This window comes from Martinezella lusitana (genome assembly GCF_016901135.1).
GTDB lineage: Bacteria > Pseudomonadota > Alphaproteobacteria > Rhizobiales > Rhizobiaceae > Rhizobium > Rhizobium lusitanum_D.
The window spans coordinates 392,605-447,128 of the sequence record NZ_JAFEVL010000010.1 but is presented as its reverse complement, the minus strand read 5'-3'; the positions used below and the strand labels follow the sequence as shown (position 1 = coordinate 447,128).

Sequence of the window (54,524 nt, the reverse complement as noted above, 5' to 3'; positions counted from 1 at the left end):
TGATCAATCCATCCAGCGCATGGGCCAAGGTTTCGGCGGCGATATCGTCCATGCCCTCCTCTGTCAGATCAGGCGCGATCTTGAGGAAGACGGGGATACGCTTGCCGGCCTTCGCTGCCTCCTCGTCGCGTGCGGCAAGCACGGCTGACAGCAGCGCCGACAGGCTTTCGCGCCCCTGCAGATCGCGCAGGCCCGGCGTATTGGGCGAGGAGATGTTGGCGGTGAAATAGCGCGCCACGGAATAGAAGCGGCGGATGCCAGCGACGTAGTCGGCGATGCGGTCGACGCTGTCCTTGTTCGCACCGATATTGACGCCGATGATGCCCTTGCCGCGAACAGCCTGCAGCCGGCGGAGAGCCGCCGCATGGCCCTCATTGTTGAAGCCGAGGCGGTTGATGATGCCCTCGTCCTCGACCAGGCGGAAGATGCGCGGGCGCGGATTGCCGGGCTGCGGCTTCGGCGTCACCGTGCCGATTTCGGTAAAGCCGAAGCCGAGCTTCAGAAGCGCTTCCGGCACCTCGGCGTTCTTGTCGAAGCCTGCCGCCATGCCGATGGGATTGGCGAAATCGAGCCCGGCCACGGTCTGGCGGAGGCGCGGATCGGCGCTGACGCGGCAGGCCGGCACGAGGCCGGACTTCAGGGCGGCAATCGACATGCCATGCGCCGTTTCCGGATCGAGGAGGAAGAGGCCGCGTCGGCCAAGGTCACGAAAGGCTCCGATCATTCGGCCATCTCCGGAAACACATGCGCACCATCGGCACCGATCGGCAACGGCTTTTCCCAGAGCACCGCCGAAAGCGGCAGCGGCGCATAAAGATGCGGGAAGAGATCGCCGCCGCGCGAAGGCTCGAACACCAGCTCGTCGCCGAGCGCATCGCCATCGACCGCCACCAGCAGCAGCCCTGTCTGGCCGGCGAAATAAAGCTCCGCGGTTTTCACCGCCTGCCTGGCCGTGGACAGATGAATGAACCCATCAGTCAGATCGATCGCCGCGCCATTAAAAACGCCGGTTTGTCTGGCCTGCTGCCAGAGCGCGTCCGGCACGATCTTGTAAACCACTGGCATCGCGGTCATCATCCCTATGTGAACATTTGCTCTAATAGGGCTTTGCACGAAAACCGCCGTCGATGTCCACGGGGAAACGTGCGCGAAGATGCACAGTTAAGCAGAAAATCCGGAGGATGACATGACGAAGGAAATGAGAATCGACATCGCGGCCCTGCTTCTGCCCGCCGCTGTTCTTCTGACTGCACCCGCATTCGCGGCCGAGCCGGATGCCACGCGCTTCCAGCTGGAGCGCAGCGGCGATCATTTCGTCCGCCTCGACCGGCAGACCGGTGCGATGTCCATCTGCCAGGATCAGACCGGCACCCTCGTCTGCCGCATGGCCGCCGACGAGCGCGCCGCCTATGACGACGAGCTCGACCGTCTCTCCGACCGCGTGACCAAGCTGGAAAAGACCGTTGCCTCTAACAACGGATCAAGCCTTCCGAGCGACGCCGATGTCGATCGCACGCTCGGCATCATGCAGAAATTCATGCGCGGCTTCATGGGCATGGCGAAGGAGTTCCAGAACGAAGTGCCGGACCCCAAGCCGCAGCCGCAGAAGACCTGAGGCCCAGGATACCCGGGCGATGAAAGCACAGGGATAAAGGACCGTATTCCTATCTCGCCCTTTACTCGCCAAAATGCCTCGGTTAACCTTTTTGAAATGAGTTGAACGCCGGACGAGCCGGCGCGCGGATGCTGAGCGGCGATGCTGTCACATGAGCAGATATGGGGTGCGATAGACAGGCTCGCCGAGCGGTATGCCTTGACGCCCTCCGGTCTGGCACGCCGCGCCGGGCTCGATGCTACGTCCTTCAACAAGTCGAAGCGACTGAGCCAGGACGGGCGCCTGCGCTGGCCATCGACGGAATCGATCGCCAAGGTGCTGGATGCGACAGGCGCGAGCCTGGAGCAATTTCTGGGTTTCCTGCGGAGTGGCGAGATGTCCGCGCAGGGAATTTCACCACCCGGCAGCTCCATTCCGTTGATCGGTTTTGCCCAGGCAGGCGCCGGCGGCTTCTTCGATGACGGCGGCTTCCCGGCGGGCCAGGGCTGGGATATGGTGGAATTTCCCGCCGCGACCGGGCACGAGGCCGGCGTCTATGCGCTGGAGATACAGGGTGAAAGCATGCTGCCGCTCTACCGCGACGGCGACATTCTGATCGTCGAACCAGGGGCTCAGATCCGGCGAAACGACCGCGTCGTGGTCAAGACCCGCGAAGGCGAAGTCATGGCCAAGGTCTTGCTGAGGCAGAGTGCACGCTCGATCGAGTTGATGTCGCTCAACCCCGAGCACCCTAACCGCAGCTTCGATCTGGCGGATGTGGAATGGATCGCCCGGATCATATGGGCAAGCCAATAGGAAAGTTTTCTCGGTATGCGTCGTAATCTTTTGCTTGGAGGTGTGGCCGGCGCGGTGGTCGGTTCGTGGTTGACGCTGATCGTGGTCCAGCTGGGAGAGCATGGTTTTGCCCTGCCCCACCGAAGCGATAGCGGCGCGACGAGTGAAAATCGGCCGGCGGAGACCGCCAAGGCCCATCTCACGCCGCCGAGGAATACCGAGGCGCCAAAACCCGTCGAAACGGCCTCGAGCAAGACGCAGCCCGAAGATCAGGCAAAGGCGCAGCCTGCGAAGCCAGCCCCGGATAAGGTGACACCGTCAGCCGCAACACCTGCTTCGACAACCACGTCCGACAGCGACACTAAGCTATCTGCCGCCGCGGCAAGATCAACACCGGTATCCGACGATGACGAAAAAGCACCGGGCAGCGATGTAACCAAGGTTGGGGAAAACAAAGCGGCCACTGCCCAGCCGGCAACGCCGCAAGAGAACAAGCCCCTTCCCGTATCAATGCAGTCGAACGGCACTTCGGCAAAGCCGGATGAGGCGCAGCCGGCGCAATCAGCCCTCCCAACGCCAGGGGCCTTGAAAAACACGGACACGGCCTCCGACCAGACTTCAGGGTCAACCGAAGTCGCGGCAGACAAGCCCAACGCCGCACCGGTATCCCCGCAGGCAGATCCGACGCCGGACAATCGGATGCCGGCCGATCAGATCGACAGGCAGATGGCCGCATCCGAACATCAGACCCTTCCGCCCCAGCTGCAATCGGGGCAGGCCTCGCTCGGCGATGCGCAGAAGCCACCGGAGCAGGCAACGCCCATCGAGCTTGTCCGACCCTTCGCGGATCAGGCCGGCGTGCTGACCATTGCGGGCAAGAGCGTGCAGCTCACCGGCATCATTCCGACCGATGTCAATCGGATGTGCACCGGCCCAAGCGGCAAAAGCTGGCCTTGCGGATCGGCTGCCCGCACGGCATTCCGCATGTATTTGCGCGGACGCACCATCGACTGCGACCTGCCGAGCGCGACCTGGCAGGGCACGGTGAAGGGCGCCTGCCGCTATGTTCGCGTCGATCTCAGCGCCTGGCTCGTTCGCTTCGGCTGGGCCGAGCCGGAACCCGGATCGCCGCTCATGCCACTCGTCGAGGAAGCAAAGCAGAAGCAGCGCGGCATGTATGGTGACGACCCACGAAAGACTGGAAAATCGACCCTTGGACCTGCCTTGCCCAAGGAAGATCCGCTCAATCCGATCTGACGCCTTGCTTCCGCCACCAGCTTTTGCCATGAGACGCGCGACTTTCCAGTCTGCCGCCAAATTCGAAGGACTTCGCCCTGTCATGAACAAGCCGCTTTCCGCTCACGAGGCCCTTATCTACGTCATGGTATTGGCATCGGCCGTCGACCGAACGATGAACGACCGGGAACTCAGCCGGATCGGCGAGCTCATCCACGCACTGCCGGTTTTCAAGGGTTTTGACGACGAGACGCTGATCTCGGTCTCCCGCGATTGCGCCAAGCTTCTGGCGAACAATGAGGGGCTCGATATCGTGCTTGAAACCGTGCGCGACACCTTGCCGGTCCGGCTCTACGACACGGCGTATGCGCTCGCCGTGGAAGTTGCGTCGGCCGATCTGTCGGTCAAGGCGGAGGAATTGCGCCTTCTCAGCCTGCTTCGCGACCGCCTGAGCCTCGACAAGCTCACCTGCGCGGCCATCGAGCGCAGCGCGATTGCCCGCTACCGCAAGGCCTGATCAATAGAGCCCGTAAGGGAAATAACGCACATAGATTTCCTGCAGCCTGCCGTCGCGCGACAGGGTGCCGAGGGCATGATTGATCGCCGCCGTCAAATCGGCGTCCTGCTCGCGCAACATGATGGTCATGCCTTCGCCGAGGAACTGCTGCGACAGATAGGGACCGTCAAAAAGGGCGCAGCATTTTTCCGCCGCCGGCGACGATACCCAGAAGGAAAGCTGCAAGCCGTCGGCAAAGGCGGCATCGACCTTACCGTCCTTGACGGCCGCCAGCAGAGCTTCCTTGTCGTCAAACGGCACCGGCTTGATCGCCGGGAAGAAGGCGGCCAACATCCCCTCGTGCATCGTCCCCTTGACCACGCCGACCGAGTGTCCGGCAAGCGATGCGGCTGTCGTGCCACTGATCGGGGCCTTGAGGTTGCGGACGAAGCGAGCCGGCAGCATCAGGAAGGGGCGCGAAAAGGCGAAGGTCTTGCGCAGCTCCGAGGTCACGGCGACGCCTGATATCACCGCATCGCCCTGCGAAGCTGCGAGTGCTCCCTGCAGCTCGTTGAACGGCAATGCCTGGATCTGGCATTTGTCCGATATGCCGAGTTCGTCGCAGATCTTGCGGGCGAGTTCGACATGAAAGCCTGCGAGCTTGCCGTTCTGATCGACGAAATTGAAGGGCGGGAAATCGATCGAAGTCAGGAACCTCAATCTCACCAAAGAAGACAGGTCAGGTTTCGGCAGCCGCTCGCGCGCATCGAACAGGATCGGCAGGCTCGGCGGCTTGGCTTCCTGGGCGGCAAGCGGCAAGGCGCACGACATGGCGATCAGCGCCGCGCGTGTCAGAAGCTTCGCTGTGGAGGTTGGCGACGAAAGACAAACACGCATGGTGATGATCCAGCCTCCGGTCGTGTGTATCGATCCCTGATTCACGAACCGATGTAGCAGAGTCATGCCACCGGGGGAATATCGCGCCAAGGAATGATGCGGCAGCGTCCGCAAGATGAATGGCGGACGCGTGCCGCACCGGCCGGTTGCGAGATTTTGAACAAGCGCAAAATTGACACGGGAAATCGGCCGCACAGGTATCCTCGTTAGCGGTCGATTAAACTCTATTGATTGTACTCGCGGCATCGACGACGTCGGCCCGGCAGCCGATCGCATGATGCAGGTCGTCCGAGCCTTCTTCGCAAGGTATCCCGCAAATTCGGCTTCATCCGCGAATATCAGGCGGCGCGATCCTCACCGTCTTTCCAAGACGGACGGACCCTTGCGCATTCTCCTCGATAAGGCGCGGCACCCCAGATGGACCACCATGTTCAGGAACCTGAAAATCAAAACCAAGATGCTCGCCGTGATCCTTTTTCTCGGCATCATCTCCTTCGCCGGCCTGCTGTATATCGCTGGCGAGGCCCGCAAGGCGGACCAAGCCTACAGCGCCTTCCTCGATCAGGAAGCTGTGGCAGCGACTGAAGGCGCGCGCTCGAATTCCGCCGCACTGGCCGGGGTACTGCAGGCAAGCCTGATGCTGAATTTCGATCCCGGCAGCGATGCATTCAAGGCCGTGGCGGCGGGCAGCGGCTATTTCAGCGAGGCGAAGGACAGGCTGAAGCATGCCGAGAGCCTCGTCCCCGCCCAGAAGCAGCCGATCGACGCGATCCTCGCCGGCCTGGACGAATTGCAAGCGCTCGCGAACAAGACCATCGAGCAGCGCAAGAATGGCGACGCCAAAGGCGCCGAAGCGAGCATGGCCGTGGTCAACGACAAACTGCTCAAGCTCATGACGCAGATGCAAGCCAATGGCGATGCGCTGGTAAACCGAATGAACAGCGGCGGCGATGCCTTGTCGGCGGAGGTCAACAGCGCCATCGATTATACGCTCGGCGCTCTCGGCGCCGTGACACTTCTGGCCCTGATCTTCGGCATGTATGTCGTGCAGAAAGGCATAGCAGCGCCGCTGATGCGTCTGCATCACCGCATGACGACGCTCGCCAGCGGCGATACGGCAAGCGAGATCGAAGGCCGCGATCGTCGCGACGAGATCGGCCAAATGGCATCCGCCGTCGTCGTGTTCCGCGACCACGCGGTCGAACGCGCGCGGCTCGCGGCGCAGGCCGAAGCCGACCGGACGCTCAGCGACAGCGAACGCGCTCAACGCGAGGTTCGGCAGGCTGCCGAGGCAGCGCATCTGCAGCAGGCCGTTCAAGCGGTCGGCGATGGCTTGAAGCGTCTTGCGGAAGGCGATCTTGTGACGCGCATCGACACCCAATTCGTCGAGCATCTCGATCAATTGCGGCAGGACTTCAACAACGCGCTCCTCAAGCTCAATGGGGCAATGCAGGCGGTCGGCGCCAATGCCCGCGCCATCAACGCCGGTGCCAACGAAGTCCGCGGCGCCGCCGACGAACTTTCAAGGCGCACGGAGCAACAGGCGGCATCCGTCGAGGAAACCGCCGCCGCGCTGGAACAGATCACCACGACGGTCAAGGACGCCGCCAGGCGTATGCAGGAAGCAAGCCAGCTCGTCGTCCATACGCGCGCCGGAGCGGAGCGGTCCGGCGAAGTCATTCGCAATGCCGTAGAAGCCATGCAGCAGATCGAAAAATCCTCCGATGAGATCAGCAACATCATCGGGGTGATCGACGAGATCGCCTTCCAGACCAACCTTTTGGCACTGAATGCCGGCGTCGAAGCCGCCCGCGCCGGTGACGCCGGCAAGGGCTTTGCCGTCGTTGCCCAGGAAGTCCGGGAGCTTGCCCAGCGGTCCGCCAATGCCGCCAAGGAGATCAAGACGCTCATCGCCGCGTCCGAAACGCATGTCCGGACCGGCGTCGGCCTGGTCAACGAAACCGGCAAGGCACTCGACGCCATCGTCTCGGACGTACAGGAAATCAACCGGCATGTGCACGCGATCGCCGAAGCCTCGCGCGAGCAGTCGGCCGGCCTGCAGGAGATCAATACCGCCGTCAACGCCATGGATCACGGCACCCAGCAAAATGCCGCCATGGTGGAGGAGAGCACGGCTGCGAGTCACGGCCTGGCGACCGAAGCCGCCTCTCTGGCGGCACTCCTCGGCCAATTCCGCACGAGCGGCGGCGAGGCTGCGCATGTGCGTGCGGCACCTGCCGCAACCAATGCTCCGCGGCCCACTGTGCGACCCCTGCCACGACCTGTCCCCGCTCCCCTCGTCCGGGCTGTCGAAGGCGCCAAGGCGCGTCCGGCCCCTTCGCCGGCGCGCGCACTCGGTCAAAAATTGCTGAGCGCGTTCAGTGGCAATCAGCCAACGGCAACGACAAGCAAGGACGCGGACTGGACGGAATTCTGAGAACGCCGCCATCGCAAATCATGAGCAAATAGACGGCAGGCGGCACGTCTCAACGAATGCCGCCTGTTTTGACGCGTGAATGCCTATCGATTTGCCAATCTCTTCGAAGGAGGAAGCTGCTCGATATTTTCGGCAGTGGGGCTATCTTTCTGTCCGCGCCATTTCAGCAATCTGGCGGGCGCACCGACATAGATGCCGTATGGCTCGGTCTTTCCCTTAACGACGGCGTTCGCGCCGATGACGCATCCCTTAGCGATATGGGAGCCGCCCAGGATCTTCGCTCCCGCGCCGATCCAGACATCATCCTCGATGACGATAGGCTTCCTCGTGAGACCCTGCAGGCGGATGGGCTGAGTGAGATCATCGAAATTATGATCGAAGGATACGACCATGGCATGGGCGGCGATCCGGACGTCGTTGCCGATCGAAATCCCGCCACTACCCAACAGAATTGTATATTCGTTGAAGGAAACGTGATTGCCAATATCGATGCTGCCCTTTTGCGCATCGATGACGACGCCCTTGCGGAAACGCACCACTTCACCGATGCGAACGCTGCCGCGCTTCCAGATGATCGTCGTTCCCAGCGGAATTTTCGTGCTGCGCGCTATCGTGAGCACGCCACGCACAAAGATCGCCTTCAACCTGTAGAACCATGCAATGCCGGGCATAAGGACGCTCCTTTCAAGGGGCACCCCTTTTGCCATGCTTGTCTGGCACCCACCTGAATGAGCTAGCATATGGCGATGCGGAGGCGCGGCGGCAAGTGTTACCGTTTCCTTGCATCCTTCACATACGCGCCGCAAGGCCTGTGATCAAGGCAACCACGCCAAAGCCTGCGGCCGCTGCACAGACGGCAACCCAGCCACCAAAATCCCATGCCGTGCCGGCAAGCGCCGAGCCCAGCGCGCCGCCAAGAAAGAAGATGCCCACGAAGAGACCATTGATGCGTCCACGGGCTTCGGGCCGCAGAAGATTGATGGCACGGCGCCCCAAAGTCTGATCGCCGGTGACGCCGACATCGAGCATGACTGCACTGGCGCCGAGAAGGATCAGCAGGGTTAGCGGGTGGCCGGAGCGTATCCCGCCCGCCCAGGCGGCGAGTGCCATGGCGGCAAGCAGGATCAGGTGCGAGACCAGTGTCGCCACCCGTGTCCAGCCCCTGTCACCCATGCGGCCGAAGGCGGAGGTGGCGGCGGCACCGCCGGCTCCCACCAGCGCAAACAGCGCGATACCGGACTGACCGAGCGCGAATGGCGGTTGGGCGAGACGCAGGGCAACGGAGGTCCAGAACAGGCTGAAGCTCGCCATCATCAGAGCGGCGGTAAAGGCGCGCAGCCGCAGCACCGGCTCATCGCGCAGCAGCTGGAAGAGCGAGCCGATAAGGGCTCCATAGCTGGTATTGGTCAAAGGACGCCGCTCCGGCAGGCGCAGGGCAAGCACGGCCGCGAGAAGCGCAAGGGCTGCGGCACTGATGGCATAAAAGCTCCGCCAGCCCCAGAAATCGGCGACCAGGCTTGCGAGCGGGCGCGAAACCAATATGCCGACCATCACGCCGCTCATGACATTGCCGATCACTCGGCCGCGATGCTCCGGGGGCGCCATGGCTGCGGCGATCGGCACGAGGATCTGGATCGCGGAGCAAGCCGCACCCAATAGGAAGAGAAAGATCAGCAGGCTCCATCCTGTCGGTGCGAAAGCTGCAGCGACCGCCATCACCAAGGCTGACACGAGCATGCGCAGCACCAGCTGGCGATTTTCCATCAGGTCTGCCAGCGGCACCAGGAAGAACAGGCCGGCGGCATAGCCGAGCAACGAGGCCATCGCCACCAGACCCGCACCGCTTTCCGAAAAGCCGAGTGACGGGCCGATGATACCGACCAGCGTCTGCGGCGCGAAGAGATTGATGATGATGACGCCGGTGGCGATGGCAAACAGCAATGTCGGGGGAGCGGCGACCGCCTCGGACACCTCGTCCTCCGGCTCGCTCGCAATGCATTCCGGGACCTGAGACATAAGCTCTCCAATAATTTCTGATAATATTGATAGTCATGTTTATCGTTTTATTGCATAATGCAGCAATTGAAATGAGCAAATAATGATTATGCGAGTTCCTCATGAACATTCATGATCTTGAAGCCTTCGTCGCCGTGGTGGAAACCGGGTCAATCGTCGCCGCCTCTGCACGCATCAATCTGACGCAGCCGGGCATCACCCGGCGGATACAGAATCTGGAAGACAGTCTCGGCATTGCCCTGCTCGACCGGCAATCCAAGCCGCTCAAGCCGACGGCGGCCGGGCGCGAGGCCTATGAGCATGGGCGACGGGTCCTGCGTTCGCTCGATGACCTCAAGGCCGGCGTTTCGCCTGGCGGGGCGATCGGCGGCGAATTCCGCCTCGGCATCATGCCCTATCTTTCAGAGGCGGCCCTATCCGCTCCGCTCGACCGGCTGCGCGGCGAGTTTCCGCAACTGACGCTGCGCGTCGTCGCGGACTGGTCGCCGCGGCTTATCGAACAGGTGGCGCATAGCCAGCTCGATGCGGCGACCGTCTGCCTGCCGGAAGGCCTTCAGCCGCCCGACGATGTCGTCGGCGATGCCCTGGGGATCCACAGCGTCATTCTCGTTGCCTCACCGTTGCTCGGAGTTCCCAAGGCACCGAAACTTGACGAGCTTTCCCGCTTTCCATGGATCATGAACCAGAGCGGCTGCGGCTTCCGCGCCTTCATTCATCATCGCTTCGAAGCGGAACGCCTGCCCTTCGACGTCGCGGTCGAAGCCATGAGCGCCGATTTGCGCATGTCGCTTATCGCCCGCGGTCTCGGCATCGGCGTTCTGACACCGGCGGCACTGGCAGACAGCCGCTGGCGCGATGCCGTCGAGATCATCGAGCCGCCGGATTTCAGCCCGAAAGTCGTCAACTGGCTGGTGCATCGCCCGCCAGCCGGACGCCTCGCCCGCCCGATTGCGACCTTCGGCGAAGCGCTGACGGAAGCGCTGAAAGCAAGAGGCCGTTTTTGACGTGATGAAGACACGCCGGAACTACGGCGCGACAGAAACCGCCTGCCTCACGTCACAGGCTTATTGATCATCGCTTCGATATTGTAGCCATCGGGATCGAGAACGAAGCAGGCATAATAGTTCTCTGTATATTCCGGCCGTGGACCAGGAGCGCCATTGTCCTTGGCACCGGCTTCAAGAGCGGCGTGATAAAACGCATCGACCTCAGCCTTGCTATCGACATGGAATGCGACGTGCAAACGCGTCAAAGGCGGCTTGCTTCCCGTGTGCTGAATCTCAAACAAGCTGCCGCCGCCGACGTCAAACGCCCAGAACACGCCTTCTTTTCCGAAGGACAGCCCATAACCCAGTGGTTCGAAGGCGCTTTCGTAGAACGACTTGCTCTTCTGCAGATCGCTCACTTCGATGGTTATGTGATCAATCATGTTGAGCACTTCCCCGAGATTGATGACGATGAAAGCAAGTTGGAGCGGGTGAAGGGAATCGAACCCTCGTATTCAGCTTGGGAAGCTGCTGCTCTACCATTGAGCTACACCCGCCTGACACCGTGAGATGTCCAACAGTTGGCGGCCTCTGTCAAGGCCGGTAGATAGGCGATCAAAGCCGGAAGTGCTTCGACAGCTTCAGGCCTTGCGCCTGATAGTTCGAGCCGAGGCCGGAGCCGTAGAGGCTGCTCGGCTGTTCCAGCATGTGTTCATAGATCAGGCGCCCGACGATCTGGCCGTCCTCGAGGATGAAGGGCACCTCGTGGCTGCGCACTTCGAGCACGGCGCGGCTGCCGCGGCCGCCGGCCGGCGCATGACCGAAGCCCGGATCGAAGAAGCCGGCATAGTGGACGCGGAATTCGCCGACCAGCGGATCGAAGGGCGTCATCTCGGCGGCATAATGCGGCGGCACATGCACGGCCTCGCGAGAGACGAGAATATAGAACTCATCCGGATCAAGGATCAGTTCGGTGCGGCCGCGGCTATGGAGCGGCTCCCAAAAATCGAAGATATCGTGCTGCGCCTTCTTGTCGACATCGACAACGGCCGTGTGATGCTTGCCGCGATAGCCGATCAGGCCTTCCTTGTCGCCGGCAAGATCGATCGACAATGCGATGCCGCCACCGGTGATATTCGGCTTCTTGCTGGCGACGAGCGTTTCGGTTTCGTGCAACGCCAGCAATTCAGGCTCGCTGAGCAGCGCCTGGCCGACGCGGAAGCGGATCTGCGACAGGCGCGAGCCGCGGCGCACGACGATCGGGAAGGTGCGCGGGCTGATTTCCAGATAGAGCGGGCCGGAATAGCCGGCCGGGATCTTGTCGAACTCCTGCGCCCGGTCGGTGATGACGCGGGTGAAGATGTCGAGGCGGCCGGTCGAGCTCTTCGGATTGGCGGACGCCGACATGTCTTCCGGCAGGTCCAGCCGCTCCATCAGCGGCACGATATAGACACAGCCGGTTTCGAGCACGGCACCTTCGGAAAGATCGACGACATGCAACTTGAGCCAGTCGAGCTTGTCGGCAACGAGATGCGAAGGACCGGGCATGAAGCTGGCGCGGACACGGAAAGCATGGGAGCCGAGTCTCAGGTCAAGGCTCGCCGGCTGGATCTGATCGACGTCCAGTTCTCTTTCGCTCGTCAGCCGCCCCGCGTCGAAAAGCGCCGCAATGGCGCGATCGGCTAGAATTCCAGTATTGCGAGCCATCATGCCTCTTCCCTAGCGCATAACCCTGCAAATCATAGCGCGATCTGAAGGGTGATGTGCAAATTCCAAGTGTTACCATGACCCTTTGGCAGCTTGCTGGCGCCCGGCACAGTAATTTGTCGCAGACAAAACCAAACTCAGGGAATTGACGCAAGCGATCAACGGCAGTATTGCAACTTATCCCGTGGTGATTTGGCCGGTCGGCTTGCAGCCACGTTAAATAAGTGGCTAAAAAGACCGGGTTGAAACCGGTCTGCAATTGCGGCCGGTTTTTTTGTTTTGAAAGTGGTGATGGCATGAGCAAGACTTGGCGCCCCGCAACCCAGCTCGTTCACAGCGGAACGCTCCGTTCGCAATTCGGCGAAACATCCGAAGCAATCTATCTGACCCAGGGCTTCGTCTATAATACCTCGGAAGCGGCCGAAGCCCGCTTCAAGGGCGAGACGGATGGCTTCATCTATGCCCGCTATGGCAGCCCGACCAACGACATGTTCGAAAAGCGCATGTGCGCGCTGGAAGGCGCCGAAGATGCCCGCGCCACGGCCTCGGGCATGGCCGCCGTCACCGCCGCCATTCTCTGCCAGTTGAAGGCCGGCGACCATATCGTTGCCGCCCGCGCGCTCTTCGGCTCCTGCCGCTGGGTCGTCGAGACGCTGGCGCCGAAATATGGCATCGAATGCACGCTGGTCGATGGTCGGTTCATCGAGAACTGGGAAAAGGCCGTCAAGCCGAGCACCAAGGTGTTCTTCCTGGAAAGCCCGACCAACCCGACGCTGGAAGTGGTCGATATCACTGCTGTGGCCAAGCTCGCCAACCAGATCGGCGCCAAGGTCGTGGTCGATAACGTCTTCGCCACGCCGCTCTTCCAGAAGCCGCTGGAGCTTGGCGCCCATATCGTCGTCTATTCCGCCACAAAGCATATCGACGGCCAGGGTCGCTCGCTCGGCGGCGTCATCCTTTCCGACAAGCAGTGGATCGACGAAAACCTGCAGGATTATTTCCGCCACACCGGCCCGGCCATGTCGCCGTTCACCGCCTGGACGCTGCTGAAGGGCATCGAGACATTGCCGCTGCGCGTCGCACAACAGACGGCGAACGCCGCCAAGGTGGCCGATTTCCTCGCCGAGCAGACCGGCAAGGTCGCCCGCGTGATCTATCCCGGCCGCAAGGATCACCCGCAGGCCGATATCATCGCCAAGCAGATGACCGGCGGCTCCACCCTGGTCGCCTTCGAGCTGAAGGGCGGCAAGGAAGCGGCCTTCAAGCTGCAGAACGCGCTGGAGATCGTGCGGATTTCCAACAATCTCGGCGACAGCAAGAGCCTGATCACGCATCCGGCTACCACGACGCACAAGAACCTCACCGACGAGGCGCGCGCCGAACTCGGCATTTCGCCGGGCACCGTGCGTTTCTCCGCCGGCATCGAGGACAGCGCGGATCTGGTCGAGGATTTCGCCCGCGCCCTGGCGCAGGTCTCCGCCTGATATCAATCGACAAGCCGCCCGGATATTCTCCGGGCGGCCTGGCCTGCGCTTAGCAGCCAGTAAACCATGGCGCAGGCTGACGGCCGCCGTCAGCTCGCCGCTTTGAATTGAACCTTGCCGGCGTGCAAGAAGAACAGCTTATCGAAAAGCGCGAGATCCAGAGGGTTGGGCAGACGGATGTCATCGAGATCAGGCAACGGTTTCAGCGCCGGATCGTATGAACGGTCGATTTGCGAGATGAACACGACGATCACGCCCTTGTCGCGCGCGAAAGCCTTCAATGCCCGGACCTGGGTCATCAGTTCCGGCTTCTCCCGCTTCTGATCGAGTATCTGCAGATAGTCGACCACCGCCAGTGTGCCGCGCGGCGCGGGCGTCAATTTGCGCATGATGTAGTCGGCGCTTATGGCGTCGGAACTGTCGAGCTCGAACAGTTCCCGGAACTCGGCCTGATCCACGCCGATGATCCGGAAGCGATCCAGAACGACCTTCTCCGTATCCTCGAGCGTGAAGAAGGCGCTGCGATTGCCTGATTTCATGGCTCCGACGGCGAGCTTGAGGCTCATCAATGTCTTGCCCTGGCCGGGTCGCGCGCCGACCAGCACCAGATCGCCCGGATTCAAGAGTGAAAACAAATCGTCGGCGGGTACGGCTGCTTGCGTCTTGGCCGCAAGCAAGCTCCAGCCTTTAAATCCCTCGTCCGCCGCGATGCGATCCAGCGCCGCATGCAAAGGGATGTTCTGTTGGCGCGACAGAAGCCGCGCCTTGCGCTTCAAATGATAAACAGGGGCAGAAAGCTTCATGTAAACCTCCTATTGCGAGCAATGACCGCAACCCCTCCTTATGCCTGGCGCTCAAAACAGTCGGTTCAGCTATCAACGACCCCGCATGAACTATGCTTTCCCGAATGGAGGGGGGAGGCACGGGCCGTGCCAGAATCAGATGATAGCCGAAATCCTTTCACCCGGGAATCGCGGAGAGGCGCTTCCTGGGGAACACAAGACGGGTTTGGGAATTATATGATTTGGAGATTTCGATTGAGGCTCGACGGATATGACAATCGAGTCTCAAGTCCGCCATACAATTTCCGCAAGCGTTTCCGCCCGTTGAAGACATTCCGGCGGCAACATACAGGATAACAATGAAGGAGAAGCGGCCTACGATACTTTTAGCTGCGGCCTATTAACCTTGGATGTTAGCCGTAATAGCTGAAAGTCGGAATGCTCAGGCCGATCACACGGGTTTTCACCGATCCGTTCCTTGACGGAATAGGTTGCTTGTAGGATACCGCTAGATATCCTGCATTTTGCGGGACGGTGGAAAGCGGATAATATGCCGCAGACTTTAAGATACTGAGGCTTTTCCAGCGTTTGTCAGACGCTTGATGCTCCAGCGCAGTGGTAAGGTATCAGGCATGTATCGCGCCCTAACACGCGACATAGAAGTGGTCGTGGAGCCGTTTTATCTGGAGGAGCAATCCGATCCGGATGACGATCGCTATGTCTGGGGCTATCGCATCGTCATCTCCAACCACTCGAAAATTTCCGTTCGGCTGGTGACGCGCTATTGGCATATCACGGACATGAACGGAATAGTCGACGAAGTGACCGGCCCAGGCGTCGTCGGCGAACAGCCGCATCTGCGGCCCGGCGACACCTATGAATATTCTTCAGGATGCCCGCTGGACACGCCCTCGGGAATGATGTTCGGCCACTATCAGATGGAGACTGATGACGGGGAGCTTTTCCATGTCAAGATCCCCGCCTTCTCTCTCGATACGCCCAACCTGCTGCGGACGCTGAACTGAGCCTGATCAGGCCGCATTTATCTCGGCTGCCTCGAAGTGGTAGGTGGTCGAGCAGAATTCGCAGGTGACGGCGATTTCGCCGTTCTCCTGGCTGGCCTCGATCTCCTCGGCCGAGAACCCCTGCAACACGCCCTTCAGCTTGTCGCGCGAACAGGAACAGCGGTCGAAAACCGCCTTGGGTTCGTAGACGCGCACGCCGCGCTCATGGAAGAGACGGAACAGCAGGCGCTCGGTGCCGACAAGCGGATCCGTCAACTCATCGGCATCGATGGTCTCCACCAGGCTGCGTGCTTCCGCCCAGGCATCGTCCTCGACATGGTTACGCATGCCGCTATCGCCATCGCCGCCATGGAGATCCGGCTGGCGCATGCGCTCCGGCGCTTCCGGCAGAAACTGCGCGATAAGGCCGCCCGCCCGCCAGCGATGCCGCGGCTTGCCGTTCTCATCACGATCGAAGAGCTCCGCTGCGCCCAGACGAACCCGGGTCGGTATCTGCTCCGACTGGCGGAAATAAGTGCCGGCAATCTCCTCGAGCGAGGCGCCATCGAGAGCGACGATGCCTTGATAGGGCTGGCTGTAGCGACCCTGATCGATGGTGAAGGCGAGCACGCCCTTGCCGAGCAACTGTTCCGGCTCGGTTTCACCGGCGGCGATCGCCTTTGCCAGGGCCTCTTCATCGAAACGAGCGTAGGCGCGGACATTTTCCGGCGTCGAGAAATCGGCAACCAGGAGGTCGACGGGACCGTCGCTCTTGGTCTGCACGGTGAACTTGCCCTCGAACTTCAGCGACGTGCCGAGCAGGACGGTCAGGACGATGGCCTCGGCCAAAAGCCGGGCGACCGGGGTCGGATAGTTGTGCCGGGCAAGAATTGCGTCCAGCAACGAACCAAGCTGTACGGCACGACCGCGCACATCGAGCCCTTCCACCTGGAAGGGAACGACATGATCGTCACCGGCAAAATCAAACTGACCCAGCGAGGCTGCATTTTCGGCCATTGCTCTACTCCTACTGCGCCCCCGCCCTCAGACGCGGTTTCATATCCTCAGATTGCGCCCAGGCACCAAGCAAGAATCGACTTTTGCGCATGAAGGCGGTTTTCCGCCTCATCGAAAACAACGGATTGCGGACCATCGATCACTTCATCAGTCACTTCCTCCCCGCGATGAGCGGGCAGGCAATGCATGAACAACGCGTCCTTGCCGGCCTGTGCCATCAAAGCCGTGTTGACCTGATAGGGCTGGAAGACGTTGTGACCGCGGGCCCGGTGTTCCTGATTCATGGAAACCCAGGTATCGGTTACCACGCAATCGGCACCGGCGACCGCACGGTCGGCATCATGCGAGAGCATGATTTCGGCGCCCTGGTTGCGGGCCCAGTTCAAATAGTGATCCTTGGGCTCGGAACCAAGAGGTACCGCCATGTTCATGCGATAGCCGAACCGCGCCGCCCCTTCCACCAGCGAATGCAGCACGTTGTTGCCGTCGCCCGTCCACGCGAGGGTCTTGCCCTTGACCGGGCCGCGATGCTCCTCGAAGGTCATGATATCGGCCATGACCTGGCAAGGATGGGTATCGTCGGTCAGCGCGTTGATGACCGGAACGGTCGCATGCTCCGCCAGTTCCAGCAGGCGCGAATGATCGGTCGTGCGGATCATGATCGCATCGACATAACGCGACAGCACCTTCGCCGTATCGCCGATCGTCTCGGCGCGGCCGAGCTGCATTTCGGTTCCGGAAAGGAAAAGTGTCTCCCCACCGAGCTGGCGCATGCCGACGTCGAAGGAGACGCGGGTTCGGGTGGAAGGCTTCTCGAAGATCATCGCCAGCATCTTGCCGGCAAGCGGCTTGTCGGCGGTACCTGCCTTCAATGCCATTTTTCGCACGATCGCGTCATCGATGATGTGGCGCAGATCGGCGGCCGGGACAGCCGAGAGATCGAGAAAGTGTTTCGGAGAAGCCATGTCCTTACCTGTACTCCACAAAAAACAATAACGCCCGCGTGGGGCAAGAACGCCCCGATTGCGGGCGCTGAATTCAAGCCGATTTCTTGACGCGGGCGGCGCGGGCACGCTCGGCCGCACGCTCGATGCGGGCGAGACCTTCGCGCGCTTCCTCGGCGGTCACGATCAGCGGCGGCAACAGGCGAATGACGTTGTCGCCGGCCGGAACGCCCAGCAGGTGCTCGGCGCGGATCGCCTGCAGCAGTTCCGTCTGCGGGATAGCCGCCTTGATGCCGAGCATTAGGCCTTCGCCGCGGATGTCCTCGATGATATCCGGGAAGCGATCCTTGAGCGAGGCAAGGCCCTGGCGGAAGACCAGCGCAATATCACGCACATGCTCCAGGAAACCATCGGCCAGCACGATGTCGAGCACCGCATTGCCGACCGCCATGGCAAGCGGATTGCCGCCATAGGTCGACCCGTGCGTGCCGGCCTTCATGCCGGAGGCTGCCTCAGCCGTCGCAAGGCATGCGCCGAGCGGAAAACCACCGCCGATGCCCTTGGCGACCGCCATGATATCGGGCTTGATGCCGGCCCATTCATGGGCGAAGAGCTTGCCCGTGCGGCCGACGCCGGACTGGACCTCGTCGAGAACCAGGAGCAGGCCATGCTCATCGCAAATCTGGCGGAGGCCGCGCAGGAATTCGTTGGTCGCCGGGCGGATGCCGCCTTCGCCCTGCACCGGCTCGACCAGGATCGCAGCCGTCGCATCGGTGATTGCGGCGCGAACCGCATCGAGATCGCCGAAAGCCACCTGATCGAAGCCAGGGGCCTTCGGGCCGAAGCCTTCGATATACTTTTCCTGGCCACCGGCGGCGATCGTCGCGATGGTACGGCCGTGGAAGGCACCTTCGAAGGTGATGATATGGAACTTCTCGGGATGCCCCTTGGCAAACTGATAGCGCCGCGCCGTCTTGATGGCGCATTCCAGCGCTTCGGCGCCCGAATTGGTGAAGAACACCTTGTCGGCAAAGGTGACCTCCGTCAGGCGCTTCGACAGCTTCTCCTGGCCGGGCACTTCATAGAGGTTGGACAGGTGCCATACCTTGTCCGCCTGCGCCTTCAATTCCGCCACGAGATGGGGATGCGCATGACCGAGCGAATTAACCGCGACGCCCGCGGCAAAATCGAGATAGCGCTCGCCGCTTTCGGTGATCAGCCAGACGCCCTCGCCTCGCTCGAACCGCAGCGGAGCGCGCATATAGGTATCATAAAGCGGCGCGGTCTCGGCCATGGCCATATCTCCTCGATCACAACCCTAAGGACCAATCGCTTCCTTTCCATGAAACGGGTCCGAAAAAATCAAAAATGCCGCCTTGCGGCGGCGTGGGCACTATTGATGTTTTGCACCGCGATGTCAACAAAACTGGCGATTTAGCAGGTGCGAGAGAAGGCCTGCCGCTGAAAGGGACAGGTTCGTCGGATCATATTGCATAAATGCCACGTCAGGACAGCAAGTTGGGGAAAACCTCGAAATCGATTCCTCAAGATTCCCGCGACTCTTGTCACGGAGTCAGCCTCACACTAGGTTAAAAACCAATTGCTAGACTGCATGCGGCGGAACTAGTCACCACAATTTTAGAGCGTTTCGCGCCTCGAACCTATGCGAGGCAATGGTGAAGGATTCTGCCATCGGAAACGCGACAGCGGAGACAGGGCATGAATTGGACAGACGAACGCGTCGAGAAGCTGAAGAAGCTATGGTCCGAAGGGTTGAGCGCCAGCCAGATAGCGGCGCAGCTGGGCGGTGTCAGCCGTAACGCCGTCATCGGCAAGGTGCACCGCTTGAGCCTACCGGGCCGAGCGAAGGCGGGCGGCACGGCGAACGCGGCCCGAACGCCGAAGCGCGGCGCCTCGGCGCCCCGCGCTTCGAACTACACGTCTCGCGTCGCAACCCGCACGGTTACCCGCCAGCAGGGCGCGACCATGCTCAAGGAAGAGATTGAGGTCGATGCGGTCAACGAGATCCAATATCGTCCGGCTGCCAACGTCGTCGTTCCGATCTCTCGGCGCCTCGTCCTGACCGAGCTGACGGAACGCACCTGCAAATGGCCCGTCGGCGACCCGCTGAAGGACGATTTCCACTTCTGCGGCAACGAGAGCCCGGATGCATCGCCCTATTGCGGCTACCATCAGCGCCTGGCCTACCAGCCGGTGCATGAACGGCGTCGGCCAGCTCAACCGCGCGGCTGAGATGCCCCATAGCTGAGATAAAAGAAACGGGCCGAAAGGCCCGTTTTCTGTTTCCGCCGCTATGTCGATGCCTGAACGGGCTTACCCGCTCAGGCTTCCATGGAGTAGCCCGCGCCGCGAACGGTACGGATGACGTCCTGCATATTGGAGAAATTCAGCGCCTTGCGCAGGCGGCCGACATGCACGTCGACGGTACGTTCGTCGACATAGATATCGTGCCCCCATACGCCGTCGAGCAGCTGCGAACGCGAGAAGACGCGGCCCGGCGAGGACATCAGGAACTCCAGCAGGCGGAATTCCGTAGGTCCCAGCCGCACTTCGCGGCTCTTGCGGTGAACGCGATGGGTCTCGCGATCCAGCTCGATATCGCCACAACGCAATACCGTGGAGAGAACCTCCGGGCGCGCGCGCCGCAGCATCGCCTTGACGCGGGCCATCAGCTCCGGCGTCGAGAACGGCTTGACGACGTAATCGTCCGCGCCGGTGGAAAGGCCGCGCACGCGCTCGCTTTCCTCGCCGCGGGCCGTCAGCATGATGATCGGCAGGCGCTCCGTCTCCGGCCGCATACGCAGCCGGCGGCAGAGCTCGATGCCGGATACACCGGGGAGCATCCAGTCAAGGATCAGAAGATCGGGGATGCGCTCCTGGAGACGCAGCTCGGCTTCATCGCCTCTGAGGATCGTGTCGACCTCGAAGCCCTCAGCCTCGAGATTGTAGCGCAGCAGAACGCTGAGCGCTTCCTCGTCTTCTACAACAGCAACTCTCGGAACCATGCGCCTGTGGTCTCCTTTTCTTCGCTTTCGGATTATTCCGTCACTGCGCCAACGGTGTTGGCGGTATCATCCTTCGGGCGCTCGCCTTCTGGCTGGGCGCCGGTCGCCATGTAGTAGATCGTCTCGGCGATGTTGGTGGCATGGTCGCCGATGCGCTCGATATTCTTGGCGCAGAAGAGAAGATGCGTGCAGGTGGTGATGTTGCGCGGATCTTCCATCATGTAGGTCAGCATCTCGCGGAACAGCGAGGTGTACATCGCGTCGATTTCCTCGTCGCGCTCGCGGATCGACACAGCCTTGTCCGGCGAACGGGTGGTATAGACGTCAAGCACTTCCTTGAGCTGGCTGAGCGCCAGTTCGGAGAGATGTTCGATACCGCGGGCAAGCTTCCGCGGAACGCCCGTGCCCTGCACGGCGATGACGCGCTTAGCGGTATTCTTGCCGAGATCGCCGACACGCTCCAGATCGGAAGCGATACGGATCGAGCCCATGATCTCGCGCAGGTCGGCGGCCATCGGCTGCCGGCGGGCGATGGTGACGATCGCCTTGTCGCCGACTTCACGTTCCGCATGATCGAGGATGACGTCGTCGGAAATGACCTTCTGCGCAAGACCGGTATCGCTTTGGACCAATGCGCGAACGCTGTCGCTGACCATCTGCTCCGCCAGGCCGCCCATTTCCGCAATGCGGCGCGTCAGGAACTTCAGGTCTTCGTCATAGGCAGAGAGAATGTGAGTGGAGACCATTTTTCTATCCTCAAGGTGAACTGTGTGAAAGGAGCCGCGCGCCTGATATCATCAACCAAATCGGCCCATGATGTAATCCTGCGTGCGGAAATCGTCGGGATTGGTGAACATTTTGTCGGTATCGTTCTCCTCAACCAGATGGCCGAGATGAAACATTGCGGTGCGTTGCGAAACGCGGGCTGCCTGCTGCATGGAATGCGTCACGATGACGATGGTGAAGTTTTCCCGCAGCTCATGGATCAGATCCTCGACCTTGGCGGTCGCGATGGGATCGAGCGCCGAACATGGCTCGTCCATCAGGATGACCTCCGGACTGACGGCGACCGCGCGGGCGATGCACAGGCGCTGCTGCTGGCCGCCGGACAGGCTCGTGCCGGCATCATAGAGTCGATCCTTGACCTCGCCCCAGAGACCGGCCTTCTGCAGGCTGGTCTCGACGATATGGTCAAGATCGGCTTTCGAACCATGCAGGCCGTGGATGCGCGGCCCATAGGCGACGTTTTCGTAGATCGACTTCGGAAACGGGTTGGGCTTCTGGAAGACCATGCCGACGCGGGCGCGCAGCTCCACGACATCGATGCTGTTGTCGTAGACATCCTGTTCGTCGAGCGTGATCTTGCCGGTGACGCGGCAGGTCTCGATCGTATCGTTCATGCGGTTGAGGCAGCGCAGGAAAGTGGACTTGCCGCAACCTGACGGGCCGATCAGCGCCGTGACCGTATTGGCGCGGATATTCAGGTTGACATCGAAGAGCGCGCGCTTGTCGCCGTAAAAGACCGAAACGTCCTGGCCGATCACCTTGTAGGGGATCGTCATCATCTTCTTGGCCAATGCTCTTTCGCCTGCCGCTTCCGTCATCATGTTCATTCGATGGCCCTCCCCTACCAGCGCCGTTCGAAGCGGCGGCGCAGCAGGATCGCGCCGATATTCATCGCAACGAGGAAGAAGAGCAGAACGATAATGGCCCCGGAAGTTCGCTCGACAAAGGCACGCTCGGCTTCGCTCGCCCACATGTAGATCTGCACCGGCAGTGCCGTCGAAGGATCGAGCGGCGAGGCCGGATAGTTGGCGACGAAGGCGACCATGCCGATCAAAAGCAGCGGCGCCGTCTCGCCGAGTGCATGCGCCAGCCCGAGGATGGTGCCTGTGAGGATACCGGGCATGGCGAGCGGGAGCACATGATGGAAGACCATCTGCATGCGCGACGCACCGAGGCCGAGTGCCGCGCTGCGGATCGACGGGGGAACCGCGCGCAGTGCCGAGCGCGTGGCGATGATGATCATCGGCAGCGTCATCAGGCTGAGCACCAGCCCGCCGACCAGCGAGGCCGAACGCGGCAGCCCCATCATGTTGATGAAGACCGAAAGGCCGAGCAGGCCGTAGACGATCGAGGGCACCGCCGCGAGATTGTTGATGTTGACCTCGATCAGATCCGTCAGCCGGTTCTTCGGCGCGAATTCCTCCAGATAGATCGAGGCGGCGACACCGACGGGCAAAGCCAGGACGAGGACGGTCAGCATCAGATAGAGCGAGCCGATCAACGCGACACCAAGACCCGCGGCCTCGGGGCGGCTCGAATTGCCCGACAGGAAGAGACCGCTGTTGAAGGCTTCGCGCAGCGCGCCGCTGGTGGTAAGCTGCTTCATCCAGCCGAGCTGCCGATCGGAGACCTTGCGATCCTTCTCGTCAGCCGTCAGGTCGATCTGCCCCTTGTTGGCGGAGTCGATGTTGGCGCTCGCAAGGAACGTCACATTCCCAGTCGTTCCGATGATCGAGGGATCGGCCATGATCTTGTCGCGCAGCGCAATCCGCGCACTGTCCGACACCATTGTCGTTGCCTCACGCACGAGTACGCGGTCGGAAGGATCGATGCCCAACGCCTTCACCAGCGCATCGCGCATAAGGACCGGATAGTTGGCTGATATCAGCACCTTTGGATCACTGGCGCGCTTGCCGGTGGGGTCGATGACTTTCTCGGTGAACTCGATCGGCAGAGTGATCGAGGTCTGCACGAAGGCGGTATAGCCGTTGCGGACCACGGTCGAGACCAGAGTGAGCAGGAAGACGAGGCCGAAGACAACCGCGGCGATGCCGAAGGCACGAAAGCGGCGCTCGGCGGCATAGCGCCGCTTGATGCCGATATCACGCCGCGCCGAGGCGCCGGACGTAAGCCCGCGTGGAATATTCTGTGACGGGGAGGATACGATGTCGCTCATTCGTACTGCTCCCTGTAGCGGCGGACGATGTAGAGGGCGTAGACGTTCAGGCAGAGCGTCAGGCAAAACAAGGTTATGCCGAGCGCGAAGGCGACCAGTGTCTGCGGCGAGGTGAACTCCAGGTCGCCGGTCAACTGGTTGACGATTTTCACGGTAACCGTCGTCATGGGTTCGAAGGGATCGAACTGCATGCGAGCCGCGACACCGGCGGCGAGCACGACGATCATCGTTTCGCCGATTGCCCGTGAGGCGGTCATCAGCAGCGCGCCGACGATGCCTGGAAGTGCCGCCGGCAGCAAAACGCGCTTGACCGTTTCCGAGCGGGTGGCGCCAAGACCGAGCGAGCCATCGCGCAGCGACCGCGGCACGGCCATGATGATATCGTCTGATAGCGAGGAGACGTAGGGAATGAGCATGACGCCCATGACGAAGCCCGCCGTCAGGACGCTCTGCGCCTCGATGAAACTTGTATAGCTTCCCGTTAGCAGGCCATCGATCTCCGCCGAGATGTCTCTCAGGAACGGCCCGACCGTGACGAGGGCAAAGAAGCCGTAGACGATCGTGGGAATGCCGGCCAGCACTTCGAGCATGGGCTTGGCGATCGAGCGCACGCGGACCGAAGCATACTCGGCCATGTAGATGGCGGCGAACAAGCCGATGGGCACGGCGAATAACATGGCGACCAAGCCGATATAGATCGTGCCGGCCAGCAAGGGTATCAAGCCGAAGGTCCCTGATGTCTGCGAACCGGCACCGGCAAAGCGCGGATCCCAGACAGTGCCGAAGAAGAACTCGTTGGCAGGCACCATGCTGAAGAAACGCACCGCCTCGGAAAGCATCGAAAAGGCGATCCCGACCGTCGTCAGCACCGCAATGGAGGAGGCGACGATCAGGGCGCCGAGGATGACCTGCTCGACGCGGTTGCGGGCGCGAAAACGCGGGGCTATGGCGCGCAAGCCATAAACCGCGCAAAGCAATGACAGGAGGATCGCCGATGCGGACATCACCATCCGGCTGACTTCGCGCATGCCGTTGTATTTATTGGCGGCATCGATCATGTAACCGGTAGGACGAACCGCGAGCGGGACGCCTTTCTGCGCCAGAAGCAACTGGAGATCGGCCGAGCCCCCGTCAACCGCGGCGAGTTCCTGGCCATTGAGCAGGCGCATGCCGTGGGCGATGCTGCGCACCATGCCGTAGCTGAGATTGAGCTCCGCCTGCGGAAGGGTTCTCACCTCTTCCGGAAAGGACTTGACCACCAGGCGATCGATCACGATCGGGCTGACGATCAGCCAGATACAGACGAGCGCCAGGGCCGGCAGCACAGCCCAGATCGCGGCGTAGGCGCCATGATAGCCGAGCCGGGAATGCATCGACGAAGACCTGCCGCCTGATAGCGCAGTCGCCCTCACGCGCCCGAGCACGAAGGCAAGGGCACCAATGACCGACAGGCACAACAACAGCAGCGATACGCTCATTCCCACTCCCCGGCGGACGCCGATGCGGATCAAACCCGCACCGGCGCATGGTCTCTATGCACTTACATGATCTTCCCGCCGGCGAAGTCCTTGCGGATCTGGTCACGCTCGCCATCCGGAGCGGGCACGAGGCCATATTCCGCCAGCGGGCTGTCCGGTCCGATCATCTGATCGCTCGTGAAGAAATCGACATATTCCTTGAGGCCCGGAATGACGCCCAGATGTGCCTTCTTGACGTAGAAGAACAGCGGACGCGACACCGGATAGGTGCCATCGGCGATCGTCTGGCCCGACGGCACGATGCCGCTGACGGTAGCGACCTTCAGCTTGTCGGCATTGTTCTGGTAGAAATACAGGCCGAAAACGCCGATGCCGTGCTTGTTGGCATTGATACGGGCCAGCGTCTCGGGATAGTCGCCATCGATATCGACTGCGACGCCATCCTTGCGCACAGCGACGCATTTCTTGACTTGCTGGCCGGCATCCGAAACCGCTGCCTTGATCACGTCGACCGCGGCGGAAGCCTTGCAGCCGGCGGCAAGCACCCGCTCCTCGAAGACTTCCCGCGTGCCATGCTTCTCGCCCGGAATATAGGCTGATATCTCGAAAGCCGGCAGCGACGGATTGATCTCCGACCACTTCTTGTAGGGGTTGGCAACCAGCTTGCCGTCAACGACCACTTCGGCAGCAAGCGCCTTGTAGAGATCGATCGGCTCGAACTTGATGTCCGGATTGCTCTTGTCGAAGGCAAAGACGATGCCGTCGTAGCCGATCTTGATCTGCTGGATATCGGCGACGCCGGCAGCCTTGCAGGCCTGGATTTCACTGTCCTTGATCGGGCGCGATGAATTGGCGATGTCGATGGAATCCGTTCCGACGCCCTTGCAGAATTCCTTGAGGCCGGCCCCGGAGCCACCCGACTCGACCACAGGCGTCTTGAAATTGGTAAAGGTCTCGCCGAAGCTTTCGGCAACGATCTTGGCATACGGGAATACGGTGGATGAGCCAGCGATCTGAATCTGATCGCGAGCCGCGGCCGTGCCTGCAAAGGCAACCGATGCAACCAGTGCAAGAATAGACAATTTCAAAGCATTCATAATGAATCCCCCTGACGAGCTCTGAAGAGCGCTGTAACGGATGCCACATCCGCCTGGTTCAGCATCACTTTCTTAGCGGCCAAAGCACCGCCCTTTTATGTCAGGCAAGTGAAACAATTATGACAGGTCATCTCTTTGAAATTCATGGGATAAATCGCGCCAAAAATATGCGATTCGCGGGGGCTTTTAGAAACGGACAGTAAAGTCCGTTCCCTTCCCGACTTCCGACTTGACGATCAATCTGGCGCGGTGCCGGGTCAGAATGTGCTTGACGATGGCAAGCCCGAGGCCCGTTCCCTTCTTGGAGCGGCTGTCCTCGACATTGACGCGATAGAACCGCTCGGTCAGGCGCGGTACATGTTCTGCGGGAATTCCCGGCCCGCTGTCGGACACGACGACCTCAACGGCCTGACCCGGCTCGTTCAGCAGAGTAACCTCAACCGCCTTGCCTTCCTGGCCGTATTTGCAGGCATTCTCCATCAGATTTTCAAAGACCTGCACCAGCTCGTCGCGGTCGCCCAGCACCTCCACCTTGCTCGCCGGCATGTGCAGATTGATCGTCACGTTGAGATCGCCGGCAAGTGGCAGCAGCGAGTCGCGTACATGGCCGAGCAACGGGACGAGATCGACCTTCTGATCCGGGGCGATATGCGATTTCAGCTCCAGCCGAGACAGCGACAGGAGATCGTCGACCAGCCGGCTCATGCGCGTCGTCTGGTCGAGCATGATGCCGAGGAAGCGCTGCTGTGCCTTAGCATCCGATTTGGCCGGCCCCTGGATGGTTTCGATGAACCCCCGCAGCGAGGCAAGCGGCGTGCGCAGCTCATGGCTGGCATTGGCGACGAAATCGGAGCGCATGCGATCGATGTGACGCAGCTCCGATATGTCGCGAAACGACAGCAGGAAGAAGCCGGCCTCGATATCGGCTTCCGGCAGCTCGACCGGCGCGATGCGCACGACATAGACGCGCTCCGAGGGTAGGCGCTCGGAATGCTCGATCTGGTTCGGCGTGTTGGTGGTGATGGTTTCGCGCACCATGTCGAGCAGGCCGGGGGAGCGCAGCTTCGAAGAGATATGCGCCCCTATGGGGAAGGCGCCGAAGGCCTTTTCGACGGCCGCGTTCTGCACCAGTACGGATGCCTCGCGATCGATGATCAGCACCGGGATGTCGAGCGCAGCCAATCCCGCAAAAACCATGCGCAGCACAACGTCCGGATCGATCGGCTCAGGTTCCGTCCGCGACGGCACGACGACCCGCTCCACCAGCGGAGGCCGGATCAACGCGACGATCATGACTATGGCCCAGATCCAGAAGACGGCGCCGGTATTGATGCCCTCGATGAGCGCAAGTGCGGCGATCAGCGTCGCCAGAATCAGGATAGCGCGCTCCTGCCGCAACCGCAGCGCCAGTCTCCTGACAAATGACCATTCGTCTTCCAAGTGCGCACGTCCCTTCGCCTGCCGTCACGGAATGCTGGACCCCGCCTCTTAGCCGGGATTCATGACAGAAGTATTCGGCTCTATCCACAGAAGCCGGCAACTGACCATAATAAATGTAGCCGGCAAAGGAGGAAAAATGCAAAGGGCTTGAAACCATTGAATAAAAGCTCCAATTTGCCCGAAGAGCTTTTTATCGTACGCAAGCGACATGTTTAACAGAGCGTAAAGAGCCGAGGAGCCGGACATATGGGAGAAGAAGAAGCGAAGAGCCGCGTGGTGGAGCTGGATATCCACGGCACAAAACGCATATTCGATGTCGATGATCCCGTGCTGCCAGGCTGGATCGACGACGAGGCGCTGACCTCGGGCGGATATCCTTACAAGAAGAAGCTCAAGGAAGAGGACTATCTGGAAGAGCTGGAGACGCTGCAGATCGAACTCATCAAGGTGCAGTTCTGGCTGCAGGCGACGGGCAAGCGGGTGATGGCCCTGTTCGAGGGGCGCGATGCCGCGGGCAAGGGAGGCTCGATCGCCGCAACCTCGGCGCATATGAACCCTCGCCTGGCCCGCGTCGTGGCGCTCACCAAACCGACGGACCGCGAGGCGGGGCAATGGTATTTCCAGCGCTATGTCGCCCAGTTCCCGACTTCGGGCGAGTTCGTCCTCTTCGACCGCTCCTGGTACAACCGTGCCGGTGTCGAACCGGTCATGGGCTTCTGCACCCCGAAGCAGTACGAGCAGTTCCTGAAGCAGGCGCCGCAGATGGAAAAGCTCATCGTTCAGGATGGCATCTCCTTCTTCAAATTCTATCTCGATATCGGCAGGGAGATGCAATTGAAGCGTTTCCACGACCGGTGCCACGATCCCCGCGCCGTCTGGAAGCTTTCCTCCATGGATATAGCCGCCCTACCGAAATGGAAGGACTACGGCGAAAAGCGCGACCGCATGCTGAAGGATACGCATACCGATTATGCACCATGGACGGTCATCCGCGCCAACGACAAGCGTCGCGCTCGTCTGAACCTCATCCGTCACATCCTGCTGACGCTCGACTATGACGACAAGGACAAGAAGGCCATCGGCGAAATCGACGGAAAGATCCTCGGCGCGGGGTCGGACGTTCTCAAATAGATAGAGAAAGGGCTGCCCGGCCCTATTGTCCGGGCAGCACGCGGATAGCGTAGACGTTGATGCCGCGGGACTTGCCGTCGACGTCGCTGTTGATGATCAGGCGGCCGGGGCTTGTCGGCGCCAGAGAGCGATCGTAACGGACCTGGAACAGCGCATCCGTCTTCTGGCGGCTGACCGTGAAGCGATGGCGTCCACAGTTGCCGAGCGAGCCGAAATCGCATTCGACGGTAATCTGCGTCGGTGTGTCCGAGGTGGACTGCAACGTCAGTGCGATCGTCGACGGTTTGCCCGCCATCTGCTGCAGCACATTAACAGGCACCTGGACCGAGGCGGCGCCATCCGAGCCGCTGCTGAGAGAGGTCAGCCGCACGGCCGGCCCCTCGTTTTCCGAAACATTTTCCGCCTTTGCCTGCGCGCCGGCAGTGACCTTCGACGCTTCCGTCGGCTTCAGTATCGCGACCCACTCTTCAGAAAAGCTGTTCTGCGGGTCGATGGTCGCCAGCCCTGGGTTGGCAGGGCCGCTGTTGTCCTCATCGTCCGACGTATCTTCGTCGCTGTTGCTGCCGCTGAAATCCTGCGAATCGACATGGGCCGGCGGATTGCGGACACTCGTGTCTCTCTGCGCCGCCGACATGAACACGCCCGAAGTCTTGATCCACCAGGCTCCCATGCCGAGGAAGGCGAGCAGAATACAGAACACCAGCAGGCGCGAGAAGAACTTGCGCGGCTTGCGGCGAACGGCAGCTCGCTCCGGCTTGAAATTCATCGTACGCGCGGCTGCCGGTGCGGCTGCGGTCGCCGGCCGTATATCGCTATCGGCGCCAAGATGATCGGCAGGGCCTGCGCGCATATCACCGAAATCACCGGCCGATGCCGGGGGCTCGCTTGCCTCGGATTCGACCGGAGAAGACGCGGGGGCAGAAAGCGGCGGGTCTCGGGTTTCGCCGCGCACACTCATGACCGGCTCTTGCCGCTGTGCCGGCTGCGCGGCCGCCGGCGTCGGTATGCTCGGGGCAACATGCGGGGCATCAAGCTCCGGCGAAACCGAGACCTCCTCTGCCGGGCGCATGCGCTCCTCGGCCTCGATCTGCCGGATCGTCGCCTCCAGCCGCTGACGCTGGGCGGAGACGACATTGATATCGGTAATATCCTGCTTGCGGAGGCCGGCTTCCAAAGCCTGCCGCGCCGACTGATAGATGCGAGCCCGGATTTCCGGATTGGCGCGATCGGACCGCTCCAACGCGCTTCTAATAGCCGTTTCTAATCCGCTCACATCAGGTCCTTTACTCTCACTCGCAACATACCTGCATACTCTACCGACAAGACGGCCATAATCTTTATCATTCGTTAACCGGATTCGGTAACGCCCTGCCCGGCAATACGCAAGCCTTCGACCAAAGCCACGCGCACTCGGGCGGGGATAAACGTCAAAGACGACGCAATTGCGATGGCCAAAGGGCTGATCCGACAGGGATGTGGCCTTCGACGGGGTTTGGCATCTGCGCCCTTCCCACCGGTTTGGACATCTGCTATTTCTTTGACGTTTTCGTAAACGTCAAAGTGGATGATGTTCATGGCCCTTCCCTCCATCCTGACCGAGCGCCTACGGCTGCCGGTCGTGGCCTCACCCCTCTTCATCATCTCGCATCCGGCGCTGACGCTGGCGCAATGCAAGGCCGGCGTGGTCGGATCCTTTCCAGCCTTGAATGCGCGCCCGGAAAGCCAGCTCGACGAATGGCTGGCGATGATCACCGAGGATCTTGCCGCACATAATGCCGCAAACCCCGAACGGCCGGCGGTTCCATTTGCGGTCAATCAGATCGTCCATACGTCAAACAAACGGTTGGAACACGATCTGATGCTTTGCGTGAAATACAAGGTGCCGATCGTCATCTCCTCGCTCGGCGCCGTGCCCGAGGTCAATGCGGCCGTGCATTCCTATGGCGGCATCGTGCTGCACGATATCATCAACAACCGGCATGCCAACTCGGCTATCCGCAAGGGCGCGGACGGGCTGATCGCGGTCGCCGCCGGTGCCGGCGGCCATGCCGGCCAGCTCTCACCCTTTGCGCTCGTCCAGGAAATCCGCGAATGGTTCGACGGGCCGCTGCTGCTCGCCGGCGCCATCGCCAGCGGCGGTGCCATTCTGGCAGCCCAGGCCGTTGGCGCCGATATGGCCTATATCGGCTCGCCCTTCATCGCCACGGAAGAGGCGCGCGCTGCCGATGCCTACAAGCAGGCAATCGTCGACGGGGCCGCCGCCGATATCGTCTATTCCAACTACTTCACCGGCATCCACGGCAACTACCTGAAACCTTCCATCCTCGCCGCCGGGATGGATCCGGACAAGCTGCCTGAAGCCGACCCCTCGAAGATGGATTTCGAGGCGGCCACGACCGGCGTCAAGGCCTGGAAGGACATCTGGGGCTCCGGCCAGGGCATCGGCGCGGTCAAGGCCATCCAGCCCGTTGCGGCGCTGGTGGACAGGCTCGAGGCGGAATATCGTCAGGCGCGTGCACGGCTGGCGCTTTGAACAGGCTGGAAGCGGGCTGTTTTCTCACAGGCTTTTCGCTTTTTTGCGAAATGGCAATTTGGACGCTTGAAATCTGGCCGTATAGACTGTATCAGCGCCATGCAAATCGCGGGGCCGAACCAAACGCCCCTTGAATGCCGCTTTAGCTCAGGTGGTAGAGCACATCATTCGTAATGATGGGGTCGCAGGTTCGAGTCCTGCAAGCGGCACCATTTTTCCAGGCACTACTCTTTCCACACATTGCTACAGGCGTTCCCAGGTGTCTGTTTCCCTATTTCGTGGCTGCGATATCGCGATCCGAAGCGGCCAATTTAGGGACCGAAGAGAGTCAAGAACAAGATGGGCTGCACTCGACTTATCGAACGTGCAAGCTAATGATGGCTGCCATCGGAGGCCTCTATGAATCTCATGAACGCAATCGCCGTCACCGCTTATCTGGCAGCCACCGGGATGGCATTGGCAGCTCCCGCAGAGAAGCCAATGCATCTGCTCTGCAAGGGCGACGGTATTGATAACCTATACGTTCACCTGAATTCCAAAAAGCAGTTCGGCCACGTCCTTAGTTGCGTCAGCGGCCCATTCATCGCTGACATGACTCCTTGCGCGCCCAACGGTGGATACGGTCTGTCAGCTCCCACCGGATCAGCGGCTCTCGTCGGTATCGTCATGCGCCAGCAGGAATATCAACGCCATCTTGGCGGCGTCACCGGCTTCACCTGGCAAGGAGACGACGTAACCTTTACCGGAGGTTTTATGGGCTCGAACGGCCTGCAAACATCTTGGACTTTGAAGCTCGATCCGGAAGGCAATGCGGTCGTTCGTGATAAGGAAGGCTCGATACCTTATAAGTGCAAGCCGTACAGACCCGATGCTTCCAAGTAAGCCTCTTCGGAATCACCGCCTGCAGCTACAATCAGTTCGGCAAGCCTGGATGAGCCGCACTCAGAGCCGTTTCAGCGAAAACGAAAAGTGACCCTGGGATTCCACAGTCATGTATTCGAACTGCCAATGGAAATCCTTGCAGAACTTGGTGCAGGCTTCGACCACGCCATAGGGGATAGCATCGACGACGTTGCCGGTGCAGAAGTCGTGACCGGCAATGCGCCCATCCTGCTTCACCTTGAAGTGGCTGATCGACAGCTCTTCCCATGTCGTCTCGAAACTATGATTGGTATCGATATAGACCCAGTCGAAGAAGCCGTTGGGAAATTCCGCCAGCCTTACCGTCGAATAGCCTTGAACGATATGCAGGCGGCCGTTTTCCAGCGCCCCTTTGAACGTCGCCTTGATCTGCTCCAGACCATCCTGGTAACGGGGCGTATCCCATGCATCGATCAGGTAGAGCTCCCGTGGCGCATTCTTTTGAAGGATCTCTCCGGTAAAGTCGCCAAAGGCGGCGCCGACTTCCGCGCATATGCCTCCATGCGGCAACCTGTGAAGAAGTTCGCCACGATCGGGCAGCAGCCGGGCATTTTCCGTATGGTGCAGGCTGAGTTGCGTATGCGGCATGCCGCCCTTGTAGTGAAATCTTGAGTCGCGCGTGTTCATGTGGACGTACCTTCGACGTTGACTTCAGCCGGGGCCGCAGAGACGGTCCGCTTTGAAAACCATGGATGCGCAAATTCTTGGCATTCATGGCTTGCGTCAGGCATTCGAGGCTGCCGGTGCCACGCACGATGCCCATGGCTGCAACATAATTCTTCGTTTGCAGCCGCTCCTAGACAATCGTGTCTATTTCGATGAAGCCTTGCCGCATTATGCCTGGCAGGAAGACGTCGATCTGTGCCGGAGGCTGCGTCCATATGGCAAGATCGTCAAGTTCAATCGGCTGCGCGGCGTCCATCTCGGGGTCAAAGTCGGGCGCACATCCGGCACGCGTCTTGGATATTCCCAGGTCGCCAATCCGCTTTACCTTGTGAAAAAACGCTCCGTGTCGTTGAAGTGGGCGCTCAAGCTGATGGGCGGCAACGTTGCCTCGAATATCGTCGGCGCGGTCAATCCACCACCCTATATCGACCGGCGTGGCCGCCTGCAGGGCAATCTCATCGCATTCGGACATCTGCTCAGCGGATCACTCGATCCCAAGAACATCGACCGCATGTGAACGCTGAGCCGAACGGTGATTGGAAGTCACGCGTTCGGACGTCATCTTTTTGTGATAGTGGTCGAAACCGGTCGCGGAATCGGCGGCATCCGGTATTTTTCACCGGCATCATCCTATCGTTTCAAGGACATCATCATGATCCACGTTCTCGCCATCCTCACCGCCCTGCCCGGCAAGCGGGCCGAAGTGCTCGAAGCCTTCCAGGCGAACGTTCCGGCTGTTCACGCAGAAGACGGCTGCATCGAATACACGGCTGTCGTCGATGTCGACGGCGCCGATCCGGCATTCGGGCCTGATACATTCGTCGTCGTCGAAAAATGGGCGAGCATGGACGCGCTGAAGGTGCATGCCGCTGCAGCGCATATGGCAGCCTATGGCGACAAAGTGAAACACCTCATGGCTGACCGCGCCGTCCATGTGCTGAACCCGGCATGAGCTTATGACGCCGGACAGCCGGTGATCTGTCAAGAAACGGCGTCGGAAGACGCCGTTTTGCGTATCGGCAGGGATGCTCAGTTATGAGAGAAATGCGGCTGGTTGCGCCATCTGTGCCAACCACCGCCGCCATGCCAGCCACCGCCATGCCAGCCATGACGATACCCGCCGCCATACCATCTATGGCCGCCATACCCGCCACGATAGTAATGACTATTCCAGCCATAGAATGCGAAGGGCACGTAGGGCTGATAGTAGTCATCATAATAATAATAAGGGCGGTAGTAGGAATAAGGCCGATAGTAATAGGGGCGATAGTAATGGTGGTGGTAACGATGGACGATCACCGTATGGTGGTGATGCCCGCGGTGATGTGGGCGCGCTTCAACATGGGTTGCGGGCAGAATGATCACGCCAAGCGCAACGAGCGCTGTTGCCAGAATTTTCATTTCCAGCCTCCTTGGATGCCGGACGCTGACGCGGCTCGAATCATCCGCGCTTATCCAGACCAATAAACTAAACGCGGTTGCGCTCCGATGGTTCCAAATCACCCGGAGATGGCGGGTATTTTCAAGAGGTTCCGGCCTCACCTTGCCTGGCAAGCGGGCCGGACACGTTCGTCGTCGAGAAGCCGGCAAGCATGGGGCCACGCCGCTCATGCTCTAAACCCAGCCTGATCCTGCCACGGACGGACATCGGTAACTTCAATAAGAAACGGCGCCAGAAGGCGCCGTTTTGCATGTCGGGTGCTTATCGTCAGTTGTGCGAAAAATGCGGCTGGTTATGGTGCCGCTTATCCCAGCGATGATGGTAGGGGCGGTCGTTACGCATATCATGATGGCGATCCCAACCATGGTCAGGGCGGTGATGTTGGACGACCACCGGGCGATGATGATGCCAGCGATGATAATCTTGAGCTTCGGCATAAGTTGCGGGCAAAGCGACAATGCCCAGCGCGACGAGCGCTGTTGCCAGAATTTTCATTTTTAATCTCCTTGGGTGCCGAACGAGATCCGGGGGGCTTATGATTTCCGTACGTCCGGACTAACGTAACCTTCTTAAACGCAAAGGTGGTACGATGGTTCCACCTATCCGCGGGATGGCAGATATTTTCCGGATGTTTCTACGTCAGCCACCAGTTCGCGAACGGCCTGGTGGATCAGGCGGCATGCCTCGATCGACGCTTTGCGGCCATTGTGGGCGAGATGATAGGACAATGGCAGGATCTGATCGGGATCGACGATCCTCACCTTGTCGGCGATCGGAAGTGCGCTGACGCGGCCAAGGAACGAGACGTAGCCGTGATTGGCCACGAGGTCGACGATGACGGGCAGGGAATCGGCCGAGGTGATGTCGCGGCCGCGAAACCGGCGCCGGTCGCGGCTATCATAGCCGAAGGCCGTTGCGGCATTGCCGATGCCGGTGCGCGAACTCGGCACGCAGAGCGGATGATTTTCCACCAGCGCGGCCACCGTCTGCTCCTTGCTGTCAGGCGGTGCGATCGCCACCATGTCGGTCGCCACAAGCTCCATGTGCTCGAAGGCATCGAGGCCGAAAACAGAATCGACGATGGCGACATCGATGCGACCGAACCGGAGCGCCTCGCGCAGGTCGTCCGCCGTCATAAGCATCAGTGACAGCATGTTGCGGTTGCCGCCGATGTTCCAGCGCGACACGAGGCTTGCAAGCGAACGCGCGACCCAGCTTTCCGAGCCTGTCGGGATAATTGACCCGATGCGGACGGCACGGGCGGTCCGCTGAAACCGCTCATCCGCCGCGGCCTTCATCTCGTCCCAGGCCTGGGCGATGCCGGCGAGGATGGCATGGACCTCCTGGCCGGCCTCGGTCAGCACCGAGCCTTGCGCCTGCCGCTCGAACAGACGGCAGCCAAACAGCTCCTCCAGATTGGCGATCTGCAATGAGAGTTGGGGCTGCCCCAGCCGCAGGCGGCGGGCGGCGCGATTGATGCTGCCCTGATCGGCGACTTCGAGGAATCGCTCGATGGTGGCGATCTTCAGCGACAGACGTGCCGCCCATTGCGCATAATCATCAGGCGCAGGCGGCTCCTTCATCCGGGCCGAAAGCTGGCGGATTCCGGCAAGAATGGGCTGGAGCCCCTTCTGGACCTTCGAGCTGGCAAGCAGGGTTGCGAGCTCACCGGATGCCCGCTCGACGAGCTTCATGGCCAGCTCCGTTTCCAGGCGGCGGAGCGCACTGGAAACGGTCGACGCCGAAAACGAGAGCCGACGCGCGGTTTCCCTGACGGAGCCGACCGAGAACACCATGTCGGCTATGAACAATGCCCCGAGATACAAGCCCTTCTTCCTTCCACGCCAAGCGCGCGCCCTGCTGCGGCCGTAGGACCGCCTATGATATCCCGACGATATGATGTGTTCTTGAAAAAAGATATCCCTAAGCACAAGGGCGACCGCTATCGTTTCTTCGTCGCCTAACTGGTCCAGCCACGAAAATGAGATCGGAACAGCGTCAAACGGGTAAGGGGAACAAAAACAAACGCACTTGCCCCCGAAAAAAGAAATCCAATTTCGCGCGAATGTCGAGTACGCTCGTCATAATCGCGCGACTGCTGCGGGAAACCGAAGCGACATCGTTTTTCTCGATGAGCGCTAATTGCCCGCAGCAGCCAGAAATTCGCTTGTGGGTCATCGGCTCACACGAACACTTGTGTGTCCGGACAGTGGCTTTGAGGCGGCGCGGGCCTGCAAAACAAAGATTTAACGGGGTACAAAGGGAAACATCATGTTCAAGAATCTTGCACTTGCCGCCACGCTGACGGCCTTCCTCGCCAGCGGTGCCAGCGCCGCCGACGTCGTCGTCTCCTCCAAGATCGACACCGAAGGCACCCTGCTCGGCAACATCATCCTCGCCACGCTCAATGCCAACGGCATCAAGGCGCAGGACCGCATCGCGCTCGGCACGACGCCGGTCGTGCGCAAGGCGATCACCGCCGGCGAGATCGACATCTATGCCGAGTATACCGGCAATGCCGGCTTCTTCTTCAACAAGGCCGACGATGCGGCCTGGAAGAACCTGCAGCAGGGCTACGATCTCGCCAAGAAGCTGGACTATGACGCCAACAAGATCGTCTGGCTGACGCCTTCGCCCGCCAACAACACCTGGGCGATCGCCGTGCGCAGCGATGTCGCCGGCCCGGCAAAACTGAAGACCATGTCCGATTTCGGCAAGTGGGTTGCCGGCGGCGGTCCCGTGAAGATCGCGGCATCCTCCGAGTTCGTCAATTCGCCGGCGGCCCTGCCGGCATTCCAGACGACCTACGCCTTCCAGCTCAAGCCCGACCAGGAAGTCGTGCTCTCCGGCGGCGATACGGCGGCGACGATCAAGGCGGCAGCCGACCAGACCAACGGCGTCAACACTGCCATGGTCTATGGCACCGACGGCGCCATCGAGGCGGCCGAACTGACGGTTCTCGAAGACGACAAGAGCGTTCAGCCGGTCTACGCGCCGACGCCGATCATCCGCGAGGCCGTGCTCAAGGCCAATCCGAAGATCGAAGAGGTTCTGGCTCCGGTCTTCAAGGGCCTGACCGCCGACGTGCTGCGCAAGCTGAACGGCCGCATCCAGGTTGATGGCGAGCCGGCCAAGGCCGTCGCCGAATCCTACCTCAAGGACAATGGCTTCCTGAAGTAGGGCTTCGCCGCTGATCTCGCGGCTCCGTTTTGATAAAGTGGAGCCGCGGGACATTAAAATGGGCATGATCTTGTCCGAAACCGCCTCATTTTTTGGGCTCATGCGCTGACGGAGCTTGCCTTATGGAAGATGCGCTAGCGGTCCGCAGAGTGGACCGTCTCGGAGTGGTGCTGGTGGCGGGCGGCGCGCTGGCGGCGGCCTTGATGCCGTTCATCATCGTCAAGGCAAACCGCATCGCCGCCGGCAAGCCGCAGTTGCTCACGCAGCTTCTTGGCCAGCCGGCCACAATGGTCCTGCTTGCCCTTCTCGTGGCCGCCGCCCTCGCCGTGCTTTTCCTGCGCAATCAGTTTCTTCGCCTCGGCATCGGCACCCTTGCGATCGCCATGCTCATCGTCACGCTCGGGCTTGTTTCGACGGCGGCAACGCCGACGGGAAGCACCGTGGCGCGCATTACGCCCGGCGGCTCCTTCTGGGTGCTGCTGGCCGTTGTGGGGTTGATGATCTCGGATGCGCTGGTGAAGCTTCGGCTGACGCCCTGGCTTAGGGTCGCCGCGCTGGCGCTCTATGCCGCCCTGCTCGCCGCCGTTCTGCGCTCCGGCCTGCTCGATAATCTGTCGATCATGAAGGAATATGGCAATAACGCCGACAAATTCTGGCGCGAGGCGCTCGGCCACATGTTTTTGTCTCTCGGTTCCGTCGCCATCGCCATCGTGCTCGCCCTGCCGCTCGGCATCTTCTGCTTTTGGCAGCCGCGCCTGCGCGCCGTGGTATTGCGGGCGCTGAGCCTGGTGCAGACCATTCCAAGCCTGGCGCTGTTCGGCATCCTGATGCTGCCGCTCGGCTATATCGCCGCCCATGTTCCCTTCGCCGCCGCGATCGGCATCCAGGGCATCGGCGTGGCGCCGGCGCTGGTGGCACTGGTGATCTATTCCTTATTGCCGATCGTCGCCAACACCGTCGTCGGCCTTGCCGGCGTCGACCCCTCCGTGCGCGATTCCGCCGCCGGCATGGGTTTGACGCGAAGGCAGATCCTGACGGGCATCGACCTGCCGCTCGCCTTTCCGGTCATCCTCACCGGCATCCGCATCGTGCTGGTGCAGGCGATCGGCCTCGTCACCGTCGCGGCCCTGATCGGCGGCGGCGGCTTCGGCATTTTCATCTTCCAGGGCATCGGCCAGACGGCCAATGACCTGGTGCTGCTCGGCGCCGTGCCGACGGTCTTTCTCGCCTTCTCATCGGCCGTCATCCTCGATGCGGTCATCGACAGCATCCGGGGACAACGCGCATGACCGCCATGATCGAGCTAAAAGGCGTGACCAAACGCTACGGCAGCGCCACTGTGGTCGACAATGTCAGCATGAGCATGGAGAAGGGCACGATCACCGTCATCGTCGGCACGTCCGGTTCCGGCAAGTCGACGCTGATGCGGATGATCAACCGTCTCGTGCCGATCTCCGAGGGCCATATCTCTGTTGGCGGTGAGGATATCATGAGCGTGCCGGCGACGGAGCTGCGCCGCCGCATCGGCTATGCCATCCAGGGCCACGGGCTGTTTCCCCACCGCACCGTCGCACAGAATATCGCCACCGTCCCCGAGCTGCTTGGTTGGGACAAGACGCGTATCGACCAGCGCGTCGAAGAACTCCTTAATCTCTTCCATCTCGATCCTGGCACCTTCGCCGCCAAATATCCGAGCCAGCTCTCCGGCGGCCAGCAGCAGCGCGTCGGCGTCGCCCGCGCGCTTGCCGCCGAGCCGGAATTGCTGCTGATGGACGAGCCCTTCGGCGCGCTCGATCCGGTCATCCGCGGCAAGGCGCAGGACGACCTGCTGGCAATCCAGAAACAGTTCGGCACAACCGTCATTCTCGTGACCCACGATATGGACGAGGCCTTCCATCTCGGCAACAAGATCGCTGTCATGAGCGGTGGCAAGCTGCTGCAATGTTCCGAGCCCGAGAAGATCCTGACGGAGCCGGCCGATCCCTTCGTGCAGCAATTGACCGGCACGTCCGACCGCGCGTTGAAGCTGATGTCGTTGCTGCCGCTGAAGGAGAGCATGCAGCCTCTCAGGCCCGGTCTCGGCTACAGCCTGCCGCAAACGCTTAATCTGCGTGACGCGCTGGCCGAACTGATCTGGCAGGGTGCCGACGAGGCTTCGGTCGAGGACGAGAGCAAGGTGCCCGTCGGTTCGATCTCGATCCAGCATCTGATAGAGCTGGGCCGCAAAGCATGAAACTTCTCGCCGCCAATCTCTTCCGCCTCCTGGCGCTGGCACTGCTGCTGGTGTTGCTGTTCCGTCCGGAATGGCTGACGCCGATCCTGGCGCCGCTGACAAAATTCGGGGCGTCGCCGATCTATACGCAGAACAGTCTGCCGAGCCTTGCCCTCAGCCATCTCGAGCTGATCGTTATCTCGATCGGCGCGAGCGGCATCCTGGCGGTGCTCGGCGGCATCTTCGTCACGCGACCGGTCGGCGCCGACTTCCTGCCGCTTTCGCGGGCGATCGCCAATGCCGGCCAGACCTTTCCGCCGGTTGCCGTGCTGGCGCTCGCCATTTCCACCACCGGCTTCGGCGCGGTCCCGACATTGATCGCGCTTTTCCTCTATGCGCTGTTGCCGATCTTCGAGAACACCGTCGCCGGTTTGCAGCAGGTGCCGGCCTCCGTGCTCGATGCCGCCGACGGCATGGGTATGAATGGCTGGCAGCGGCTGTTCCGCGTCGAGCTGCCACTTGCCCTGCCGCTGATCATCGAAGGACTGAAGATCGCGACCGTCATCAATATCGGCACGGCGACGATCGGCTCCACCGTCGCCGCCAAGGGCCTCGGCGAGGTCATCATCGCCGGGCTGATCAACGACAACACCGCCTTCATCCTACAAGGCGGCCTGATCGTCGGCCTGATGGCGGTGCTGATCTATGACGGCATGGAACTGATCGAACATTCGATAACCCGCAAGATCGGCCTGCAGCCGCACTGAGATCGGAAAGCATTGCCGTTTCAGGCAGTGGGCGCAGCCATCAAGGGTGCCGAAGACGTTGCTAATCCTCCTCGCGCGCGCTCAATGGAGCTCCGGGCAGGTAAAGCGAGATCGGTCTGATCTCATAGACTGCGGTCGGATTGGCGCGACGCAGGTCACGCGCCAGTCCGACGGCCGCGTCGAGCGTCGGAAAGTCGACGACATAAAAGCCGAGCAACTGCTCCTTGGTCTCGGCAAAGGGACCGTCGATGACCATGCCGGCGCCCTTCCCCCGCAAGGTCACGGCGCGCTGCGTCTGACCAAGGCGCGCCGCCGGCCCGAGCGACTTCTCCTTGACGAGACGATCATTGATTTGGAGCAGCTCGGCCATGAGCGCCGCATCCTCCTCCTCGCTCCAGGATTCCACGACGCCCTCTTCGTGATAGGCCAGGATAGCGTAGTACATAGGTTCCCCCTTCGAACATCAGTCGGCTTCGGCCGATCGGGCCGTTTGCCTGAATGCTCGGAGTGTAAGCAGACTGACCGAAATTCAGAAGCCCCGGAGCGCGTCTTAATCTCAATAGTTGAATGTTGGCGTGGCACCACTCCGACGCACTTGTCTTGTCCGACGGCCGGTGGCATTGGCTTGGAGGATGCTCAGATGATCTATGGAGGCGCCGATGGCCAAGATGATTCACTCGATGATCCGCGTGCTCGACGAGGCACGTTCGGTCGATTTCTACAAAAAGGCATTCGGGCTCGAGGTCGCCGACCGCGTCGACTTCCCGACCTTCACGCTCATCTATCTCAGCAATGCCGAGACCGGTTTCGAGCTGGAATTGACAGTCAACCAGGGCCGCAACGAGCCTTACACGCTCGGTGAAGCCTATGGCCACCTTGCCGTCTCGGTCGAAGAGTTGAGAGAGGAACATGCGCGCATGGCCACACTCGGGCTTAATCCCGGCAAGATCGTCGAACTCAATCGCGATGGGAAGCTTTTCGCCCTGCTCTTCTTCGTCACCGACCCCGACGGTTATAAGATCGAGGTCGTGCAAAGACACGGGCGGTTTCTATAAAGCCGCACAAGCCAAAGCCCCGCGCCGGCGGGGCTCATGTGACCGGATCTGCAGGCGTACTTACATCCAATAGGGCGGCACGCCAAAATAATCATGGCTCTTATGGACATGATCCTTATGGTCGTGTTCGTCCTTGCTCGCGAAGCGGCGCGCTTTCTCGATGTCATTCTTGGTCATGCTGACGCGATAGCCGTCGATACGAGCATCATAGCGCAGCTTTTCCCAAGGCAACCGGTAGTGATCCTGACCGATGCCGAAAAAGCCGCCGAAACTCAGAATGACAAAAGCGATGCGTCCATCGCTTTTTTCAAGCATCAGACGCTCGATATGACCAATCTGCCTGCCGTCCGAACCGAATACCTTGGATCCCTCGACCCGGTCGCAAGCGACCAGCATCGACATGTCCTTGACGTAGAGGTCACGGCCAGAGATTTCGGCACTCTCATTATGCATATGCGCACCTCCTTTTGGATACGCGTCACATAAACTTTGGAGCGTCCGATCTGCTCATTAAGGGCAACACGATGCTCCCATGGGTATGCTTCAACGGCCCTATTAACGCTCCGTTACCGCAAAAGTTCCAGCATTTTTTTCAAAACTGTAAAAAAACGTGAGCGCACGGTAATTATTGACGTTTACGTCAAGGTTATTGTAGCTTTCATTGGGCTCAAATGATTTAGTTGAGAGCGAAAGCTGCGTCGATATGAAAAGCGGGAGACTTTTCCGTCGCGCAGTGACACTTTACATAACCGCCGCGCAAGCGGCGGGGCTGGTTATGATGCGTAGAGGAGGAAGTGCGCATGAATTCAGTCTCCGCTCCTTCGGATAGACCGCAAGTCAAAAAAATATGGCTTGCCTCCTATCCGGACATCGTACCGGCCGAGCTGCCGCCGCTGGAGCATGCATCACTCGTCGCGCTGCTGGAGGAAAGCTGCGCGCGCTACGCCGACCGGCTCGCCTTCACCAGCATGGGCAAATCGATCACCTATCGCGACCTCGGCACGCAAACGCGCAAGATCGCCGCCTGGCTGCAAAGCCTCGGCCTTCAGAAGGGCGATCGTGTTGCCGTGATGATGCCGAACGTGCTGCAAAATCCGGTCACCACCTACGGCATACTTCGCGCCGGCCTCGTCGTCGTCAACGTCAATCCGCTCTATACGCCGCGTGAACTCGAGCACCAGCTGCGCGATTGCGGCGCCAAGGCGATCTTCGTCCTGGAGAATTTCGCCCATACGGTGGAGCAGGTTCTGGCGCATACGGATGTTCGCCACGTCGTCGTCACCTCTCTCGGCGACATGCTGGGCGTGAAGGGCCATATCGTCAATTTCATCGTCCGCAAGGTGAAGAAGCTGGTGCCGGCCTGGTCCATCCCCGGCCATCGCAATTTCAAGGCCGTGATCGCCGAAGGCGCGCGCCTGCCGCTGAAACCTTCCGAACTCTCCGGCAGCGACATCGCTTTCCTGCAATATACCGGCGGCACGACCGGCGTTGCCAAGGGTGCGATACTGACGCATTCCAATCTGCTAGCCAACCAGCTGCAATTGCTGCTCTGGCTGCAGTCCGCCTATATCAACAAGCCGCGGCCCGAGCAGCTGACCTTCGTCTGCGCGCTGCCGCTCTATCACATCTTCGCATTGACGGTGAACTCGCTGATGGGCATGTCGATCGGCGGCCATAACGTGCTGGTTGCCAACCCGCGCGATATACCGGGCTTCATCAAGGAGCTGGGCAAATACAAGTTCGACATGTTCCCCGGCCTGAACACGTTGTTCAACGCACTGATGAACAATCCCGAATTCACCAAGCTCGACCTGTCGAACACTGCGACGTTGGCCGGTGGCATGGCGGTGCAGCGGCCTGTGGCCGAGCGCTGGCAGAAGATGACGGGCGCCTGGATCACCGAAGGCTACGGCCTTTCCGAGACGTCGCCGGTCGCGAGCGCCAACCGCTTCGACAGCTCCGAATTCTCCGGAACGATCGGCCTGCCGATCACGGGCACCGATTTCGATATTCGCGACGAAAGCGGCAATTCGCTGCCGCTCGGCGAGGTCGGTGAAATCTGCATCCGTGGACCGCAGGTCATGGCCGGCTACTGGAAGCAGCCGGCGGAAACCGCGCGGGTGATGACATCGGACGGCTTCTTCCGCAGCGGCGACATGGGCTTCATGGACGAGCGCGGCTATACGAAGATCGTCGACCGCAAGAAGGACATGATCCTGGTCTCGGGCTTCAACGTCTATCCGAACGAGATCGAGGAGGTCGCCGTGATGCATCCGGGCGTTCTCGAGGCGGCGGCGGTCGGTGTCCCGGACCCGCATTCCGGCGAGGCCGTGAAGCTCTTCATCGTCAAGAAGGACCCGGCGCTGACCGAGGCTGATGTCAGAGCGCATTGCGCTGCCAACCTCACCAACTACAAGCGCCCGCGCTTCATCGAATTCCGTGCGGAGCTGCCGAAATCGAATGTCGGCAAGATCCTGCGCAAGGAGTTGCGCGGCTGATATAATTCCATGCCATTCAGGAGGCCGCTCGCCTTTGCCGGCGAGCGGCCTTTTTTCGTTTTTGGATGATACGTGAACTTGATTTGCGCCCTACATAGGGAATAGTTTTCGCGACCAAACTCAAAGCGCCCGGCCCGTCTGACGGCAAGCGGCGCGAACCGCAAGGAGCCTCCCATGAACGCCCTCGTCGAACAACTGAAGAGCACCGCATCGGCAACGAAGGCCACCGATATCCGCGCCGCCTTTGCCGCCGATCCCAAACGCTTCTCCCGCTTCAACGCTTCGTTCGACGATCTGCTGATGGACTATTCCAAGACCGCGGTGAACGACGATGTCCTCGTCCTTCTCGAAAAGCTCGCGGCCGAAGGCGGCATTGCGGCCAAGCGCGAAGAGATGTTCTCGGGCGTCGCCATCAACTTCACCGAAAACCGCGCCGTGCTGCACACAGCACTTCGCAACCGCTCCAATACGCCGGTCCTCGTCGACGGCAAGGATGTCATGCCTGACGTCAACGGCGTGCTGGCAGCCATGGGTAAGTTCGCCGACGGCATCCGCTCCGGCGCGCTGAAGGGCTCGACCGGCAAGGCGATTACCGACGTCATCAACATCGGCATCGGCGGCTCCGATCTCGGCCCGGTCATGGCGACGCTGGCGCTCGCGCCCTTCCATGACGGCCCGCGCTCCCATTTCGTCTCCAACATCGACAGCGCTCACATTGCCGACATTCTGAAGCTCGTTTCGCCGGAAACGACGCTGTTCATCGTCGCATCGAAGACCTTCACGACAATCGAAACGATGACCAATGCCCAGACGGCGCGCAAGTTCATCGCCGATGCGCTCGGCGAGGCCGCGGTGCAGCACCATTTCGCCGCCGTTTCGACGGCGCTCGACAAGGTTGCCGCCTTCGGCATCGACAGCGAACGCGTCTTCGGCTTCTGGGATTGGGTCGGCGGCCGCTACTCGATCTGGTCGGCCATCGGCCTGCCGCTGATGATCGCCGTCGGCCCGGAAAACTTCGGCAAGTTCCTGGATGGCGCGCATGCGATGGACAACCATTTCCGCAAGGCGCCGTTCAAGGAAAACCTGCCGATGCTGCTCGGCCTCATCGGCTTCTACCATCGCAACGTGCTCGGCTATCCGACGCGCGCCATCCTGCCCTATGACCAGCGCCTGTCGCGCTTCCCGGCCTATCTGCAGCAGCTCGACATGGAATCGAACGGCAAGGGCGTCACCATCGATGGCACGCCGGTCGAAGGCAATTCCGGTCCGGTCGTGTGGGGCGAGCCCGGCACCAACGGCCAGCACGCCTTTTACCAGCTCATCCACCAGGGCACGAGCGTCATCCCGGCCGAATTCATGATCGCCGCGAACGGCTTCGAGCCGGAGCTGCGCTACCAGCATCAGCTGCTCATGGCCAATTGCCTGGCGCAGTCGGAAGCGCTGATGAAGGGCCGGACCTTCGCGGAAGCCAAGGCGCAGCTCACCTCCAAGGGCATGGACGACAAAAAGGCCGATTTCATCGCGCCGCACCGCGTCTTCACCGGCAACCGCCCGTCGATCACCTTCGTCTACGACAAGCTGACGCCCTATGCGCTCGGCCGCCTGATCGCGCTCTATGAACACCGCGTCTTCGTCGAGGGCGTCCTCTTCCGCATCAACTCCTTCGACCAGTGGGGCGTCGAGCTCGGCAAGGAACTGGCAACCGGCCTGCTGCCTGTTGTCGAAGGCAAGGAAAGTGCAGCCGGCCACGATTCCTCGACGCAGGGGCTGGTGGCTGCGCTGGCAAGCCGCGCGAAGTAAGGCGCTTATTCACCTCCCCCTTGAGGGGGGAGGTCGCCGCGAAGCGGCGGGTGGGGGTGACAACGGCTCTCCGCGCCGGAACGCCTAAAGGATCACCCCACCCCGGCACTGCGTGCCGACCCTCCCCCTCAAGGGGAGGGTTAAATTAAAGCCCGATCTCACTTGCCCAGGGCGGGTTGGCACCTGCACGAGACACCGTAACAGCCGCAGCCTTTGCGCCGAGCGCCAGCGCATCCTGCAGCGCCTTTTCGTCCAGGGCGGCGACTTGCGCCTTGGTCAGCAGGCCGTTCATCTTCAGTGATGCCAGAATGCCGGCGTCGAAGGTGTCGCCGGCTCCGACCGTGTCGACGACGGTGACGCGCTCGCTCGGAACCGTGACTTTCAGCGACTTCGTATAGCCCGTAGCACCCTCGGCACCCTTGGTGATGACGATGAGCTTGGCGCCCTGGTTCAGCCAGTGGGCAGCCAATTCGTCATGGTTTCCAGCGATGCCGAACCATTCCAGATCCTCGTCCGAGAATTTCAGGATATCGGACATGGCCGCCATGCGGCCGATGCGCCCCATATGCGCCTGCTTGTCCTTGATGAAGCTGGGGCGGATATTCGGATCGAGCGAGATCACCCGGCTTTGATATTCGCGCTTCATCAGCGCCTCGTAGGTCTCGCCGCACGGGTTGGGGATCAGGCTGATCGCACCGAAATGCAGGGCTTCGCAATCATCGCCGAGGGTCGGCAGGTCGGCCCCGGTGATCATGCGGCCGGCGGAGCCTTCGTCGTAGAAGGCATAGGTCGCCTGGCCGTTGACGAGCTTGACGAAAGCGATCGTGCTCGGACGGGGAGCGATGGCGCAATAGCTGTAATCCACCTTGGCGGCCGCAAGCGTCTCGCGCAGGATATCGCCCATCATGTCGTCGGCGATGCCGGTGAAGAAACCCGTCGGCACGCCGAGACGGCCAAGCGCAATCGCGGTGTTGAAGATCGCGCCGCCGGCATAGGGGGCAAAGCCCTTTTCGCCCTGCGTCGTATCCCGCGGCAGCATATCGATCAAAGCTTCGCCACAGCACAATATCATTCCGGCCTCCCAAAGAGCGCGTCTGTCGTGTCCAGTCTCATAAATCGATTAGATAAATTCATGGCAAAAGCAAAGCATCACTTTTTGGGAAGCTCCGAAACGCCGCCATTCCGTCCCGACCAGACAAGCGGCGCGTTGAGAAAGGCTTCGACTTCCTCGAGCGTCTTGTCGTCGAACAGCTTCTGTTCCCTGGCGACAGCAAGCACATCGCGCCAGGTGGCGATATGATGCAGCCGGACCTTGCCGTTGGCAAACCGCTCCTTCGCCTCCGGGAAGATATCATAATAAAACAGCGCCATGCCGTGCTCGACAATGCCCCCGGCGGCGCGGATGGCATCGATGAAAGTGAACATGCTGCCGCCGGCCGTCGTCAGGTCCTCGATGACGAGCACGCGGGCGCCGTCGGGCATATGGCCTTCAATCTGGGAATTACGACCATGACCCTTCGGCTGCTTGCGGACATAGATCATCGGCAGGTTCAGCCGCTCGGCCAGGAAGGCAGCGAAGGGGATGCCCGCGGTCTCGCCGCCGGCAACGCAATCGAACTGTTCGAAGCCGGCATTGCGGACGATGAGGCTGGCGGCGAAATCCATGACCGTCGAGCGGATGCGCGGATAGGAGATCAGCTTGCGGCAGTCGATATAGACCGGGCTCGCCATGCCGGAGGCCAGCCTGTACGGCTTGTCGGCGCTGAAATGCACCGCCTTGATCTCCCAAAGCATCCTGGCGACCAACTCAGCCATGACGGCGCGATCGGAAAAAGTCATCTGGGTCATGCGGGCCTCCTTCGCAGCTGGAATGTTTCAGCGGCAATAGCAGCTAGCGGCAATGGTTTCCAGACGAATAGAAGGTTTTGCATGCATCCGCCATCGGCATGGCCGGATTGCCAACATGCAGCAGTTTGGAGCGTCTATTGGACTGCGCCGAGATCGGCAGGCAGCATCGCCTTAAACAGCGCGATCGCCCTGTCGCCCTCTTCCTTCTCGATCGAGATCGCATAGCGAACCGCGGCCGCGACCAGCTGCATCGTCAACCGGGCGATCCGTGCGAGTTCCATATCGTCACGCTCAGGCCAAAGACGTTTAAGGACGGCAAGAAAGGCCTGTGAATGCCATTCCATGTCCTCGGCATCGACCTGCTGCAGCAGCTTGTCCGCCTGGGTGGCGTGCCAGATATCGCGCATGACGGGCTCGCCAAGAAACATCGCATAATAGCCGTCGACAATGCGACCGAGCCCAGCCTGGAGGTCATCGGTACTCTTTATTGTCAGCAGCTCGTCCTCGACGCATAGTCGCCCCTGCTCGTTGAAGCGCTCGGCCAAGACGCGGATGATCGCCGTTTTGTCGGGGAAATATTGATAGAGCGAACCGAAGGACACATCCGCTTTCTCGACGATTTCTCCCATGCGCAGCGCATCGCTGCCATTCCTAGCGATCAGCTCCGTCGCCACGGCCAATATGCGCTCGACGCGTTCGCGGCCGCGCTGCTGGCTGGGGATGCGACGCGGGGTGCCTGCCTCATCCTTGCTACGCCTGCGTCTCGCAACCGGTTCCTGCGCCATCTCATTCCTCGTCTGCCACCGTTGACAATCCATATAAGAGAGTTTATCACATTTTGCAAATGAGAGAGTTTATCACATTTTGAGATGGAGGAGCCTGACATGCAGATTTCAACTGTCGCCATCATCGGCGGATTGGGAAAAACCGGCGGTCGCGTTGCCGAGCGCCTGAAAGATCGCGGCATCGATGTCCGCGCCGCTTCGCGCTCGACGACGCCCGCCTTCGATTGGCAGGACCGCGACACATGGCATCAGGCGCTGGAAGGTGCCTCCGCCGCCTATGTCACGTTCCAACCAGATCTCGCTGTCGCCTGGGCGGCGGAGGCGATCTCGGCCTTCGCAAAGACGGCGGTCGAGGCTGGTGTAGGGCACATCGTCCTGCTCTCTGGCCGTGGCGAGGACGGAGCTGTCCTCAGCGAACAGGAACTCAAGGCTGTCGGTGTGGACTACACCGTGCTTCGCGCCAGCTGGTTCAACCAGAATTTCAGCGAGGGCGCTTTTCTGGACGGGCTTCTCCAGGGAAAGCTAGCATTGCCGGTCGGCGATGTGCCCGAGCCTTTCGTCGATGCCGCCGATCTTGCCGACGTCGCGGTCGAGGCCCTTACCAATCCGCGCCACCGCAACCAGACCTATGAGCTGACGGGACCTCGCGCCCTGACGTTCCGCGACGCAGTTTCCGAAATCGCGGCGGCTTCCGGGCGGGCCATAGACTACGAGAGGGTCCCGATAGATACTTTCATGGCTGAAATGACCGCAACAGGTCTGCCGCGCGAGACGACCGATCTTCTGCATGAACTCTTCACGCAGGTTCTGGACGGGCGCAATTCGCGCGTCGAGGATGGCGTCAGACAGATCCTTGGAAGGCGGCCGAGGGATTTTTCCGATTATGCCCGAGAAACGGCCGCAAGCGGCATCTGGAGCATCTAGCCATGACCTTTCCGATCACGAATATAGCCCTTATCGTCGCGGCCCTCGGCAGCGGCCTTATCGCCGGAATCTACTTTGCGTTTTCGACATTCATCATGCAGGCCTTTGCCCGCCTTCCAGCAGATCAGGGAATCGCTGCCATGCAATCGATCAACACGACGATCGTGCGCTCGCCCTTCATCGTGCTGTTTCTGTTGACGGCCGCCCTATCGGTGTTCGTTGCTGTCATGGCAATCCTTTATTGGCGGGGCGGTGTCAGCGTGCTGATGCTGACAGGCGCCGTGCTCTATATCGTCGCCAGCTTTCTTTCGACCATGGTGTTCAACGTGCCGCTGAACGACGCCCTGGATAAGGTCGATGGCCACACGGCTGAGGGCGCGCAACTATGGTCGAGCTATCTCAGCGATTGGACGCGGTGGAACCATGTGCGCACGCTGGCATCCCTGCTTGCGGCATGCGCCTTCGTGCGGGCCCTGTTCTGAGCGTTCCATAAAGGCTACCAGCGTTTCTAACGAAATGTTTTGCTAGACTGCGTGCAGATAGGCCGCGACCTCGACACGGTTGCGGCCATTGCGCTTCGCCTCATAAAGCGCCTTGTCGGCGGCGCGAAGGACATCATCGAAGCCGACCCCTTCGACCGTGCCGGTCGCAACACCCGCGCTGACCGTGCAGGTCAAGGATTTGTCGTCAATGCTGATTGTTCGTGCCGCAAAAGCATCGCGCACCCGTTCGGCAACCTGCTCGGCGCGGCCGGGCAGCGTATTGTCGAGCACAAGCGCAAACTCCTCGCCGCCGAGCCGAGCCACCGTGTCCGAAGCGCGCAAGCCCGCGGATAGGTCCTGACCGAAAAACTTGAGCACGAGATCGCCGGCAGCGTGGCCATGCTGATCGTTGATCGTCTTGAAGCGATCGATGTCGAAGACGATGACAGCCATCGACGGACCGAAGGAGCGGCCGCCATGGAGATTGAAAAGCGCGCGGCGGTTCAGCAGTCCGGTCAGCGCATCGGTGATCGCCTCCTGCCGGTGCAGCGCGGCCTGACGCCATTGATGCAGAGCGAGCGACAGCGCGCCGATCCCGGTCATTCCGGCAATGCAGACAGCAAGGCTGAAATCTTCCGCCCAATTATCCGGCGCATGGCCAAGCACGAGCTTGCCGTCCGCGATCAACACAGCCGCGCAAAGTGCAAAGGAGATCGCGGTCAATGTGTAAAGCGCGGTAATGCCATAGAGCGGCGTGGGCGCCTCATGGCGGCTCAGCCAATATTCACGCGCGGTCAGCAGCAAGAGCAGGCTGATGACGACGTTATCACCGATGAAAGCCAGGCCGTCATAACCGACAAGCATGGCGGGCACCGACGCTGCGATACCGGTGAGGCAACCAAACAAGAAGCGAATTTTCGAAAGGCGGCGGGTGCGAAACTGGTGACCGGCCACCCAGATCGTCGCGAAGCCGATGAAGAACAACACAAAAGTCAGAATGGCAAAAATCGGCCGCGGCCTGTCGACATAGGCGCCATATATGAAAATGCCGGCCACGATTGGCACCAGGCCGGCAGAGCACGTCAGCAGAAAGGTATCAGGCCGGCGAGAAAACCAGCTTCCCACCAATGTGACCGCGAGGCAGGACGCGGAAACGCCAAGGGCGAGAAGGAGGGAATTGTAATCGACCAGCATCATGCTCTTTCGACGGTCTCATCATTACCGTAGGGGATCAGTGACAGGCTAGCCCTCAAGGGGTATCGAATTGGTTACGGCAAATAATAAAGAAAATGCATTTAAATAAAATATACGTCCCATTTAGCGGCAAGACACGAATACTTTACCGCTAATATAGATCATTAAATTAACTTATGCTTATATACTCAAAATCTGAACTCAGCCTTCGACATCCCAATGCAACGAGAACATCGGGTCGAACACCGTGACGGGGCCTGCACCGGTCTCTATCTTTTCAGGGAAAGTGACCGCTTCCGGCCGGCGTACCAGCGTGATCCGGTCCTCATTGACAGGCAGTCCATACCAGGCCGGCCCGTTCAGCGAGACAAAAGCTTCCAGCCTGTCCAGTGCATTCTCCTGCTCGAAGACATGCGCGAGGCAACTCATCGTGTTGATCGAAGTATAGATGCCGGCGCAGCCGCAGGCGCATTCCTTCAGCGGATCGACATGTGGAGCCGAATCCGTGCCGAGGAAGAACCTGATATCGCCGCTCGCGGCGGCCGCGCGCAGCGCCTGGCGGTGGCTTTCGCGCTTGGCGACGGGCAGACAATAGTAATGCGGACGAATGCCGCCGACGAGGATGGCGTTGCGATTGATGATCAGATGATGCGTCGTGATGGAGCCGGCGAGATTAGCCTTTGCCGATTTGATGTAGTTCACGCCGTCCGATGTCGTCACATGCTCCATCGTCACCTTCAGCTCCGGCAGGCGCTTTCGCAACGGATCGAGCACGGTTTCGATGAACACGGCCTCACGATCGAAAATATCCACCTCCGGCGTCGTCACCTCGCCATGGACGCAGAGCGGCAGGCCGATCTTCGCCATGCGCTCCAATACCGGCATTGCCTTGTCGAGATTGCGCACGCCGCCATGGGAATTGGTTGTCGCCCCCGCAGGGTAGAGCTTGACGGCCGTAATCAGACCACTCGTCTTGCCTGCCTCGACATCGTCGGGGCTGGTGTGCTCGGTGAGATAGAGCGTCATCAGCGGCTGGAAGCGGGCGCCGGTCGGCAATGCCTTCAGGATGCGCTCGCGATAGGCGGTCGCATCCGCCGTGGTCACGACTGGCGGCACGAGATTGGGCATGATGATGGCGCGGGCGAAATGCCTGGAGGTGTCGCCGATCACGCCTTCGAGCATGGCTCCGTCACGCAGATGCAGATGCCAGTCATCGGGACGGCGGATGGTGAGCTTTTGCATGGGCGCGACCTCTGGAATGGGAGCATGATCTCTTCCGAAAACCGCTTCACACTTTTCGGGATCACGCTTTGTGCTGTCGCGCTTCGATAGCATCAACCGCCACCGCAAAACAATCCGCGACGGTGGTTAAATGATGGCGAGGTTTAATCCTGCACGATGTCGATGGTGACGTCGGCCGGGCGACGGTTTTCCAGGATCAGCCGGCCGTTCGGCAGATCATTGCCGTAGACCTTGGCGCGGGCTGCCTCGTCGTCGAGATCATAGCCCTTCCAGCGCTCCCAGAGCCGCTGCTCCAGCACTTCCATCGGCGGCGCCAGCATGATCGAATAGTCGAACATGCCTTCAAGCTCCGCCCATTTTCCCTGGCTGAACAGCAGATAGTTTCCCTCGATCACGATGAACCGGTGATCCGGCGAAACGACGCGGGCCGATGCGATGGCAATCTCGCGAGAGCGGTCGAAGACCGGCACGAGCACCTCCTGATCGGCAGCCCGCACAGCCCTGACGATATCGAGAAAGGCGCGCACGTCGAAACTTTCGGGCACGCCCTTCCGCTTCAGAAGCCCCTTTTCGATCAGGACGGCATTGTCCATGTGGAAGCCGTCCATCGGCAGGACCTCGGCGCTTTCGCCTTTGGCCTTCAACGCCTCGACGACGTTATCCGCCAGCGTCGATTTACCGGCGCCAGGCGGGCCGGCAATCGCCACCAGGATACGTTTTGCGTTGCCGGCGCGTGCAACGATCTCGCCGGCGACGTCCTCGAGCGCAACACTCATGCAGCGACAGTCTCCACCGGCGGAGCCTTGGCGCCGGTCATGAAGGCAACGGCATCGGACATGGTGTATTCCTTGGGATTGATCACGGTCAAACGGCGTCCGAGGCGATGGATATGGATGCGGTCCGCCACCTCGAAGACATGCGGCATATTGTGCGAGATCAGCACGATCGGCAAGCCGCGAGCCCGCACGTCGAGGATGAGTTCGAGAACCTTGCGGCTTTCCTTGACGCCGAGTGCCGCCGTCGGCTCGTCCATGATGACGACCTTGGAGCCGAAGGCGGCGGCACGTGCCACGGCCACGCCCTGACGCTGACCGCCGGAGAGCGTTTCCACCGCCTGGTTGATGTTCTGGATCGTCATCAGGCCAAGCTCGGTGAGCTTGTCGCGGGCGCGCTTTTCCATCGCCGGCCGGTCGAGCATACGGAATACCGAGCCGAGAATGCCGGGCTTGCGGATCTCGCGACCGAGGAACATGTTGTCCGCGATCGAGAGCGCCGGCGATAGCGCGAGGTTCTGATAGACCGTTTCGATGCCGGCCTCGCGCGCTTCCATCGGCGACCTGAAATGGACAGGCTTGCCTTCCAGCATGATCTCACCTTCATCGGGTGTGACCGCGCCGGAAATCGCCTTGATCAGCGAGGATTTTCCCGCGCCGTTGTCGCCGATGACAGCAAGGATTTCGCCGGGGTAAAGATCGAAATCGGCATTGTCGAGCGCAGTCACGCGTCCATAGCGCTTGACGAGGCCACGCGCGGTGAGAAGGGGTTCGCCAGTCGTGGTCATGCCGATACCTTTCTGATCCATTGATCGATCGCGACGGCGCCGATGATGAGCACGCCCGTCAGGAGGACCTTCCACTGCGGATCGGCTCCGAGCATGTTGAGGCCCATGGATACGACGCCGACGATCATCGCGCCGAACAGAGCGCCGAGGATCGAGCCACGGCCGCCGAAGAGCGAGATGCCACCGATCACGGTCGCGGTAATTGCCTGAAGATTGAAATCCGTCACAGCCGAAGATGGTGAGACCGAGCCGTTACGGCCAATCGAAACCCAGGCGGCAAAGGCCGCGATCAGCCCCGAAACGCCGTAAACAGCAAGCAGCACCTTCTTGGTCTGGATGCCCGACAATTTTGCCGCCTCCGGATCATCGCCGACAGCATAGACATGCCGGCCCCAGGCTGTGTGATTGAGAATATACCATAGCACCAACACCAGCAGCACCATGGCGATGACACCGAGCGTCAGCACCGCGCCGCCGAGCCGGAAGCTGATCGCGAAAAAATGCAAAAGCGGCGCCTTTTCATCGACATCGGTGTCGCGGATGGTCTCATTGGCGGAATAGATGAAATTCGTCGCCATGACGATATTCCACGTGCCGAGCGTCACGATGAACGGCGGCAGCTTCATGTTGGCGACAAGGAAACCGTTGAGCAATCCGCAGATACCGCCCGCAACCATGCCGGCAATAATGGCGATCGGCGTCGGCAGGCCGTAGGTGACGGCGACATTGCCCATGACGACGGAGGAAATGACCATGATCACGCCGATCGAAAGATCGATGCCAGCGGTCAGGATGACCAGCGTCTGCGCCGCGGCGAGAATGCCGACGATGGCGATCTGCTGCAGGATCAGCGTCAGCGTGTAGGCGGAGAAGAAACGGCCGCCGA

The 54,524-nt window shown here is 60.8% G+C and carries 57 protein-coding genes, 2 tRNA genes and 1 riboswitch (2 of these 60 only partly in view); of the genes, 24 read left to right on the top strand and 35 right to left on the bottom strand.

Translation table 11 applies throughout. From position 1 onward, the window contains the following. Both JTP94_RS05165 and JTP94_RS05160 read right to left on the bottom strand, forming a co-directional pair. A protein-coding gene (locus JTP94_RS05165; RefSeq protein ID WP_204849454.1) for a quinone-dependent dihydroorotate dehydrogenase crosses the window boundary here: on the bottom strand, positions 1-724 show its 5' portion. Its footprint begins 365 nt before the window's first position; 724 of the gene's 1,089 nt are visible here — the first part of the coding sequence; its start codon is at positions 722-724; its stop codon lies beyond the left edge, outside the window. Next, a complete protein-coding gene (locus JTP94_RS05160; RefSeq protein ID WP_204849453.1) occupies positions 721-1,077 on the bottom strand; it encodes a DUF952 domain-containing protein in 357 nt (118 codons plus the stop codon). The genes JTP94_RS05165 and JTP94_RS05160 overlap by 4 nt, the downstream gene beginning before the upstream one ends. A gap of 109 nt (positions 1,078-1,186) precedes the next feature. Here JTP94_RS05160 and JTP94_RS05155 point away from each other — a divergent pair, with 109 nt between their 5' ends. From JTP94_RS05155 to JTP94_RS05140, 4 genes are all read left to right on the top strand, one after another. Next, positions 1,187-1,615 carry a hypothetical protein gene (locus JTP94_RS05155; protein WP_246754656.1) on the top strand — a complete coding sequence of 143 codons (429 nt, stop codon included), beginning with the start codon at positions 1,187-1,189 and terminating at the stop codon, positions 1,613-1,615. Between the two features lie 141 nt (positions 1,616-1,756). Next, entirely contained in the window at positions 1,757-2,410 is a 654-nt protein-coding gene (locus JTP94_RS05150; protein ID WP_204849452.1) for a helix-turn-helix transcriptional regulator, read from the top strand. A gap of 15 nt (positions 2,411-2,425) precedes the next feature. Further along, a complete protein-coding gene (locus tag JTP94_RS05145; protein ID WP_204849451.1) occupies positions 2,426-3,646 on the top strand; it encodes a hypothetical protein in 1,221 nt (406 codons plus the stop codon). 82 nt (positions 3,647-3,728) lie between these two features. Next, entirely contained in the window at positions 3,729-4,142 is a 414-nt protein-coding gene (locus tag JTP94_RS05140) for a tellurite resistance TerB family protein (RefSeq protein WP_204849566.1), read from the top strand. On the opposite strand, the gene JTP94_RS05135 is transcribed toward JTP94_RS05140, so the two are convergent. Further along, positions 4,143-4,952 carry a transporter substrate-binding domain-containing protein gene (locus tag JTP94_RS05135; RefSeq protein ID WP_246754662.1) on the bottom strand — a complete coding sequence of 270 codons (810 nt, stop codon included), beginning with the start codon at positions 4,950-4,952 and terminating at the stop codon, positions 4,143-4,145. 493 nt (positions 4,953-5,445) lie between these two features. Between JTP94_RS05135 and JTP94_RS05130 the strand changes: the two genes are divergently transcribed. Beyond that, on the top strand, positions 5,446-7,455 hold the full coding sequence (locus JTP94_RS05130; RefSeq protein ID WP_204849565.1) for a methyl-accepting chemotaxis protein: 2,010 nt from the start codon (positions 5,446-5,448) through the stop codon (positions 7,453-7,455). 83 nt (positions 7,456-7,538) lie between these two features. On the opposite strand, the gene JTP94_RS05125 is transcribed toward JTP94_RS05130, so the two are convergent. Further along, on the bottom strand, positions 7,539-8,126 hold the full coding sequence (locus tag JTP94_RS05125) for a DapH/DapD/GlmU-related protein (protein ID WP_204849449.1): 588 nt from the start codon (positions 8,124-8,126) through the stop codon (positions 7,539-7,541). A 118-nt stretch (positions 8,127-8,244) separates the two neighbouring features. Beyond that, the gene (locus JTP94_RS05120) at positions 8,245-9,471 is read right to left on the bottom strand and encodes an MFS transporter (protein WP_204849448.1); all 1,227 of its coding nucleotides are present in this window, start codon (positions 9,469-9,471) and stop codon (positions 8,245-8,247) included. Between the two features lie 101 nt (positions 9,472-9,572). Here JTP94_RS05120 and JTP94_RS05115 point away from each other — a divergent pair, with 101 nt between their 5' ends. After that, a complete protein-coding gene (locus JTP94_RS05115) occupies positions 9,573-10,475 on the top strand; it encodes a LysR family transcriptional regulator (protein ID WP_204849447.1) in 903 nt (300 codons plus the stop codon). A gap of 47 nt (positions 10,476-10,522) precedes the next feature. Here JTP94_RS05115 and JTP94_RS05110 read toward each other — a convergent pair whose 3' ends face one another. The 3 genes from JTP94_RS05110 to JTP94_RS05100 form a co-directional block, all read right to left on the bottom strand. Next, complete coding sequence (locus tag JTP94_RS05110; protein ID WP_204849564.1) at positions 10,523-10,900, bottom strand: VOC family protein; 378 nt, start codon at positions 10,898-10,900, stop codon at positions 10,523-10,525. Positions 10,901-10,940: 40 nt separating this feature from the next. Further along, positions 10,941-11,014, bottom strand: a tRNA-Gly gene (locus JTP94_RS05105). 58 nt (positions 11,015-11,072) lie between these two features. Then, positions 11,073-12,167, bottom strand: a complete 1,095-nt coding sequence (locus JTP94_RS05100; protein WP_204849446.1) for a 2'-deoxycytidine 5'-triphosphate deaminase — start codon at positions 12,165-12,167, stop codon at positions 11,073-11,075. 171 nt (positions 12,168-12,338) lie between these two features. Beyond that, a riboswitch (SAM riboswitch) is annotated at positions 12,339-12,417 on the top strand. A 43-nt stretch (positions 12,418-12,460) separates the two neighbouring features. Here JTP94_RS05100 and JTP94_RS05095 point away from each other — a divergent pair. Continuing rightward, positions 12,461-13,648, top strand: a complete 1,188-nt coding sequence (locus JTP94_RS05095; RefSeq protein ID WP_204849445.1) for an O-succinylhomoserine sulfhydrylase — start codon at positions 12,461-12,463, stop codon at positions 13,646-13,648. An 89-nt stretch (positions 13,649-13,737) separates the two neighbouring features. Here the strand turns inward: JTP94_RS05095 and JTP94_RS05090 are convergent, their stop codons facing one another. Continuing rightward, positions 13,738-14,451, bottom strand: a complete 714-nt coding sequence (locus tag JTP94_RS05090) for a DNA helicase (protein ID WP_204849444.1) — start codon at positions 14,449-14,451, stop codon at positions 13,738-13,740. A 611-nt stretch (positions 14,452-15,062) separates the two neighbouring features. On the opposite strand from JTP94_RS05090, the gene apaG reads away from it, so the two are divergent. Then, a complete protein-coding gene (gene apaG / locus JTP94_RS05085; protein WP_034513805.1) occupies positions 15,063-15,455 on the top strand; it encodes a Co2+/Mg2+ efflux protein ApaG in 393 nt (130 codons plus the stop codon). Between the two features lie 6 nt (positions 15,456-15,461). Here the strand turns inward: apaG and JTP94_RS05080 are convergent, their stop codons facing one another. The 3 genes from JTP94_RS05080 to JTP94_RS05070 all read right to left on the bottom strand — a co-directional run bounded on the left by JTP94_RS05080 (position 15,462) and on the right by JTP94_RS05070 (position 18,689). Further along, a complete protein-coding gene (locus JTP94_RS05080) occupies positions 15,462-16,451 on the bottom strand; it encodes an Hsp33 family molecular chaperone (protein WP_204849443.1) in 990 nt (329 codons plus the stop codon). Positions 16,452-16,498: 47 nt separating this feature from the next. Beyond that, entirely contained in the window at positions 16,499-17,416 is a 918-nt protein-coding gene (argF, locus tag JTP94_RS05075; protein WP_204849442.1) for an ornithine carbamoyltransferase, read from the bottom strand. A gap of 73 nt (positions 17,417-17,489) precedes the next feature. Next, positions 17,490-18,689: an aspartate aminotransferase family protein gene (locus tag JTP94_RS05070; protein ID WP_204849441.1), complete on the bottom strand. Its 1,200-nt coding sequence runs from the start codon at positions 18,687-18,689 to the stop codon at positions 17,490-17,492. A gap of 425 nt (positions 18,690-19,114) precedes the next feature. Between JTP94_RS05070 and JTP94_RS05065 the strand changes: the two genes are divergently transcribed. Further along, positions 19,115-19,648 (top strand): GcrA family cell cycle regulator, encoded by a 534-nt coding sequence (locus JTP94_RS05065; protein WP_204849440.1) that lies wholly within the window; start codon positions 19,115-19,117, stop codon positions 19,646-19,648. A gap of 89 nt (positions 19,649-19,737) precedes the next feature. Here the strand turns inward: JTP94_RS05065 and phoB are convergent, their stop codons facing one another. The 7 genes from phoB to phoR all read right to left on the bottom strand — a co-directional run bounded on the left by phoB (position 19,738) and on the right by phoR (position 27,398). Further along, positions 19,738-20,421: a phosphate regulon transcriptional regulator PhoB gene (phoB, locus tag JTP94_RS05060; RefSeq protein ID WP_004128368.1), complete on the bottom strand. Its 684-nt coding sequence runs from the start codon at positions 20,419-20,421 to the stop codon at positions 19,738-19,740. A 32-nt stretch (positions 20,422-20,453) separates the two neighbouring features. Beyond that, positions 20,454-21,167 (bottom strand): phosphate signaling complex protein PhoU, encoded by a 714-nt coding sequence (phoU, locus tag JTP94_RS05055; RefSeq protein WP_034513813.1) that lies wholly within the window; start codon positions 21,165-21,167, stop codon positions 20,454-20,456. Positions 21,168-21,218: 51 nt separating this feature from the next. Further along, the gene (pstB, locus tag JTP94_RS05050; protein WP_204849439.1) at positions 21,219-22,034 is read right to left on the bottom strand and encodes a phosphate ABC transporter ATP-binding protein PstB; all 816 of its coding nucleotides are present in this window, start codon (positions 22,032-22,034) and stop codon (positions 21,219-21,221) included. Between the two features lie 14 nt (positions 22,035-22,048). Next, positions 22,049-23,383 (bottom strand): phosphate ABC transporter permease PstA, encoded by a 1,335-nt coding sequence (gene pstA / locus JTP94_RS05045; protein ID WP_204849438.1) that lies wholly within the window; start codon positions 23,381-23,383, stop codon positions 22,049-22,051. After that, positions 23,380-24,861, bottom strand: a complete 1,482-nt coding sequence (gene pstC / locus JTP94_RS05040; protein ID WP_204849437.1) for a phosphate ABC transporter permease subunit PstC — start codon at positions 24,859-24,861, stop codon at positions 23,380-23,382. Before pstC ends, pstA begins: the two co-directional genes overlap by 4 nt. Before the next feature lie 62 nt (positions 24,862-24,923). Continuing rightward, positions 24,924-25,958: a substrate-binding domain-containing protein gene (locus JTP94_RS05035; protein ID WP_204849436.1), complete on the bottom strand. Its 1,035-nt coding sequence runs from the start codon at positions 25,956-25,958 to the stop codon at positions 24,924-24,926. 186 nt (positions 25,959-26,144) lie between these two features. Then, a complete protein-coding gene (gene phoR, locus JTP94_RS05030; protein WP_204849435.1) occupies positions 26,145-27,398 on the bottom strand; it encodes a phosphate regulon sensor histidine kinase PhoR in 1,254 nt (417 codons plus the stop codon). Positions 27,399-27,644: 246 nt separating this feature from the next. On the opposite strand from phoR, the gene ppk2 reads away from it, so the two are divergent. Beyond that, complete coding sequence (ppk2, locus tag JTP94_RS05025) at positions 27,645-28,529, top strand: polyphosphate kinase 2 (protein ID WP_204849434.1); 885 nt, start codon at positions 27,645-27,647, stop codon at positions 28,527-28,529. A gap of 22 nt (positions 28,530-28,551) precedes the next feature. Here ppk2 and JTP94_RS05020 read toward each other — a convergent pair whose 3' ends face one another. Continuing rightward, the gene (locus JTP94_RS05020) at positions 28,552-29,802 is read right to left on the bottom strand and encodes a hypothetical protein (protein ID WP_204849433.1); all 1,251 of its coding nucleotides are present in this window, start codon (positions 29,800-29,802) and stop codon (positions 28,552-28,554) included. A 74-nt stretch (positions 29,803-29,876) separates the two neighbouring features. Continuing rightward, positions 29,877-30,104 (bottom strand): hypothetical protein, encoded by a 228-nt coding sequence (locus JTP94_RS05015; protein WP_204849432.1) that lies wholly within the window; start codon positions 30,102-30,104, stop codon positions 29,877-29,879. On the opposite strand from JTP94_RS05015, the gene JTP94_RS05010 reads away from it, so the two are divergent. The 3 genes from JTP94_RS05010 to JTP94_RS05000 all read left to right on the top strand — a co-directional run bounded on the left by JTP94_RS05010 (position 30,103) and on the right by JTP94_RS05000 (position 31,944). Then, positions 30,103-31,062, top strand: coding sequence for a nitronate monooxygenase family protein (locus tag JTP94_RS05010; RefSeq protein WP_204849431.1), 960 nt, complete (start codon positions 30,103-30,105; stop codon positions 31,060-31,062). The genes JTP94_RS05015 and JTP94_RS05010 overlap by 2 nt on opposite strands. A gap of 136 nt (positions 31,063-31,198) precedes the next feature. Next, a tRNA-Thr gene (locus JTP94_RS05005) sits at positions 31,199-31,274 on the top strand. A 187-nt stretch (positions 31,275-31,461) separates the two neighbouring features. Beyond that, the gene (locus JTP94_RS05000; protein WP_204849430.1) at positions 31,462-31,944 is read left to right on the top strand and encodes a hypothetical protein; all 483 of its coding nucleotides are present in this window, start codon (positions 31,462-31,464) and stop codon (positions 31,942-31,944) included. Positions 31,945-32,004: 60 nt separating this feature from the next. Here JTP94_RS05000 and JTP94_RS04995 read toward each other — a convergent pair whose 3' ends face one another. Beyond that, positions 32,005-32,610: a class I SAM-dependent methyltransferase gene (locus JTP94_RS04995; RefSeq protein WP_204849429.1), complete on the bottom strand. Its 606-nt coding sequence runs from the start codon at positions 32,608-32,610 to the stop codon at positions 32,005-32,007. A gap of 52 nt (positions 32,611-32,662) precedes the next feature. Here JTP94_RS04995 and JTP94_RS04990 point away from each other — a divergent pair, with 52 nt between their 5' ends. Further along, on the top strand, positions 32,663-33,166 hold the full coding sequence (locus tag JTP94_RS04990; protein WP_246754655.1) for a glycosyltransferase family 2 protein: 504 nt from the start codon (positions 32,663-32,665) through the stop codon (positions 33,164-33,166). Positions 33,167-33,301: 135 nt separating this feature from the next. Next, the gene (locus JTP94_RS04985) at positions 33,302-33,601 is read left to right on the top strand and encodes a putative quinol monooxygenase (protein WP_204849428.1); all 300 of its coding nucleotides are present in this window, start codon (positions 33,302-33,304) and stop codon (positions 33,599-33,601) included. Positions 33,602-33,678: 77 nt separating this feature from the next. Here JTP94_RS04985 and JTP94_RS04980 read toward each other — a convergent pair whose 3' ends face one another. The 3 genes from JTP94_RS04980 to JTP94_RS04970 form a co-directional block, all read right to left on the bottom strand. Next, positions 33,679-34,050, bottom strand: a complete 372-nt coding sequence (locus JTP94_RS04980; protein ID WP_204849427.1) for a hypothetical protein — start codon at positions 34,048-34,050, stop codon at positions 33,679-33,681. 307 nt (positions 34,051-34,357) lie between these two features. Then, complete coding sequence (locus JTP94_RS04975; RefSeq protein WP_204849426.1) at positions 34,358-34,585, bottom strand: hypothetical protein; 228 nt, start codon at positions 34,583-34,585, stop codon at positions 34,358-34,360. Between the two features lie 104 nt (positions 34,586-34,689). Then, positions 34,690-35,916 carry a LysR family transcriptional regulator gene (locus JTP94_RS04970; RefSeq protein ID WP_204849425.1) on the bottom strand — a complete coding sequence of 409 codons (1,227 nt, stop codon included), beginning with the start codon at positions 35,914-35,916 and terminating at the stop codon, positions 34,690-34,692. A 445-nt stretch (positions 35,917-36,361) separates the two neighbouring features. Between JTP94_RS04970 and JTP94_RS04965 the strand changes: the two genes are divergently transcribed. The 4 genes from JTP94_RS04965 to JTP94_RS04950 all read left to right on the top strand — a co-directional run bounded on the left by JTP94_RS04965 (position 36,362) and on the right by JTP94_RS04950 (position 40,249). Then, positions 36,362-37,270 carry an ABC transporter substrate-binding protein gene (locus tag JTP94_RS04965; RefSeq protein ID WP_204849424.1) on the top strand — a complete coding sequence of 303 codons (909 nt, stop codon included), beginning with the start codon at positions 36,362-36,364 and terminating at the stop codon, positions 37,268-37,270. A gap of 122 nt (positions 37,271-37,392) precedes the next feature. Next, entirely contained in the window at positions 37,393-38,559 is a 1,167-nt protein-coding gene (locus JTP94_RS04960) for an ABC transporter permease (protein ID WP_204849423.1), read from the top strand. A 5-nt stretch (positions 38,560-38,564) separates the two neighbouring features. Further along, positions 38,565-39,503, top strand: coding sequence for an ABC transporter ATP-binding protein (locus tag JTP94_RS04955; RefSeq protein ID WP_246754661.1), 939 nt, complete (start codon positions 38,565-38,567; stop codon positions 39,501-39,503). Continuing rightward, positions 39,500-40,249, top strand: coding sequence for an ABC transporter permease (locus JTP94_RS04950; protein WP_204849421.1), 750 nt, complete (start codon positions 39,500-39,502; stop codon positions 40,247-40,249). The genes JTP94_RS04955 and JTP94_RS04950 overlap by 4 nt, the downstream gene beginning before the upstream one ends. Before the next feature lie 61 nt (positions 40,250-40,310). On the opposite strand, the gene JTP94_RS04945 is transcribed toward JTP94_RS04950, so the two are convergent. Then, positions 40,311-40,694: a YciI family protein gene (locus JTP94_RS04945; protein WP_204849420.1), complete on the bottom strand. Its 384-nt coding sequence runs from the start codon at positions 40,692-40,694 to the stop codon at positions 40,311-40,313. 214 nt (positions 40,695-40,908) lie between these two features. Here JTP94_RS04945 and JTP94_RS04940 point away from each other — a divergent pair, with 214 nt between their 5' ends. Continuing rightward, complete coding sequence (locus tag JTP94_RS04940) at positions 40,909-41,304, top strand: VOC family protein (RefSeq protein WP_204849419.1); 396 nt, start codon at positions 40,909-40,911, stop codon at positions 41,302-41,304. 60 nt (positions 41,305-41,364) lie between these two features. Here the strand turns inward: JTP94_RS04940 and JTP94_RS04935 are convergent, their stop codons facing one another. Continuing rightward, on the bottom strand, positions 41,365-41,757 hold the full coding sequence (locus tag JTP94_RS04935; protein WP_204849418.1) for a PRC-barrel domain-containing protein: 393 nt from the start codon (positions 41,755-41,757) through the stop codon (positions 41,365-41,367). A 347-nt stretch (positions 41,758-42,104) separates the two neighbouring features. On the opposite strand from JTP94_RS04935, the gene JTP94_RS04930 reads away from it, so the two are divergent. Further along, entirely contained in the window at positions 42,105-43,802 is a 1,698-nt protein-coding gene (locus JTP94_RS04930) for a long-chain fatty acid--CoA ligase (protein ID WP_204849417.1), read from the top strand. Positions 43,803-43,976: 174 nt separating this feature from the next. Continuing rightward, positions 43,977-45,602, top strand: coding sequence for a glucose-6-phosphate isomerase (gene pgi, locus JTP94_RS04925; protein WP_204849416.1), 1,626 nt, complete (start codon positions 43,977-43,979; stop codon positions 45,600-45,602). A gap of 145 nt (positions 45,603-45,747) precedes the next feature. Here pgi and JTP94_RS04920 read toward each other — a convergent pair whose 3' ends face one another. From JTP94_RS04920 to JTP94_RS04910, 3 genes are all read right to left on the bottom strand, one after another. Then, complete coding sequence (locus JTP94_RS04920) at positions 45,748-46,674, bottom strand: carbohydrate kinase (protein WP_204849415.1); 927 nt, start codon at positions 46,672-46,674, stop codon at positions 45,748-45,750. A gap of 77 nt (positions 46,675-46,751) precedes the next feature. Continuing rightward, complete coding sequence (locus JTP94_RS04915; RefSeq protein WP_204849414.1) at positions 46,752-47,450, bottom strand: orotate phosphoribosyltransferase; 699 nt, start codon at positions 47,448-47,450, stop codon at positions 46,752-46,754. Positions 47,451-47,584: 134 nt separating this feature from the next. After that, complete coding sequence (locus tag JTP94_RS04910; protein ID WP_204849413.1) at positions 47,585-48,235, bottom strand: TetR/AcrR family transcriptional regulator; 651 nt, start codon at positions 48,233-48,235, stop codon at positions 47,585-47,587. A gap of 99 nt (positions 48,236-48,334) precedes the next feature. Here JTP94_RS04910 and JTP94_RS04905 point away from each other — a divergent pair, with 99 nt between their 5' ends. Beyond that, the gene (locus tag JTP94_RS04905) at positions 48,335-49,159 is read left to right on the top strand and encodes an NAD(P)H-binding protein (protein ID WP_204849412.1); all 825 of its coding nucleotides are present in this window, start codon (positions 48,335-48,337) and stop codon (positions 49,157-49,159) included. A 2-nt stretch (positions 49,160-49,161) separates the two neighbouring features. After that, positions 49,162-49,641 carry a DUF1772 domain-containing protein gene (locus tag JTP94_RS04900; protein ID WP_204849411.1) on the top strand — a complete coding sequence of 160 codons (480 nt, stop codon included), beginning with the start codon at positions 49,162-49,164 and terminating at the stop codon, positions 49,639-49,641. A gap of 42 nt (positions 49,642-49,683) precedes the next feature. Here the strand turns inward: JTP94_RS04900 and JTP94_RS04895 are convergent, their stop codons facing one another. From JTP94_RS04895 to JTP94_RS04875, 5 genes are all read right to left on the bottom strand, one after another. Beyond that, positions 49,684-50,835 (bottom strand): GGDEF domain-containing protein, encoded by a 1,152-nt coding sequence (locus JTP94_RS04895; RefSeq protein WP_204849563.1) that lies wholly within the window; start codon positions 50,833-50,835, stop codon positions 49,684-49,686. A gap of 201 nt (positions 50,836-51,036) precedes the next feature. Then, the gene (pyrC, locus tag JTP94_RS04890; protein WP_204849410.1) at positions 51,037-52,077 is read right to left on the bottom strand and encodes a dihydroorotase; all 1,041 of its coding nucleotides are present in this window, start codon (positions 52,075-52,077) and stop codon (positions 51,037-51,039) included. Between the two features lie 143 nt (positions 52,078-52,220). After that, a complete protein-coding gene (locus JTP94_RS04885; RefSeq protein ID WP_204849409.1) occupies positions 52,221-52,853 on the bottom strand; it encodes a nucleoside triphosphate hydrolase in 633 nt (210 codons plus the stop codon). Continuing rightward, a complete protein-coding gene (locus JTP94_RS04880) occupies positions 52,850-53,659 on the bottom strand; it encodes an ATP-binding cassette domain-containing protein (RefSeq protein ID WP_204849408.1) in 810 nt (269 codons plus the stop codon). The genes JTP94_RS04885 and JTP94_RS04880 overlap by 4 nt, the downstream gene beginning before the upstream one ends. Continuing rightward, a protein-coding gene (locus JTP94_RS04875; RefSeq protein ID WP_204849407.1) for an ABC transporter permease crosses the window boundary here: on the bottom strand, positions 53,635-54,524 show its 3' portion. 175 nt of this gene lie beyond the right edge of the window; 890 of the gene's 1,065 nt are visible here — the last part of the coding sequence; its start codon lies off the right edge, out of view; the stop codon is at positions 53,635-53,637. Before JTP94_RS04875 ends, JTP94_RS04880 begins: the two co-directional genes overlap by 25 nt.

What these genes read in the sequence shown, in the direction of transcription:
- JTP94_RS05160 (WP_204849453.1), bottom strand. Translation starts at nt 1,077, where the DNA reads ATGATGACCGCGATGCCAGTGGTTTACAAGATCGTGCCGGACGCGCTC.
- JTP94_RS05155 (WP_246754656.1), top strand. Translation starts at nt 1,187, where the DNA reads ATGACGAAGGAAATGAGAATCGACATCGCGGCCCTGCTTCTGCCCGCC.
- JTP94_RS05150 (WP_204849452.1), top strand. Translation starts at nt 1,757, where the DNA reads ATGCTGTCACATGAGCAGATATGGGGTGCGATAGACAGGCTCGCCGAG.
- JTP94_RS05145 (WP_204849451.1), top strand. Translation starts at nt 2,426, where the DNA reads ATGCGTCGTAATCTTTTGCTTGGAGGTGTGGCCGGCGCGGTGGTCGGT.
- JTP94_RS05140 (WP_204849566.1), top strand. Translation starts at nt 3,729, where the DNA reads ATGAACAAGCCGCTTTCCGCTCACGAGGCCCTTATCTACGTCATGGTA.
- JTP94_RS05135 (WP_246754662.1), bottom strand. Translation starts at nt 4,952, where the DNA reads ATGTCGTGCGCCTTGCCGCTTGCCGCCCAGGAAGCCAAGCCGCCGAGC.
- JTP94_RS05130 (WP_204849565.1), top strand. Translation starts at nt 5,446, where the DNA reads ATGTTCAGGAACCTGAAAATCAAAACCAAGATGCTCGCCGTGATCCTT.
- JTP94_RS05125 (WP_204849449.1), bottom strand. Translation starts at nt 8,126, where the DNA reads ATGCCCGGCATTGCATGGTTCTACAGGTTGAAGGCGATCTTTGTGCGT.
- JTP94_RS05120 (WP_204849448.1), bottom strand. Translation starts at nt 9,471, where the DNA reads ATGTCTCAGGTCCCGGAATGCATTGCGAGCGAGCCGGAGGACGAGGTG.
- JTP94_RS05115 (WP_204849447.1), top strand. Translation starts at nt 9,573, where the DNA reads ATGAACATTCATGATCTTGAAGCCTTCGTCGCCGTGGTGGAAACCGGG.
- JTP94_RS05110 (WP_204849564.1), bottom strand. Translation starts at nt 10,900, where the DNA reads ATGATTGATCACATAACCATCGAAGTGAGCGATCTGCAGAAGAGCAAG.
- JTP94_RS05100 (WP_204849446.1), bottom strand. Translation starts at nt 12,167, where the DNA reads ATGATGGCTCGCAATACTGGAATTCTAGCCGATCGCGCCATTGCGGCG.
- JTP94_RS05095 (WP_204849445.1), top strand. Translation starts at nt 12,461, where the DNA reads ATGAGCAAGACTTGGCGCCCCGCAACCCAGCTCGTTCACAGCGGAACG.
- JTP94_RS05090 (WP_204849444.1), bottom strand. Translation starts at nt 14,451, where the DNA reads ATGAAGCTTTCTGCCCCTGTTTATCATTTGAAGCGCAAGGCGCGGCTT.
- apaG (WP_034513805.1), top strand. Translation starts at nt 15,063, where the DNA reads ATGTATCGCGCCCTAACACGCGACATAGAAGTGGTCGTGGAGCCGTTT.
- JTP94_RS05080 (WP_204849443.1), bottom strand. Translation starts at nt 16,451, where the DNA reads ATGGCCGAAAATGCAGCCTCGCTGGGTCAGTTTGATTTTGCCGGTGAC.
- argF (WP_204849442.1), bottom strand. Translation starts at nt 17,416, where the DNA reads ATGGCTTCTCCGAAACACTTTCTCGATCTCTCGGCTGTCCCGGCCGCC.
- JTP94_RS05070 (WP_204849441.1), bottom strand. Translation starts at nt 18,689, where the DNA reads ATGGCCGAGACCGCGCCGCTTTATGATACCTATATGCGCGCTCCGCTG.
- JTP94_RS05065 (WP_204849440.1), top strand. Translation starts at nt 19,115, where the DNA reads ATGAATTGGACAGACGAACGCGTCGAGAAGCTGAAGAAGCTATGGTCC.
- phoB (WP_004128368.1), bottom strand. Translation starts at nt 20,421, where the DNA reads ATGGTTCCGAGAGTTGCTGTTGTAGAAGACGAGGAAGCGCTCAGCGTT.
- phoU (WP_034513813.1), bottom strand. Translation starts at nt 21,167, where the DNA reads ATGGTCTCCACTCACATTCTCTCTGCCTATGACGAAGACCTGAAGTTC.
- pstB (WP_204849439.1), bottom strand. Translation starts at nt 22,034, where the DNA reads ATGAACATGATGACGGAAGCGGCAGGCGAAAGAGCATTGGCCAAGAAG.
- pstA (WP_204849438.1), bottom strand. Translation starts at nt 23,383, where the DNA reads ATGAGCGACATCGTATCCTCCCCGTCACAGAATATTCCACGCGGGCTT.
- pstC (WP_204849437.1), bottom strand. Translation starts at nt 24,861, where the DNA reads ATGAGCGTATCGCTGCTGTTGTTGTGCCTGTCGGTCATTGGTGCCCTT.
- JTP94_RS05035 (WP_204849436.1), bottom strand. Translation starts at nt 25,958, where the DNA reads ATGAATGCTTTGAAATTGTCTATTCTTGCACTGGTTGCATCGGTTGCC.
- ppk2 (WP_204849434.1), top strand. Translation starts at nt 27,645, where the DNA reads ATGGGAGAAGAAGAAGCGAAGAGCCGCGTGGTGGAGCTGGATATCCAC.
- JTP94_RS05010 (WP_204849431.1), top strand. Translation starts at nt 30,103, where the DNA reads ATGGCCCTTCCCTCCATCCTGACCGAGCGCCTACGGCTGCCGGTCGTG.
- JTP94_RS05015 (WP_204849432.1), bottom strand. Translation starts at nt 30,104, where the DNA reads ATGAACATCATCCACTTTGACGTTTACGAAAACGTCAAAGAAATAGCA.
- JTP94_RS05000 (WP_204849430.1), top strand. Translation starts at nt 31,462, where the DNA reads ATGAATCTCATGAACGCAATCGCCGTCACCGCTTATCTGGCAGCCACC.
- JTP94_RS04995 (WP_204849429.1), bottom strand. Translation starts at nt 32,610, where the DNA reads ATGAACACGCGCGACTCAAGATTTCACTACAAGGGCGGCATGCCGCAT.
- JTP94_RS04985 (WP_204849428.1), top strand. Translation starts at nt 33,302, where the DNA reads ATGATCCACGTTCTCGCCATCCTCACCGCCCTGCCCGGCAAGCGGGCC.
- JTP94_RS04980 (WP_204849427.1), bottom strand. Translation starts at nt 34,050, where the DNA reads ATGAAAATTCTGGCAACAGCGCTCGTTGCGCTTGGCGTGATCATTCTG.
- JTP94_RS04975 (WP_204849426.1), bottom strand. Translation starts at nt 34,585, where the DNA reads ATGAAAATTCTGGCAACAGCGCTCGTCGCGCTGGGCATTGTCGCTTTG.
- JTP94_RS04965 (WP_204849424.1), top strand. Translation starts at nt 36,362, where the DNA reads ATGTTCAAGAATCTTGCACTTGCCGCCACGCTGACGGCCTTCCTCGCC.
- JTP94_RS04960 (WP_204849423.1), top strand. Translation starts at nt 37,393, where the DNA reads ATGGAAGATGCGCTAGCGGTCCGCAGAGTGGACCGTCTCGGAGTGGTG.
- JTP94_RS04955 (WP_246754661.1), top strand. Translation starts at nt 38,565, where the DNA reads ATGATCGAGCTAAAAGGCGTGACCAAACGCTACGGCAGCGCCACTGTG.
- JTP94_RS04950 (WP_204849421.1), top strand. Translation starts at nt 39,500, where the DNA reads ATGAAACTTCTCGCCGCCAATCTCTTCCGCCTCCTGGCGCTGGCACTG.
- JTP94_RS04945 (WP_204849420.1), bottom strand. Translation starts at nt 40,694, where the DNA reads ATGTACTACGCTATCCTGGCCTATCACGAAGAGGGCGTCGTGGAATCC.
- JTP94_RS04940 (WP_204849419.1), top strand. Translation starts at nt 40,909, where the DNA reads ATGGCCAAGATGATTCACTCGATGATCCGCGTGCTCGACGAGGCACGT.
- JTP94_RS04935 (WP_204849418.1), bottom strand. Translation starts at nt 41,757, where the DNA reads ATGCATAATGAGAGTGCCGAAATCTCTGGCCGTGACCTCTACGTCAAG.
- JTP94_RS04930 (WP_204849417.1), top strand. Translation starts at nt 42,105, where the DNA reads ATGAATTCAGTCTCCGCTCCTTCGGATAGACCGCAAGTCAAAAAAATA.
- pgi (WP_204849416.1), top strand. Translation starts at nt 43,977, where the DNA reads ATGAACGCCCTCGTCGAACAACTGAAGAGCACCGCATCGGCAACGAAG.
- JTP94_RS04920 (WP_204849415.1), bottom strand. Translation starts at nt 46,674, where the DNA reads ATGATATTGTGCTGTGGCGAAGCTTTGATCGATATGCTGCCGCGGGAT.
- JTP94_RS04915 (WP_204849414.1), bottom strand. Translation starts at nt 47,450, where the DNA reads ATGACCCAGATGACTTTTTCCGATCGCGCCGTCATGGCTGAGTTGGTC.
- JTP94_RS04910 (WP_204849413.1), bottom strand. Translation starts at nt 48,235, where the DNA reads ATGGCGCAGGAACCGGTTGCGAGACGCAGGCGTAGCAAGGATGAGGCA.
- JTP94_RS04905 (WP_204849412.1), top strand. Translation starts at nt 48,335, where the DNA reads ATGCAGATTTCAACTGTCGCCATCATCGGCGGATTGGGAAAAACCGGC.
- JTP94_RS04900 (WP_204849411.1), top strand. Translation starts at nt 49,162, where the DNA reads ATGACCTTTCCGATCACGAATATAGCCCTTATCGTCGCGGCCCTCGGC.
- JTP94_RS04895 (WP_204849563.1), bottom strand. Translation starts at nt 50,835, where the DNA reads ATGCTGGTCGATTACAATTCCCTCCTTCTCGCCCTTGGCGTTTCCGCG.
- pyrC (WP_204849410.1), bottom strand. Translation starts at nt 52,077, where the DNA reads ATGCAAAAGCTCACCATCCGCCGTCCCGATGACTGGCATCTGCATCTG.
- JTP94_RS04885 (WP_204849409.1), bottom strand. Translation starts at nt 52,853, where the DNA reads ATGAGTGTTGCGCTCGAGGACGTCGCCGGCGAGATCGTTGCACGCGCC.
- JTP94_RS04880 (WP_204849408.1), bottom strand. Translation starts at nt 53,659, where the DNA reads ATGGATCAGAAAGGTATCGGCATGACCACGACTGGCGAACCCCTTCTC.